We start from the raw sequence: 45,002 nt of genomic DNA, 5'->3' as shown, positions 1-45,002 counted from the left end.
TCAATGTACACGACCATCGAGTGGAACTCAATGGTACATGACCATTGAGCGAAGCTCAATGATACACGACCATTGAGTGGAACTCAATAGCATATGACCATTGAGCGAAGCTCAATGGTACATGACCATTGAGCAAAGCTCAATGATACACGACAATTGAGTGGGACTCAATTGTACATGACCATCGAGGTATCCTCAATGGTACACGACCATCGAGTGGAACTCGATAGTACATGACCATTGAGCGAAGCTCAATGGTATGGAGAAGATCAGTTTATGGAAGAAGCAAGTGTTGCGAGAGTGGCAGAGCTGGTCCTTAATACGATCAACCGGGACTTTCCGCAGTTTTTCGGGTCTGACCCCAAAAGCCAAATGGAGGGATTGCCGAGTGCCGGACAGGAGACAGGCCAGACCGGTTTTTTGATTCCGGTAGGCGTTTCTGCCCGCCATGTGCATCTGACACAGGAGGATGTAGAGACCCTCTTCGGCCCCGGCTATCAGCTCACTAAAAAGAAGGAACTCATGGGCGGGCAGTTCGCCTCCAACGAGACGGTGACCATTGTCGGACTCAAGCTCAGGGCCATTGAAAATGTCCGGATCTTAGGACCGGTTCGGCGGAAGTCTCAGGTGGAGATTTCGGCGACAGACGCGATCCGCCTTGGGGTCAAGGCGCCTCTTCGGGAGTCAGGAGATATCGCGGGCAGCGCTCCGATTGCCCTGGTTGGACCGGCGGGGGCTCTCTTTCTCAAAGAGGGCTGCATCGTGGCGGCCAGACATATTCACATGTCCCCGGCGGACGCCAGAAGTGCCGGCGTGAAGGACGGAGATTATGTACGCGTCCGGGCGGATAATGAGAGAGGAACCATTTTTGACCATGTCAAGGTCAGGGTGGATGATTCCTTTACCCTGGAGATGCATATTGATACGGATGAGGCCAACGGCGCCGGACTGCGCCAGGGAGACTGTGTCCGCATGCTGAAAGGGGGAGGACAATGATTGTTGGGAAAGTAGTCGGGAGCGTTATCTCCACGCGAAAGAGCAGTAAGCTGGTGGGGAATAAGTTCATGATTATCGAAGCCTGCGCGGATATGCAGAAAGAGTCCTGCCGGCTGGTGGCCATTGACCCCATCGGAGCAGGGATTGGAGAGTATGTCCTGGTGGCGACGGGAAGCGCTGCCAGGATTGGAAGCGGTATGGATTTAGCCCCAATTGATGCGGCGATTGTCGGAATTATTGATGACCCATCCGAATTATGATAAGGGAGAGCGCCGAGAGCGGTGAGAGAGCATGGATTGTAAGACACTGAGAGACAAATTACAGCAGGCCGGCATTGCAGGGGCCGGCGGGGCCGGTTTTCCGACTTACGCCAAGCTGGACGAGCGGGCGGATACCATCCTGCTCAACTGTGCGGAATGCGAACCGTTGCTCTCCTTACATCGGCAGCTGCTGGCACTTCACACAGAGGAAATTCTGTCCGCCTTCGAACAGGTGGCCTGCACCGTCGGGGCAGAGAGGGCCATTGTCTGCGTTAAGAAGGAGTATAGGGCCGCGATCCAGGCGGTTGAGCATGGCTTGGAATCAGGACTTTATCCCCATGTCAGCCTCCATCTGCTTCAGGGGGTCTATCCCATGGGAGATGAGGTGGTCTTGGTCTATGAGGCGACCGGGCGGGTGATCCGTCCCGGCGGACTGCCCATAGAAGAGGGGGTCATCGTCTTCAATGTAGAGACCATGTACAATGTCAGTCGGGCCCTGACCCAGGAGGCTCCGGTGACCAAAAAGCTGGTCACGATGATCGGGGAGCTCAAAGAACCGAAGACCCTTTTCCTTCCCCTTGGCACTTCGCTCGAGGAGGCGATTGCCCTGGCAGGCGGTCCTTTGATTCAGGACTACGCCATACTTGTGGGCGGCCCCATGATGGGCAGAGAGGGAAGGAAAACAGATCCTGTCACCCGGACGACCAACGCGGTTTTGGTCCTGCCATCAGATCACGGGCTGATTCAGCGGATGCGGGCCAAAATCAGCGTTGACCTCCAGCGGGCGGCTTCCATCTGCTGCCAGTGTCGCGCCTGTACCGACCTGTGTCCGAGAAATGCCCTGGGACATCCGATTGAACCCCACAAGTTTATGCGCAGCGCGGCCAACCGGGATTTCAGTGACCCGCAGGTTTTTTTAGACACATTTTTCTGTTCCTCCTGCGGGACCTGTGAGTTATACGCGTGTCCGCAGAGCCTTTCGCCGCGCACCCTGATTACCGCGTACAAGAACGGGCTGAGGAAGGCGGGCGTCAAGGCGCCGGCGGATCCACAGTTTGCCCCGGTCAGTCAGGCGAGAGAATACCGAAAGGTTCCGGAGGCCAGACTAAAGGCCAGACTGGGGCTGAGCACCTATGACAGGCCGGCCCCTCTTTGCCCGGAGTCCTGTCAGCCGAAGAAGGTCAGGGTCTTTTTGAGCCAGCACATCGGAGCGCCTGCGCTCGCTGCCGTCGAAGAGGGGGCGCTGGTAAAGGAAGGTCAGACGATCGGCCGGGCGGCAGGGGGGCTTTCCCTTCCCGTCCACGCGTCCATTGGGGGGAGAGTTTCTCATATTACGGAGAAATGGATTGAAATCACAGCAGACTGATAAACAGAAGTGGCCGCGAAGACCATATTTGTTTGAATGTGAACGCGGTTATAAATCGAAGAGGATATTCGGGAGACAGATACTATGTCCAGGGCAATTGGGTTAGTGGAATTTAAGACGACGCCGAGTGGCATCCGGGCGGCCGACATCATGGTTAAGACAGCGAAGGTAGACCTCCTGGAAGCGCAGACGGTCTGTCCGGGCAAGTATATCGCCTTGATCGCCGGGGATTTGAGCGCGGTTGACGCCGCTGTTAAAGCTGCCATCGCCTCGTCAAGCGAGCACTACATTGACAGCTTTGTCTTAGGCAATCCTCACGAGAGTATTTTTCCTGCCCTCTACGGGACTTCTACAGTTGAGAATGTCCGGGCCCTCGGCATTTTGGAGACCTATGATGTCGCCTCCATTATTGTGGCTGCCGATCTGGCGGCCAAGACGGCGATTGTGGACCTGGTTGAGGTCCGCATTGCCAAGGGCATGTGCGGGAAGTCCTTTTTTGTCCTGACAGGAGAGATCGCGGCTGTCGAGGCCGCCGTGGCCAGAGCCAAAGAGGAGGTGGCCGAGTCAGGCATGTTCCTGGATTCCACAGTGATTGCAAATCCGGACCGGCAGATCTGTGACTCAATCCTCTGAGCAAATCACAATCATGAAGGAGTAAATCCATGCTTGCAATGGAGAGAAGAAATCTCATCCTGGAAAAACTGCAGGAGGAGAAGAAAGTTGTGGTGAATGCCCTTGCCAGGCAGTTTGACGTCTCTGAGGAGACCATCCGGCGCGATCTGGACAAGCTGGAACAGGATGGGGTCTGTACCAAGAGCTACGGAGGGGCGGTTTTCAATGAAAACACAACCATTGATATGCCCTTCAATGTCCGCACGAAAAATCACGTCCAGGGGAAACAGAAAATTGCAGCCCTGGTGGCGGGGATGATTGAGGAGGGAGACCACATCATTCTAGATGCCAGTTCCACCGCGGTTTTCATTGCCAAGGAGATCAAGGAGAAGGAACATCTGACCGTGATCACCAACTCCATTGAGATCATGATCGAGCTGTCGAATGTCTCGGGATGGGATGTCATCTCATCCGGCGGCAGATTAAAGCCGGGCGACCTGGCCCTGATCGGCCCAAGGGCTCTTGGCGGCCTGTCCGCGTTTAATGTGGAGAAAGCCTTCTTCTCCTGCAAGGGAGTTGACGCAGAGCGGGGGCTGACAGACAGTGATGACCAGCTGACACAGACCAAGCAGGTGCTGATGAAGTCGGCACAGAAGAAGGTCGTGACAGTGGATTCCTCGAAGTTTGAGCGGGTGGCCTTCGCTAAGATTTGTGACATCAGAGATGTCGATGTGATCGTGACAGATCAGAAACCATCAGAATCCTGGCTCTCTTTTTTGAAGAGAAATCATGTGGAGTGTCTCTATCCGCAGGAAAAGTAGCTCAGGAAAAGCAGCGATAGAAAAGCGACGATAGAGAAATACTGAAAGAGAAATACTGAAAGAGAAGTACTGAAAGAGAAGTACTGAAAGAGAAGTACTGAAAGAGAAGTACTGGTAGAAAGTACTGATAGAGAAGGGTGGTTTCATCACAGAGGAGAAAGGAGGCACAGATGGCAAAGACGAAGGAAAACAAGGAGATAGACAGCCTGACTGCAAAGACAGCGGAGAAACTTTTGCAGGGGACAGGAGCTGAAAAGAAAGAGACGAAGAGAGAAGCTTCCAAAGCGGAAGCTGTGAAGAAAAAGGCGGTTTCGGAGAAAAAGGAAGCCGCGAAGAAAAAGATGGAATCAGAGTCAAAAGCGGTCGCAAAGAAAAAGACGGTCTCAGAGACAAAAGTGACAGCGAAAAAAAAGACGGCGCCAAAGACAAAAGCATCCGCGAAGAAAAAGGAAGCTCCAAGGAAAAAAGAGAATTCAAAGAGAAAGGAAGCTTCCGGGACTCCTGTCAAAAGCGGGGTAATTGTCGGGGGAACAAAGGTGGAATCTCATCTGATCTGCCAGATTCCGACCTATCTCCTATGACTGCTCCTGAGGCTTTTGCGGGAAATTAGGATCATTTCAGACAAAAAAACGAAAAATTATTTTAAAAAGCACTTGAATCAAAGAGGGAATAAGGTATAATCATCATATGAGCGAAACGCTTCGCGATAAAGGACGAAACGTTTTATGCTGTTCGTATCATTCGCTTTTCGATGGGGGTATCGAAGAGGAGGGGAAATGACAAACAGATACTATTTGGCAGTCGACATCGGCGCTTCGAGCGGTCGGCATATTCTCTTCTCCAAGGAGAATGGGAGGATCCGGATGTCCGAGATCTACCGTTTTGAGAACGGGATGAAGAAAAAGGACGGACACCGGATCTGGGATGTCGAGCACTTGTCGAGGGAAATCGTCGCCGGCATGAAGAAGGCGGGAGAGATGGGCAAGATTCCCGTCTCTGTCGCGGTCGATACCTGGGGGGTTGATTACGTCCTTTTAGATGAGGACGACCATATTCTGGGAGATGTCTACGGTTACAGGGATAAGAGAACCGAGGGGATGGACACTCTTTTGAGCGAGAAGATTGACAGCCGGGAGCTCTACGAGATTACGGGAATTCAGGAGCAGTCTTACAACACGATCTACCAGCTTCTGGCGGATCAGGTCATGCGTCTGGACCTCTTAGAGAGGGCGCGAACATTTCTGAGCATGCCGGACTATTTCGGATTCTATTTGACCGGCAGGAAAGCCAATGAATATACAGAGTGCACAACAAGCGGACTGGTCGACGCCGAGAGCGGGAACTGGAACCGGGAACTGATCCGCAGGCTGGGATTGCCTCAGGAGATCTTTCTGGATCTTCTGCCCGCGGGATCTGTCCTGGGACAGCTCCGGCCGGAGATCGCCGCGGAAGTCGGATATGACTGCTCATTTATCGCCTGCGCCTCACACGATACGGCGTCTGCCGTGATGTCCATGCCCGATCCGAGCGGCAAGGGACTCTATATCAGCAGCGGGACCTGGTCCCTCATGGGAGTGGAGAGCGAGAAGGCGGTGACAGACGAAGAAGCCCACGCCGGCGGTTTCACCAATGAGGGCGGCTACGGCGGCAAGATTACTTTACTCAAGAATATTATGGGACTCTGGATGATCCAGTCTCTGCGTCATGAGCTTGACGACAGATATTCTTTTGCGGAGCTTGCAAAGCTGGGCCAGGAGGAGAGCGATTTCCCTGCCCTGGTCGATGTCAATGACAATCGTTTTCTGGCCCCTGACTCCATGATCGGCGCGATTCAGGATGCCTGCCGCCAGAAGGGGATGCCGGTGCCGGAGAGTCCGGGACAGCTGTCCGCTGTGATCTGCCGGTCCCTGGCCAGATGCTATGCAGATACGGCTAAGAAGCTGATGGACCTGACCGGCCAGAAGTTTGACAGTATCAACATTCTCGGGGGCGGAGGACAGAATACCTTCCTGAACCGTCTGACGGTGGAGGAATCCGGTCTGGCTGTCAACGCGGGGCCCTCCGAGGCCACTTCCGTTGGCAACGCCATCGCTCAGATGATCTGCGCCGGGGAATTCGAGGATCTGGCTCAGGCCAGGGCCTGTGTGAGAGAATCCTTTGCGGTTGAGACATTTTCCTGAGAGAAAATGCAGCAGAGCAGTTGGTTACAGATTTTAAATTTTAATATCAGAGAGGAGAAGGAGGAAGAAATGGCGGATCAGAGAAAGCTCGTTGGGGGACATCCGGTAATTGGAATCAGGCCGGTAATCGATGGCCGAAAGGGACCCCTTGATGTCAGAGGAGCTCTGGAAGAACAGACCATGTCCATGGCAAAGAGAGCTAAGAAGCTCTTTGAGGATAAGCTCTTCTACGCGGACGGAAGCAAGGTTAAGGTTGTGATTTCGGATTGTACCATCGGCCGCGTGAGAGAGAGCGCTCTCTGTGCGGAGCAGTTTAAGAGAGAAGGGGTGGATATCACCTTGACCGTGACACCCTGCTGGTGCTATGGGTCTGAGACCATGGATATGGATCCCAACACCATCAAGGGTGTCTGGGGACTGAACGCGACGGAGCGCCCGGGGGCTGTCTATCTGGCCTCTGTTCTCGCGACACACGCGCAGAAGGGCCTTCCCGCTTTTGGCATCTATGGCAGAGATGTGCAGGACGCGGATGACGAGAACATCCCCGTGGATGTAGAGGAAATGCTTCTTCGCTTCGGCAGGGCTTCTATTGCGGCGGCTTCCTTAAGAGGCCTGTCCTATCTGCAGATCGGATCCGTCACGATGGGAATCGGCGGCTCCATTATGGATCAGGACTTCCTGGAGAGCTATCTTGGCATGCGGGTCGAGTCGGTCGATGAGGTCGAGGTTCTTCGCCGGATGGACGAGGGAATCTATGATCACGAGGAGTTCGAGCGCGCCCTGGCATGGACGAAGGCCAACTGCAAGGAAGGCTTTGACAAAAACCCGGATTGGATTCAAAAGGATCGCAAGACCAAGGACGAGCAGTGGGAATTCACGGTCAAGATGTATCTGATTATCAAGGACCTGATGCGGGGCAACGAGAAGCTGGCAGACAAGTTCCCGGAGGAGGCTCTGGGGCACAACGCGATCTGCGGCGGCTTCCAGGGACAGAGACAGTGGACCGACCACTGGCCTAACTGCGACTATCCTGAGGCCTTCCTGTCCACATCTTTCGATTATGACGGCAAGAGAGAGCCCTATATCTTAGCGACCGAGAACGATATCTTAAACGGACTGTGCATGCTCTTTGAGAAGCAGCTGACCGGACGCTCAGCCATGTTCTCCGATGTCAGAACCTATTGGAGCGGCGACGCTGTCAAGAGAGTGACCGGTTACGAGATTGAGGGACACGCCAGGGAGGCCGACGGCTTCCTGCACCTGATCAATTCCGGCGCCTCCGCCCTGGATTTCTCCGGCGTATGTACCGGAGCGGACGGCAAGCCCGAGATCAAGAAGTGGTGGGAGATTACGGAGGAGGATCAGAAGAAGATCCTTGAGGCGACTACCTGGAATCCCGCGGACAACGGTTATTTCAGAGGCGGCGGCTATTCATCCCGTTTCTTAACCGCCACAGAAATGCCTGTCACCATGCTTCGTCTGAATCTGGTCAAGGGACTTGGCCCCTTCCTGCAGATTGCAGAGGGCTGGACCGTAGCCCTTCCTGATCAGGTCAATGAAATCCTCTGGAAGAGGACAGATTACACCTGGCCCTGCACCTGGTTCGCACCCCGTGTTGATCACGTTCCCGGCTCTGCCTTCTGCACTGCCTATGATGTGATGAAGAACTGGGGAGCCAATCACGGTTCAACGGTATATGGCCACGTGGGCGCGGATCTGATCACCATGGCATCCATTCTTCGTATTCCGGTTGCCATGCACAACATTCCCTCCGAGAAGATCTATCGCCCCGCGGTCTGGAATGCGTTCGGCACCGAGGACAAGGAGGGGGCTGACTTCAGAGCCTGCAACGCCTTCGGACCTCTCTATAAGAAGTACAGATAAGGGGGAGATATGCTGAAAGGAATTCCAAAGATTCTGTCTCCGGAACTCTTAAAAACCCTCTGCGAGATGGGACACAGCGATGTGCTGGTCATTGGGGACGGGAATTATCCCATTCCCAGTGTAAAGGGAGAGAATACAGTTGTGATCCGGATGGACGGACACGGCGTCAGCGAGGTTTTAGACGCGATACTGGAGGTCTTCCCCTTAGATCCCTATGTGGAACATCCAGTCAATCTCATGGAGCTTATGCCCCAGGATCAGGGGAAGATCAAGACTCCCATCTGGGAGGAATACAAAGAGATTGTCGCCAGACACGACGAGCGGGGGGCGGATGCCATCGGGCAGATCGAGCGCTTTGCCTTCTATGAGGAGACGAAGAAACGCGCCTATTGCCTGATCGCGACGAGTGAGTCCGCTGTTTACGCCAACGTCATGTTGCAGAAGGGAATCGTTTGATTCGGGAGTATGGGAGGTATTTGTTTTGGAAAAAATTAAGGGGAATCCGGTTGTCAGAAAAATCGGATTAAACAGGATCATTCTTCTCGGCGTTCTGGTGCTGATGTTTCTCGCCTGCTGCCTTGGAATCGACGGATTTGCCGCAGCGGGGAAGGAACACCTTCTGAACACCCTGAACTATGTGTATTTTCTGGGTTTTCTCTCTCTGGGAGTTACCTTTGTCATCGCGACGGGCGGCATTGATTTCTCGATCGGACCGGTCATGTTCTGCTGCGCGCTGGTAGCCGGCTATTGCCTGAATTCCTACGGATTTCCGCTGGTGATCTGTATTGTTTTGGCAGTCATCATCGGGCTGATCTTCGGGGCCTTTAACGGTTGGCTGGTGGCTTACCAGTCGGTGCCCGCTTTTATCGTATCCATGGCGTCTATGAATATCGCCAAGGGAATTGCCGCTGTCTTCACCAAGACCCAGTCGCAGAGCTGGCCACTGTCCACAGATCCGGTCAACGGCTGGTTTAGAAACCTGATTTCCTATAAGGGTTTTCCGGTCGGTCTGGTTGTCTTTTTACTGGTGGCAGCGCTCTGCAGCTGCATTCTCTATAACACCAAGGCGGGCAGATATATTCTCTGCCTGGGGAGCAACCGCGAGGCGGTGCGCCTGTCCGGCGTTGACATCAAGCGCTGGGAGATGCTTGCCTATGTCATCTGCGGATTGCTGGTAGGTCTTGCTTCCGTCTACTTCGTCGCCTGCTATACAACAGTACAGCCCGGCTATGGAGACCAGTACAACAACGAAGCCATTGCCGGCTGCGTCATGGGAGGAACTTCCATGGTCGGCGGTCTGGCGTCCATTCTTGGAACTGTGATCGGTGTCTCTATTATCTCCATGCTTCAGGAGGGCCTCCTGGCACTGGGCCTGGGCAAGGATATTCAGTTGATTATCACCGGTATCATCGTTATCGTTGCGGTCTACATTGATGTTACGGCCAGACGCAAGAAGAATTGACTGGGGGGAATATGGGAGAAGTAATTCTGACAATGAAGGGAATCGACAAGAGCTTTCCCGGCGTTCACTGCCTGGATCATGTCGATTTCGAAGTAAAACGCGGTGAAGTTCACGCCCTGATGGGGGAGAACGGAGCCGGCAAGTCCACCCTGATGAAGGTCTTGACGGGAATCTACAAGATGGATTCCGGCAGCATTACCTACGAGGGAAAAGAGGTAGAATTCCGCAGTACCCGCGAGGCACAGGAAGCAGGAGTCATCATCGTCCACCAGGAGCTCAACATGGTGGGGGATCTGACCGTCGCTCAGAATATCTTCATCGGCAGAGAGCCCAGGAAGGGAATAAGGATTGACGATAAGAAGATGATCGAGGACGCGGCAAAGATCTTTGAGAGGATGCACATTGACATTGATCCGAAAGCCAAGATGAGCACCCTGACGGTCGGCAAACAGCAGATGTGTGAGATCGCCAAGGCCATTTCGCACGACGCAAAGCTGATCATCTTCGATGAGCCCTCCGCCGCTCTGACCGAGAAGGAAATCGAGGATCTCTTCACCATTATCCGGGACCTGCGGGAACAGGATTTGGGAATCGTCTATATTTCCCACCGCATGGACGAGATCAAGGTGATCACCGACCGTGTTTCCGTCATGCGAGACGGCAAATATATCGGGACTTTGATCACCAAGGATTCCAGCAAGGAAGACATCATCAATATGATGGTAGGCCGCGTCATCTATGAGGAGCCCAAGACCAAGAGCGCTGTTGCGGCGGATGCCCCGGTCGTTCTCAAGGTCGAGGGACTCAACGCCGGCAAGATGGTACAGGACGTCAGCTTTGAGCTTAAGAAGGGAGAGATCCTCGGATTCTCAGGCCTGATGGGAGCCGGAAGAACGGAGACGGCAAGAGCCATCTTCGGAGCGGATCCCAAGACCAGCGGCAAGATCTCTATCGCGGACGAGTCCGGCCAGCTGAAAGAGGTGACCATTCATTCTCCGCAGGATGCGGTTAAGGCCGGTATCGGCTACCTGTCCGAGGACAGAAAGCGCTATGGAGTTGTGACCCAGAAGACGGTTGCCGAGAATACGACACTGGCCTGTCTGGACAAATACGTCGATCATTTCTTTATCAATAAGAGCAAGGAAATCAAGGACACGAACGCCTTCATCGAGAAGCTGGCCACCAAGACGCCGAGCCCCAATCAGCTTGTCGTCAACCTGTCCGGAGGAAATCAGCAGAAGGTAGTTATTCAGAAATGGCTGGACAGGGACAGTGAGATCCTGATTTTTGACGAGCCGACCAGAGGAATTGATGTCGGAGCCAAGAACGAGATCTACAAGCTGATGACCCTTTTGGCCGAGTCCGGAAAATCGATCATCATGATCTCCTCCGAGATGACAGAGATTCTTCGTATGAGTGACAGGGTCATTGTCATGTGCGAGGGCAAGGTCACCGGTCAGGTAATGATTGAGGACGCAACGCAGGAGAAGATCATGAATCTTGCGACCAGAGATATCGATTGAGGGGGGCAGCATGAAAGAATTACAGAAGAAGAAACTCTTAAGCGATCAGAGATTTGTGGCATTCCTTGTCGCTATGGCTCTGGTAGTGATCTACATGATCTTCAGCCCCGGATTCCGCCACTACTCCTCTTTTGTGAGTATGATGGATTTCTCCTACTACGATATCCTGATGGCCATCGGCGTCACCTTTCCTCTGATTACAGCGGGCGTTGACCTCTCCATCGGAACGGGTATGGTCTGCTACGCTCTGGTGGCAGGAACTCTGATTCGAAACTATGATCTTCCGGTTGGAATCGCCATGCTGATCTGTATCGTCATGGGTGTTCTGATGGGCCTGATCAACGGAATCTTGGTTGGCGTTATGAACCTGGCGCCCTTTATCGCGACCCTGTCGACCTGCATGATCACCAGAGGAATCGGATCCATGTGCAAGGCGACTCCCTGGCCGACGGTAACGCAGCCGGGCGGCTGGTTTCACTCCATCTTCAAGCTGACCTTCGGAAGCGGCAGAAGCGCTCTGCGCCTTCCCATCGGCCTTGTCATTATGATCGCCCTGGTCATCCTGATGGAGTTCATCTTAAACCACACCAGGATGGGACGTTATACCATCGCCATCGGATCTAATAAGGAGGCGACGGCCCTGTCCGGCGTCAACGTCAGATTCTATCATGTGATGTCCTATGTCATCTGCGGTCTCTTCACAGGTCTTGCCGCGATCGCCTATGCGGCGGTAACACCGACCGTACAGCCGGGGACAGGAGCCGGACTGGAGATGGATGCCATCGGCGGCGTCTTCGTCGGCGGCGTCTGCGCAACCGGCGGCTATGGATCCATTATTGGTACCTTCATCGGTGTTATGGTCATTATGCTTCTGAAGACAGGACTTCCCTATGTCGGACTTCAGTCCAACTGGCAGCAGATCATCACGGGAGCAGTTCTGATTGTGGCTGTCCTCATTGACATCAAGAGAAATAAAGGGAAAAAGGACGAGTAAATTCAGGTTACGCGCTTGGGATCGGATGAACCCGGTCCCGGGCAAATAATATTCATTCTTTCAAAATACAAAGGAGGGTTAAAAGAATGAAAAAGAAACTAGTTGCAACAATATTAGCGATGGCACTCTGCGTGACTTCTCTCTACGGCTGCGGTTCGGGAGGTAAGAAGGAGGAGAGCAAGGGTTCGGATAAGAAGACGGAATCCTCAGCCAACAATAACGCGGGAGGAAGCAATGATCTTCCGGAGCAGTTCAAGGGCCTTAAGGCAGACAAGGCTTACAGCTTCCCCATGCTGGTAAAGTCTTTCCAGTCTACTTACTGGGGCGCTGCTCAGAAGGGAATGCAGAAGGCCGCCAAGGAGCTCGGCGTTGAGGTTAAGCCTCAGGGACCGAACACCGAGTCAGACATCGCCGATCAGATCAACATGCTTGAGTCAGCCATTGCGGCTAAACCGGCAGGAATCGGAATCGCAGCCTGCGACTCCAGCTCTGTACTGGATTCCTTTAAGAAGGCAGCTGAGGCCAAGATTCCTCTGGTCTGCTTTGACACAGGGGTTGCTGATGCACCCAAGGGATCTGTTGCCTGCACGATCGCAACGGATAACAGACAGGCCGGATCCGTTGCCGCAGACCATATGTATGAGGTGCTGAAGGATAAGATCAAAAAGGCTGACAAGCCTGTCCGCATCGGTGAGATCAACCAGGATGCCACCGCTGCCAATATCGAGGAGCGCGGCCTTGGTTTCGTTGACCGCATGATTGAGCTGATCCACAAGGACGGCAAGACCGTATCCGTTACCGGTAACGAGTTCTATGTAAACCATGCCAAGGGCGCAGACAAGGGCGATACCAATGTGGTTATTGAAGTTCGCGTTCCCGCGCAGACCACTGTTGAGCTCTGCTCCAACGAGGCTCAGGCTATCCTCTCCAAGAAGGATACCATCGGTGTCTTCGGCTCCAACCAGGTTTCCGCAGAGGGACTTCTGGCAGCCAATACCAACCTGAATGTACTGGGTTCCAACGCTGACAAGGGTGATGTCATCGGTATCGGCTTCGACGCCGGCTCTACCATCAAGGCAGCAGTCAAGGACGGCGTTATGCTCGGCGCAGTTACCCAGTCTCCTCTGATGATGGGTTATTATGCCGTATATGCTCTGACCGCAGCTGCGAATGGCAAGACCGATCTCAAGGATGTCGCAACGGCAGGTTACTGGTATGATTCCAGCAACATGACTGATGAGAGCATCGCTCCCAACCTTTACGACTGATGTTTTCATCTGTTACCATGATAGCGGGAGACTCCTCGGAGTCTCCTGCTCTGATATAGGCGTCAGAAGATGGCGCTTATATCAGAGCAGAAGCAGGAAGCACCCGTATCAATGTGAGGGGAAAGAGCTATGAATTACGAATATCCGCAGGTCTTTGACAGCTATTATCAGGAGACTGACCCGGATCAAAGAGAGAAGATATTCTCTGGGCTAAAGGAGCAGACAGACCGGGAAGAGACATTTGCCAGGGCCGCGAGAGAACTGTTTGACAGAAGACATACGGATCCTAAGAGGAAGGGACAGAGGGTAGATACCTTCCTCTGGAATATGATCAACCTTGTGATTGTGGCCAAGAGCGCCCGCGTTTTCGCCCGACGGAGCCGCAGGGAGACCCTGGAGGCACTGGCCTCTATGGAGGGTCAGACAAGAGAAACCTATGGGGAAGAGGGGACGGCTGCTCTCTACTGGGAGTATCGAAATGCGGCCAGACGCTACTTCGCGACAACGGCCAGTAAAGGATACGGCAGAAAGGTTTTTGGCATTATCGCGGCCAATGAGGAAGACCGCAAGAAACGCAGCTGCGCGGATGCCTATGAGATGTCGATCGGACTGGCGCGGCGGCTGGCTTTGGATGAAGAGATGGCCCTGTTTTCTGACGCGGTGAGAGATGAGTATTCCTGCTATGACGCGGCAGCTGCTGAGCGCCTTGAGGACTACGCCGCTTCGCGAAAGGACAAGGATCTCAAGCGAAAGAGTTGAGAGACAATGTCTTAGGATTGTCAGAATTAGTCGAAAAGCCGACCCGGGGGGCCTGTGTTAGAATGAGCGCATTCTCATTTCAGCAGTAGAAAGTGATTGACTTATGTCAGCGACCATTAAGGATATCCGAAAGAAAACAGGTCTTTCTTTGGCTACGATTTCCAAATATCTCAACGGGGGCAATGTCCTCCCCGAGAATCGGGAGAAAATCGGCGGAGCCATCAAGGAACTTCACTATCATGTCAATGACATGGCCAGGAGCCTTGTCACATCGCAAACCCGGTCAGTCGGTATGGTTGTCCCCAGTATGGTCAGCCCCTTCCATGGAAGCCTGATCCGCTATATCGAATCTGAGCTCAAGCAGGCTGGCTACTCTCTGATGGTCTGTGACTCGATGGATGACGCAGAGCAGGAGAGGGACAATATTGAGTTTTTGAGCCGCAAAAATGTCGACGGGCTGGTACTGATCCCCACAGGCAGAAAAATTCAGGATATTCTTGATCTGGTTCCCGGAAGGGTTCCGATTATCACACTGGACGTCAAGTGGTCGGGTATATCCGGCGTCACGATTGACAATGTCAGAGCCGGTTATGAGGCGACTTCTTATCTGACGGAGCGGGGTCATCGCAGAATCGGAATTATCTATATTGGAAAACAGTGCACGGGCAGGCAGCGCCTGAAGGGATACTGCAAGGCCCTTGCAAAGAGAGGAATTCAAAGGGAAGAAGTCCTGGAAATGGCAACGGATGGAACAGTAGACGGGGCCTATGAGGCCATGAACCAGCTTCTGTCCCTTGACCGCCGGCCGACAGCGGTCTTCACCTGCAATCACGACATGAATATCGGCGCGGTCATGGCAATGAATGACGCCGGATTCCGCTATCCGACCGACCTCTCGATCATTGGATTTGACGATTTGCTTATTCCCAGCATTCTCAACCCCCGTCTGACGGTTCTGGAACAGCCCATGGAGGAGATGGGCAATGCCGCGGCAAGAATCATTTTGGAGCATATGCGGCACACAGATCCCGCGGACCGAAAGGCAGAACAGCATGTATACCGGGCAATTCTGCACGAGGGGAAGTCTGTGGAGAGGATCGATCCAGAAGAGGCAGAGAAAAACTCCTGACGCAGAGGAAAACTCTTGCAGAAGGGGGTCGATCCTGAGGAAGCCCGGGAAAGCCCTGTCAAAGAGATCAGCCCTGAAAGGGCATGGTAAAACTTCCATAGAAGGAAGTGAGTTCGTCCCCGTCTCTTAAGTGAGAGGTATCACCGGCCACCTGGCAGCGGAAGAGCGCCTGTCCGGGGATACGTTCCTCGGAGGAGAAGATGGTCACGGAGGAGGTGGGGAGGAAGAAGCCCTGCTGCATAACGGCGGGCGTGGTATTGATCAGGTGTGAGATCAGGATACTGGCGATGCCCAGATGACAGAAGAAGACAAGAATCGGTTCCTCCACACCCCTTGCTTCCATGGCAGCCTCCTGCTTTTCAATGCGGGATACCGTATGGGCATCGGACTTGATGTTTAAGTCCGTGGGTAGGGCATTCCCCCGGGTGCGGTAGTGAAGGCCGTCCCTATGGTAACCCCACTGGGCTAACACCTGGTCGAAACGACCGCAGACCCATTCATACTCCTGCTGGATGTATGTCTTCCTGGGATCGCGCTTGAAGTACTGCCCGTAAATCGTTCTGACCTCCGGGGTCAGTTCCGCCTCGACTCCGTCCAAGGTAGAGGCATGAACGCTGAAGCTGCGGTAGATCGATGAGGAGAACCAGGCTTTGGGGTCATAGAGCTCCGGATGCTCACTCAGGTAATAGGGAGGATAATCCCAGGGAACTCTGGCATTCATGGGATGCATATCGGAGTTGATGGGAATGGAAAATTCTCTGAGCCAGGGATAGACAAGACAGACCTTGGGGTCGGGATCTTTGATGACGTCGGCCGCGGGTGTGGGGTAGTGGCATTCCAGGCGGATGCCGTCTGCTTTTAAGGTTGGAAGCGCCGTATCCTGGGCTCTTCCAAGGGGAGAGACATAGGCCTGGGTGATCTGCCAGTCTCTGGCCCGCTCAGCCAGCAGGGCGGCCTCCCGCTTGCCCTTATCTGTCAGGGTGTCCGTGTCATAGAAGGGTTCTGCATGGCGGACAAATATAATTTTCATGTTCGCTCCTTTTTGATGTATTCTCATCCCCATATCTGTGAAAAGGAAAGACGCATCCGCTTTTGGAAATAAGCATCATCTTTTTAAGCTCCCCGATGTCTTGCGGAAAAGATGCATCCGCCTTTGGAAATGAGGCTTGACAGGGATTTGTTCTGCGCTGACAGCATCTTACTCGAATTATATATCAGATACAACTCTTATTTGAATGAAGGCAAACCGGGTTTCATCATTGTTTTATTCCTTTCTCTTTGCATGTCCGGGACTGATAAATATGATAAAATGCTCTTTGAGTTTATCAGGCATGCCGGATAGGAGGATCCCTATGGGACTGAACTATGTTGCGGTCACTTATGACGCAGGGAAGCCGATTCCCCGTTTTGAGAAGGCGTCCTACTTCAATATCTACTATGTGAAGGCGGGCAAGTACTCACACGGTCAGATGCTCTCAACACTTGATATCCCCGCGGACCAGCTGGTGGATCAGCTGACTGCCATGCGGATCAAGCGGGTGATTGCCAGGGACTTCGCGCCCAAATCTATGGCGCTTTTGCGGAAAGCGGGAATCGAATTCTACGGATTCAGCGGGGGGACAGACGCAGCCATCGCCGCCTATACCAGGGGAGAGCTTTCGCCCCTTTAGGAGCGGCGCAGGATATTTCTGAACAGAGCGAGCAGTAAAAGGCAGAGAAGAAAAGGAGTCGTATGAATAAGAAAATACCAGTAACCATTTTTCTGGTGATCCTTGTGGTGCTCATTGTAGCGAGCTTTATGCATCCGGTGGATATGACAGCGCTGGAGGGCTATGTCAGCCCTGTATATGCCAGTCCCCTGGCCCTGCTGCCGCCTGTGATCGCCATTGCCCTGGCTTTGATCACCAAGGAGGTCTACTCTTCTCTGATGCTGGGGATTTTCACAGGCGCCCTCCTCTACGCCAACTTCAATATGGAACTTATGCTCAACACCCTCTTCTTCAATGAGAAGGGAGGAATGATCAGTAAGCTGTCTGACACGGGAAACATGGGAATCCTGGTTTTTCTGGTGATGCTGGGATCTCTGGTGGCGATGATGAACCGTGCCGGCGGATCTGCCGCCTTCGGCAAATGGGCCGCCGGCCGTATTAAGACCCGGGTTGGTGCCCAGCTGGCCACTACGGCATTGGGTGTTCTGATCTTTGTCGATGATTACTTCAACTGCTTGACTGTCGGTTCTGTGATGCGGCCCGTCACGGATTCCCATAGGGTTTCAAGAGCCAAGCTGGCTTACCTGATTGACGCCACGGCGGCGCCAATCTGCATCATCGCCCCTATTTCTTCCTGGGCGGCGGCCGTGACATCTTCTGTGCCGGACGGCAGCGGAATTAACGGATTTGTGACCTTTCTCAACACGATTCCCTTCAATTTTTATGCTCTCCTAACCATCATTACCATGCTCTATCTGTCTATTCGCCGCGTCGATTTTGGCCCTATGCGGGAGCATGAAATGAATGCGCTTTTGCATGGAGACCTCTATACGACACCGGAGCGGGACTACAAAGATGACAATGGGAATTTTGTCAGCCCCAGAGGACGGGTGATTGACCTGGTTCTTCCGGTTGTCGTTTTGATTGCGACCTGTATCGTGGGGATGATTTACACTGGCGGCTTCTTTTCAGGTGTCAACTTTATAGATGCTTTTGCCAATGCGTCCGCTTCCAGGGGCCTTGTCATGGGAGGCTTCGCTGCCCTGGCCTTTACCTTCTTTTTCTATATGTATCGGGATGTTATCAGCTTTACTGAATTTATGAATTGCTTTGTCGAGGGATTCAAGGCAATGATCTCCCCTATCCTGATTCTGACCTTCGCCTGGACTCTGTCCGGCATGACCAATCTCTTGGGGGCTGACCAGTTCGTATCTACCATGGTGGCCGGAAATGCGGCGGCCCTGCAGTCTCTGCTTCCGGCGGTTATTTTCCTGGTGGCCGCGGCTTTAGCCTTCGCGACCGGGACCTCCTGGGGGACCTTCTCTATTCTGATTCCGATTGTGGTCGGCGTTTTCCCAAGCGGCCAGATGATGGTGATATCCATTGCATCCTGTCTGGCGGGCGCGGTTGCCGGTGATCACTGTTCTCCCATTTCCGATACGACGATTATGTCCTCTGCCGGAGCCCAGTGCCACCATGTCAATCATGTCTCTACCCAGCTGCCCTATGCCATTACGGTAGCGGCAGTATCCTTTGTCTCCTATGTGATCAGCGGTTTTGTGAAGAATGTCTTTCTCTGTCTTCCCATTGCGGTGATCCTCATGCTGATTACCCTGCGGGTCATTGAGCAGATCACGGGGGTCGAGCCCATTGAGCATACGGCAGGGAAAGCAAAAAGAGAGAAGGTTTAAAAAGGACCAGGATACAGGGGATGTGTGTTTTGCGAGCATGCTATTGTTATCCTTGTCAAGGAGGCTTGATTCCATGTAAAAGATCCTGCGTGAAGAATCATCTGATCTATTGCATGGAAGCAGACTGCTTCCGGCAGGCCGGATTCGGCTGACTATGACGGATTATACTTAGTTATAATGGAAGTTACTTAGTTACGATAGATTTACTTGCTAAGGAGGAATTTTCTTATGTTGCCAGAACAATCAATTGAATTTCGCTATGACACCCAGCTTCTCTTAGATGGTTATGATGAAGATCTGGATGCGGATGATGTGAGAGATTATATCGCGGACCACTTTACGGGGGATGAGCTTCTCTGTGTGGGCGGTGACGGTGACCCGGTCAAGCTGCACTTTCACACCAATGAACCCTGGAAGGTACTGGAGTACTGCAGAAGTCAGGGAGAGATCTATGATATCGTTGTAGAGGATATGGATCGGCAGACCAGAGGACTGCAGGGATAATGATTCCGCTGCATCAATGGATCGGAAGAGGGGGAATTTCCGCCGGATGATCGAGGGGATGCTGTTTCTGATTTGTCAGTGTTTCGATATAATGGTAACAACTTACACAGGAAGCATTCACAAACATGAAAAAGGAGAAGTGAAAAAATGGGTGTATTTGATTTTGTCAAGAAAATGGCAACCGGAGCCTCTGATGAGGACAATCGGAAAAACAAGGCGAGAATGCGGGAAATCTTCAATTCTCTTGTCCCGAACGGAGACGACTACAAGTTAATCTACTGCCATATGGAAGACTATCACAATGCCGTTGTTGTGGAGGTCAATGTGCACAGCAATTATATTGTCGGATATAAGCCGGGAGAAGTAGTGGTAATTGCAGTGGAAGCGGATTTGACGAAATATGAACAGCCGGAGTTTTTCAACAGAGAGAACGGATCTAAGACAGAGGCCTCATGGACAGGCTATTGTGTCGTGAAAAACAGCCAGGCCTCCTATCAGTTTGTACCCGTAACCTATGAGCCGGGTATTAATCGCGGGGCAAAGTACTCTGTCGCCGTGACCCAGTCCTCAGAGGAAGTATCCGCTTTCCGTAAATTCTTTAAGGCAGGTCTCTAAAATACATATTCTGTTTTAATTTCAGAAGGAATTGGAATCCGATCCAAGACCCCAGATAAGAGGGTGATAGGACAGAACCTGCTATATGGCGGCAATGCTCTTATCTGTGGGCACAATATTTCATATCTCAGATAACGAAAGCGGCTCTGGCGAGTGTATGTAGCACCGTCGGCAGACCGCTTTTATTTATCTCTCGATCAAAAACCCTCTATTCTCGATCGAATCCCCTTCAGCCCTCTGTTTTTCGGAAGAAAAAAATTTCTTCAAAGCCTTTCCAAACAAAAGCGTAATCCCAGTGCGGATACGCAAGAATGCGGAATCCAGAAAAATGAGTCTTGACTCTATTGAAATAGTGTACTAATATACTAGTAAACTAGAAAGGAGGAACGATGCAGTTTGATTCTTCGATTCCGATCTATCTGCAAGTGTCTGAGGCTATCAAACAGGACATTGTAGCGGGGCGGAGGCTTCCAGGAGACAAGCTTCCCTCTGGTCGGGAGCTGGCTCTGCTCTACCAAATCAATCCCAATACCGCAGCCAGAGTCTATCAGGTTCTGGAGAGTGAAGGTGTCTGTATCAGCAGGCGGGGCCTTGGAACATTTGTCAGAGAAGACGGGGACTTAGCCGAGCGGATTCGCAGGGAGATGGCAGAGGAGAACATAGACCGTTTTGTCAGCAGCATGCGGGAGATGGGATTTGGTAAGGAAGAGATTCTGGCGATGGTTAAGGAGGCATTATGATTCTTAAGACGCAAAATATCAGCAAGAAGTTCGGAGGAAAGCAGGCGCTTTGCGATGTGAGCTTCGATCTGGAACAGGGACAGGTCTATGCTCTTCTTGGAGAGAACGGAAGCGGCAAGACCACATGGATGAAGATTGTCGCAGGGCTGACCAAGCCGAGCGGAGGAGAGATTTTCTTTGAGGATGGCCCGATCAACTGGATGAGCAGGAGTAAGATCGCCTACATGTCCACAGAGCCCTATTTTTACAGCTGGATGACTGCGGAGGATGTGGGAAATTATTATCAGGACTTCTTTGATGATTTTCGGATGGATCGCTACCTGCAATTGCTTGGGAAAATGGAGCTGGAACATACGACAAAGGTGAGGGCGCTGTCCTCTGGGATGATGGCAAAACTTAAGATTGCGGTTACCATGTCCAGGGAGGCCAGACTCTATCTGCTTGACGAGCCCTTGAATGGGATTGATCTGATTGCAAGGGATAAGATAATGGGAATCATCTTAGAGTCGGTTTCGCCGGATGTCACCCTGGTATTGTCCAGCCACCTGGTAGAGGAAATGGAGGCAGTGGTCAGCAAGGCCATCTTCATTCAGAACGGGCATCTGCTGGAACTGGCTGATGTAGAGGATCTGAGAAGCAGGAAGGGAATATCTCTGGCAGATTACTACCGCAGGCTGATGGCATAGGAGGATAGAATGAGTAAGTTATTGAAATATGAATTGCGTAAGACCTCTTTTGTGAAAGTTTTCTTTCTGCTTTTTACCGGCCTCTTTGAGATCATCTATCTGCTGTCACTGATCGATAATTTTCGATCGGAACCCCTGTTTTTGACTGCCGGGGTGGGCTTGTCTATGACCGCGATTTTTGCCTGCCTGATCTGCGGGCTCAGGAGCATAGATCTCTTGTACAGGGAATTAAATTCTAAGCAGAGCTATATGCTCTTCATGACTCCTCGCAGCAGTTATCAGATTCTGGGGGCCAAGGTTCTGGAGAATGGACTGTCTCTCTTGATGGTTTGGGCTTTTTATATGGTTTTGGGAGCTCTGGATCTCTTCCTCGCCCTGGTTAGAAAAGGCGTGCGCTTTGATATAGAAACTATGATGCAGTTTCGATTCGGTTTTGCCGATGTCACAATGATGGCAAAAATGATGACCATCTACCTGATCGCCTGGTTCTCTGTCATTACTGCCGCTTATCTGGCGATTATTGTGCAGGCCACCCTTTTGAACGGGCGCAAGGGGTCCATGCTTATCAGCCTTCTGATTTTCATGGGAATTCTGAGCCTCTTTATCGGAATTAGCAATTGCCTGATCAGGCAACTGGCGCCGAGTGGTCTTTTTGGCCTCTTTCAGGCAGTCTACAGTCTGATCTGCGCCGTCTTATTCTATCTGGCGGGCAGTTATCTGATGGAGAAGAAGCTGAGCGTATAAACAATGGAATATACGCCTTACGAATATTCCATTGTCATGAACAAATGAAAAAGAAGGACTTCCGATCCCGCAATTAGGAGATCGGAGGTCCTTCTTTTCACATCGTTGCGTCTGGCTTAATCAGAGATGCGGTGAGAGAGGTCTTTGATCAGCTGGTCGATCAATAAGACAACCGCAATGCCCAGAACTGTGGCCAGAAGCCGGTGTTCTTCCGGCACCAGGCCAAGGGCAAAGGCGGCGAAGAGGACGACCGACAAGAAGAGAAAGGAGATGATCTGGTAATGATTTTTCAGATATGTCATGGGAAGCTCCTTTCCGGTCCGCGCCCGATCACAGTCTAGCTGATAAAACGAAGTGAAGGGGCAAGGGACGCGACAAAGTCCATATCGGATTCTTTGACCGAGATCTTATAGAGGATCTTATCAGGAAGGTTGCGCATGATGAATGAGGTCCTGGAGCCAAAGAAGCTCTTGTGGCTGACGGCGGAACAGTCCTCATATTTACAGCGGTAGGGAATTCCGTGTTCCGTGAGCGCATCCTCCATTCGGCTGAATTCCTGATAGTTGTATGTTGTGAATACTTCCCTCCAGAGATCCATTGTCTTTCGTCCCCCTTTTTGAAATATCGCAGGAAATGTTTTGATGCTCCTTTCAACCTGTAAATCTATATTAATCAATAGCACTTTTTTTGGGAGATGTGCAGTCTTTAAATTTTGTACAATTCTTCATATAATAGAATAGATAGGACAAAAATCCCGGGTCAGCTTGAAAGGTCTGCAGAAGAGACAATTCGGCTGGTTCGGGATTTTGTAGAGAAAATCAATGATTCGATCAGTCCTCATCCACTTCTGGGGCAGGAGGCTGATAGGGATCGACATCAAGAATACCGGGCATCTGATCCGGATATTTATTGACCTGCCCGTTGAGCCAGCGGGTCAGCTCTTCCATGCCTTCCTCAGAGAAATCCGCCCGGTGATGGGTCATCCCGGAGGGGTCGGTCTGAGGATAGGCATAGGGACCGAGCCAGCTGCAGGCATCCAGGAGCTTGCAGCCATTCTCATTGACCATGGCAATCCGGTAGCACATGCTGCCGCAGCTGCCGGTGAAGGCAGAGCTCTCATAGAAACTCAGATCGAGAAGTTCCCTGCGATGTATCATATGTTCTCCTTATTGTTCTCACAATTGTTTTCACATGCCTAGATGGAAATACCGGCGAACTGGGCCTGGTAGAGCCTGGTATAAAAGCCATTGGCGGCAATCAGGTCCTCATGTCTTCCCTGCTCGACAATGTGGCCGTCCTTCATTACCAGGATCAGATCGGCATTGCGGACGGTGGATAAGCGGTGGGCCACAATGAAAGAGGTTCGACCGGCCATGAGCTGGTCGAAAGCGGCCTGGATCAGGATCTCTGTGCGGGTGTCGATGGAAGAGGTCGCCTCATCTAAGATCAGCATGGGGGGCATGCAGAGCATGACCCGGCTGATGCAGAGCAGCTGTCTCTGCCCCTGGCTCAGATCATCTTCGTGGACGATGGTATCCAGCTTTCGGGGGAGACGTCGGATGAAGTCCCAGGAATGGGCCTTTTTACAGGCGGCAATGATCTCTTCGTCGCTGGCATCGGCCTTCCCAAGGGCAATATTGTCACGGAGACTGGCGTTTCTCAACCAGGATTCCTGCAGGACCATGCCGTAGGACCTGCGCAGGGAGTGACGGCTGACGGACCGGATGTCTTTGCCATCCATCATGATGGAGCCGGAGTTGACGTCATAGAAGCGCATGAGCAGGTTGATCAGGGTGGTTTTGCCGCAGCCGGTGGGGCCGACGATGGCGATGGTCTGTCCCGGGCTGACATGCAGGTCAAAATCTTCAATCAGGGGTCTGTCGGGCGAATAAGAGAAGTTCACATGCTCTATGTCCACGCGCCCGGTTGCAGGAGGCAGTTCTTCTCTGACGTCCTCCGATTCCGGCTCGGCCTCAATCAGATAGAAGACGCGGGCGGCGCAGGCCATGGCATTCTGCAGCTCCGTGTAGACCATGGAGAGGTCATTAAAGGGCTTGGTGTACTGGTTGGTGTAAGTCAGAAGGATGGTCAGCCCGCCGACCGTCAGCCCTCCCTGCAGGATGGTAAAGGCTCCCACGAGGGCGACAAGGGCATAGTTGATGGCATTGACAGCCCTTGTGCCGGGATTGGCCAAGGAGGAGTAGAAGATCGCTCTGACCGTCGACTGCTGCAAGTCGCGGTTGATGGCATCAAAGCGCCTGGAGGCCCGACTCTGGTAGGCGAAGGCCGATACCAGCTTTTCCCCGCCGATCATCTCTCCCACAAGGGCCGTCTGCTGTCCCCGCACCCTGGTCATCTCGTTGAACATGGCATAGGTATGGGTGGAAATAAAGCGGGCCAGGAAGAAGGAGAGAGGGGTTAAAAAAAGGACCATCAGGGAAATGACCCGGCTCCTGGAGAACATAAAGGCGATGGTGATGACGATCATGATCAGGCCGGAGAAGAATTGGGTAAAGCCCAGGATCAGTCCGTCTGAGATCTGGTCGACGTCCGCGATGACCCGCTGGACCAAGTCGCCCTCGGAGTTGGCGTCTAAAAAGGAGAGAGGAAGTCTCTGAATCTTGCGGATGGCGCGGCTGCGGATCTCCTGAACTGTCCGATAAGCAAGCCGGTTGTTGATGATGTTCATCAACCAGGTGGCGGCGGCGGCAATCGCGGTCAAAAGGAGGATTCGCCCCATAAAGGCGGCGACCATGGCAAAATCCACCCGGTTTTTAGCCGCGATATAATCGATGGCGTCGCCGAAGAGCATGGGAATATAGAGCTGAAGGATGACGCTGACTGCCGCGAAGAATACGCTCGCGGCAAGGAGCCGCCTTTGGTGGCCGATGACCCGCATGACCTTGCCGAAGCTGGCTGTAAAGGAGACGCTTTGATCGCTCTTATTTGTCTTCATCCGAGGCCTCCTTTCCTTGAGTAGAAGTGATGGAAGCTGTCTCATCGGAGGGCGGGCGGTTCGGTTTTTCCTCCGGGAACTGAGAGTAGTAGATTTCCTGATAGATCTGATTTTTTGCCAGGAGTTCTTCATGATTTCCGCTGCCGACCAGCCTGCCGTCGTCTAAGAGCAGGATCCTGTCCGCGCTGCGAATGGAGGAGGCCCGCTGGGAGACGATGAAAATGGTCAGACTGCCGGCCATTTTTCGGATCGCCTGTCGCAGGGCTGCGTCAGTGGCGAAATCCAGGGCGGAGGCGGAGTCATCCATGATGAGAAGCTCCGGCTTTTTAACCAGGGCTCTGGCGATGGTCAGACGCTGCTTCTGGCCGCCGGAGAGGTTGCGGCCGCCCTGTTCAATGAGAGCATCCAGGCCGCCCTCCTTGCCCTTTACTACTTCCGTGGCCTGGGCGGCGGCGATGGCCTCCCAGAGTTCCTCGTCTGTGGCGTCAGCCTGGCTCCAGAGGAGATTGTCACGGATGCTTCCCTCGAAGAGAAGAGCTTTCTGGGGGACGACGCCGATTTTGGCGATCAGGTCTCCCTTTGGGTAATCCCTGACATCTCTGCCCAAGACATCCACCCGACCCCTGGTCGCGTCATAGAAGCGGGGGATCAGGTTGACCAGGGAGGACTTACCGCTGCCGGTTGACCCGATGATGCCGATGGTCTGTCCGCGCCTGACGGAGAAGGAAATATCCTCGAGCGCAGTCTCGTCACTGCCGGCGTAGGTCAGGCTGACGTCCGTAAAGCGAACAGCGTCCGCGCCGGATCCATCCGGGACTGCAGAGGGTCTGTCCGCGGGGCCGGATGCGTCGGGATTACCAGACGTCATGTCTGTGGAAGCGGACGCACTGTTGTCCTGGGCTGCGGCGGCAATCGCCGGGGGATATGTCATGGAGGATTGGATATCGAAGACATCTGCAATCCGATCCGCGCAGGCTAAGGACTTGTTGATGGAGACAAGCAGAGAAGCGAACTTGATCAGCTCAATGATGATGGCAGCCATATAGTTGTAGAGGGCGACTACCTGTCCCTGTTCCATGCTCCCGGCATTGACGCGAACGGCGCCCAGCTGGATGAGGAGGATGATGGAGATGTTGACGATCAGGAAGCTGGCGGGGTTCATGAGGGCAGACAGACGGCCTACGAACTCGTTGGTCCTGGTCAGATAGGCATTTCTCTCATCGAATTCCTGAATCTCGGCCTCTTCCTTGCAGAAAGCGCGGATGACCCGGACACCGGACAGGTTTTCGCGGGTGATGCCGAGCAGCCGGTCCAGAGCTCTTTGCGATTTGCGAAAGAGGGGAATCGAGACCAGCATGATGGCGAAGACTACAGCGAAGAGAACAAGAGTCGCCACAAGGAAGATCAAAGCGGACTTGGCGTCGATGGTGAAAGCCATGAGGATGGATCCAAGGACGATGAGGGGACTTCGCAGCAAGAGGCGAAGGGCCATATTGATACCGGCCTGGACCTGGTTGGCGTCAGAGGTCATCCGTGTGATGAGGGTATCCGTGCCCAGGGTATCCAGTTCTGTGTAGGAGAGGGACTGGATGTGATCGAAGAGCTCCTGGCGCATCTCTGTGGTAAAGCCCACACTGGACTTGGCGGCGAACCACTGGGCCACGAAGGCGAAGAGCATGCCGGCCACAGCTAAGACGATCAGAAAGATAAAAGAGCGGATGATCAGGAGCCTGTTGGAGGCGGCAATTCCCTGGTCAATGATACGGGCGACCACCAGGGGAACCAGGAGATTCATAAGGGCCTCAAATAACTTGAAGAGGGGGGCGAGCAGGGTCTCTTTTTTATAGTGGCGGAAGAACCGCAGAAGTCTTGACATAACAATTCCTTCATAAATAAATACCGATCTTCGTCATTTTAGCACAGGTAAAAGGGAATGGAGAGAGGGAGGACTGATGTTAACCCGAAGAAAGGGGGAGAGCAGAAATATTTTAAAAATAGGGGAAATGTTGTGCTGACAACTTGCAGCATACCTATATGGGGTATATATTAATGATACCCGAGAGGGGTATCATGACAGGAGAGATATAAGAGAGATATGCGGCAGAGGATCTTATGGGATTAAAGGAAACAGGAGCGACTATTATGAAAGGAAAGAGACTTGCAGAGGAAAGACAGCCTGATTGCTGCCGCACCAAGGAGCGGGATCCGGAAGAGGACAGAGACCTGATCTGCCGCCTGAACCGGATTGAGGGACAGATCAGAGGGCTTAAGCGCATGGTCGAGGAGAAGGCCTATTGTCCCGATATTCTGACCCAGGCCCAGGCGGCCTCCAGCGCGCTGAATGCCTTTCAGCGGGTCCTTCTGGAGAACCATCTCAAGACCTGTGTTGTGGATGATATCAAGGCAGACAAGGAAGGGACCGTGGAGGATTTGACGAATCTTCTACGGAGACTGATGCGCTAGGGCAGACATGTCGGGCTGATACGCCGGACGGGATGGTTTTCAGAGCTGTGTCAGCGTAAAAGCCCTGTCCCGCGACAGTATTCTGCAGAGAGGAGCGAAGCATGAGTAAGGGAAAATACGCGGTTACAGGCATGTCCTGCGCCGCCTGTCAGGCCCGCGTCGAGAAGGCGGTGAATCAGCTGGACCATGTCGACCACGCGGTCGTCAATCTCCTGACCAATTCCATGACGGTCGAGGGAGAGGCCTCTGAGGCGGAAATAGTCGCAGCTGTTGAGAGAGCGGGTTATGGGGCCAGGCGGCTGAGCGGAGGAGATACCGGCGCAGGTTTGGCCGGGGCAGCAGCGGATCAGAAGGGCCGGACGGCTTTGGAAAGCGCCATGAGTCAGGAGGAGGCTCTCCTTAAGGACCTTGAGACCCCCAGGATGATCCGCCGCCTGGTCAGCTCCGTCGGCTTCCTCTTAGTCCTCATGTACTTTTCCATGGGGCACATGATGTTCGGCTGGCCCCTTCCCCCCTTTTTCGTCGGCAACCATGTGGCCATGGCTCTGGTGCAGATGCTTCTGGCCATCTGCGTCATGATCATCAACCGCAAATTCTTTGTCAACGGGTTTCGGGCTGTTCTGCACGGGGGCAGTAATATGGATACTCTGGTGGCCATGGGATCCGCGGCTTCGTTCGGCTGGTCCCTCTTCGCCACCTTTATGATGACGGACGCTGTCGTGAAAAATGACAGCGCCGCCGTCATGTACTGGATGGACAATCTCTACTTCGAGGGCGCGGCTATGATCCTGGCCCTGATTACGGTCGGGAAGACGCTGGAGTCCTATTCCAAGGGGCGGACCACCGATGCGCTCAAGAGCCTGATGAAGCTGGCCCCCAAGGAGGCCACTGTTGTCAGAACCGACGCAAACGGCAGAGAAAAAGAGGCTCTTGTCCCTGTCGAACAGGTGGCTGTCGGCGATATTTTCCTTGTTCGCCCGGGAGAAAATGTCCCTGTGGACGGTCTCGTTCTCGAGGGGATCTCTGCTGTGGATGAGTCCGCTCTGACCGGGGAGTCCATCCCTGTGGACAAAAATGCCGGAGACAGCATCTCTGCGGCCACCATCAACAAGTCCGGCTTCCTCAGGGCGAAGGCCACCCGCGTGGGCGCCGATACCAGCCTGAGTCAGATCATCCAGATGGTCTCCGACGCCTCCGCCTCCAAGGCCCCGATCGCCAAGATCGCGGACAGGGTCTCAGGCGTCTTCGTCCCCCTTGTTATCGCCATCGCCCTGGTCACCTTGATCGTATGGCTTTTGGTCGGCGCCGATCTGGGATACGCCCTTTCCAGAGCGATCGCGGTGCTCGTTATTTCCTGCCCCTGCGCCCTGGGTCTGGCAACTCCCGTCGCTATCATGGTCGGCAACGGCAAGGGAGCCAGGTCGGGCATCCTCTTTAAGAACGCGACATCCTTAGAGGAGGCCGGAAGAACTCAGATCGTGGCATTGGATAAGACCGGGACCATCACCCAGGGCAGCCCCCAGGTGACGGATCTGATCCCCGCGGAGGGGGCCGGTGAGGAAGAACTTCTGACAGCTGCCCTCTCCCTGGAGGCCAAGTCGGAACATCCCCTGGCCAAGGCTGTCGTCGACTACGGCAACAAGCGACATCTGACAGCGCAGGCGGCGGAGGATTTTGAGATTTTACCAGGAAATGGCCTGTCTGCCAGGATCGCCGGGGAACCTGTCTCTGGCGGATCCATCAGCTATATGTCCGGTCAGACAGAGATCAGCGACAGAATTTACGCGGAGGCCGACGCCCTGGCATCCATGGGAAAAACCCCGCTGGCATTTGCCAAAAAGGGAAAACTTCTGGGCCTGATCGGCGTGGCGGATGTGATTAAGGAGGAATCTCCGGAGGCAATCACCCAGCTCAAGCGGATGGGAATCCGCGTCGTCATGCTGACCGGGGACAACGCGAAAACGGCGGCGGCCATTGCCGGGCAGGCGGGCCTGGATGACGTCGTGGCAGGCGTTTTGCCCGAGGGCAAGGAGCAGGCCATCCGGTCTCTGCAGACTTTGGGAAAGGTGGCCATGGTCGGCGACGGGATCAACGACGCGCCCGCCTTAACCAAGGCCGACTCCGGCATTGCCATCGGTGCCGGTACGGACGTGGCTATCGACGCGGCCGACCTGGTTTTGATGAACTCCAGGCTGACTGATGTGCCTGCGGCTATTCGCCTGTCCAGAGCGACTCTTCGCAACATTCATGAGAACCTCTTCTGGGCTTTCTTCTACAATGTAATCGGGATCCCCCTGGCGGCGGGCTGCTATGTGGCGGCCTTCGGACTGACCTTAAATCCCATGTTCGGCGCGGCCGCCATGGCTTTTTCCAGTGTCTTCGTCGTGGGAAACGCCCTTCGCCTCAATCTCTTTCAGGTTTATAATACGAAGGGAGACAGAGCCGGCAGGCACGAGGTCAGCCGTCAGGCCCTGCACGGGGTGATTGCGGATATGCTGACGCCTGCGGGACAGAAGAAGACGAAGGAGCAGGCAAAGAAAATTGCCGGAGGTCAGAACGCAGGTGTGCAGGTGGAGAAATCTGCCGAGGATCAGAAGACAGATGCTTCGGCGGGAAGAGAAGAGAGCCGGGCAGCAGGCGCTGCCGAAAGAAAGGAAGATATGATGAAGCAGACAGTAAGAATCAAGGGAATGATGTGTGAGCACTGCGAGGCCACAGTCAAGAAGGCCCTGGAGGCCCTTGACGGTGTTGAGAGCGCCGAGGTCAGCCACGAGGCGGGGACGGCAATTCTGGAGGAGTCCAAGCCGGTTGACGAGGCGGCCATCAAGGCGGCCATCGAGGACAGGGACTACGAGTTCGTGTCACTGGAAGGATAAAGGCATTTTTCGGGGGCGGTTTCAGGTGAAAAGCAGGCCGGAGTTTCGCGAAAGGAGAAGGCTATGAAGATCCTTGTATATGGGGTTGGCGTGATCGGATCATTTCTGATCCACTCGCTTAAAAAAAGCGGGAATGATATCACGCTTGTTGCGCGCGACGAAAAAAAGGAGATTCTGGATCAGAATGGTCTGATCATTCATCACGTTTTCCAGAAGAAGACCAGCACAGACCATTTGAAGACAGTTACAAGCGCGCCGAAAGATCATTTTGACCTGGTTATTTCTGCGATGCAGGGGCAGCAGCAGATCGCCCTGCTTCCCACACTTGCGGGAGTCGATGCAGAGCTCTTTGTCCTGGTCGGCAACAATCTGAAAGCAGAAGAGACAAAGGAGCTCTTTTATGAGCTGCGGAGGGAATGTTTTCCGGGGACGGACTCGAAGGGAGTATCTCTTCTCTTTGCCTTTCAGGGGACGGCCGGCGTCTGGGAGGACGGACAGGTGGAGTGTGTTCACCTGGGCCATGGATCCATGTCGGTCGGCGGACTTCACCGCAAGCCAGACAGGCGTGAAAAGAAGCTTCTGACAAGAGCCTTCTCGGGCAGCGGATATCAGCTTCGCTGGGTCGACGACATGCAGGGCTGGCTCTGGTGTCATGCCGCATTTGTGCTTCCGATCGTGTATGCCAGCTATGCCTGCGGCTGTGACCTTAGAAAAGCGGACAAGGCGCTCAGCGACCGGATGATGGCGGCAATCATCGAAGCCTATCAGCTTCTTGATTTTGCCGGCGTAAAGATCAGGCCAGTGGGAGATCGAAAACTGCTTTTCAGCAAGTCGTATGCGGCAGTAATCAAGGCCGCACTGCGGCTTGTCGCGAAAACAAAGCTGGGAGACCTTCTGGCGACGGATCATTGCGCCAATGCTGTGGCGGAGATGGAATGGCTGGATCAGGAGTTTGAGGCATTTCGCTCCGAAAACCCATCCTTTCGAATGCCCGCGTGGGAGGCGCTTCGCATGAATATGCCCTCCTGGGAAGAAGTTCATCAGACCTATGATAAGGAAGGTGCTGATAAGGAAGGTGCGGCAAATCCCGGAATGGCTCCCGGCAGGGCGGACTACAGGAACTGGGTGCCCAGGGGCCTGATTTACGGATGTGCTGCCGGAACAGGGGCTCTCGGCGCGGTAACCTGCGGTCTCTTAAAAGCGGGGGAAAAGGCCAAATGTCCGGTCTTAAAAGCGGCGGCAGCCCTTACCGGAGCGGGCACAGCGGTACTTGGAGGCATGACGATCTGGTGCATCGCGGCGTACAGGCAGTTTTCCTACAGAGGCAAAAGAAAGCTCTCGAAAGATATCGTGGAAGGGATCGCGACATATGTCACCCTTCCCGAGGGCGGCGTCGGCCTGGATGTCGGCTGTGGCAGCGGCGCGCTGACAATTGCCTGCGCAAAGAAAAATCCGCAGGGGAAGATGATGGGCCTGGATCGATGGGGCAAAGAGTACGCTTCCTTCAGCAAGGCGCTCTGTGAACGCAATGCGAGGGCAGAAGGGGCGAAGAACGTCTCATTTACCCAGGGAGACGCGCTGAAGCTGGATTTCGAGGGCGAGACCTTTGACGCCGTCACCAGCAACTATGTGTACCACAATATACCGAGCAAAGATCGTCAGTCCATTCTCATGGAAACGCTGCGCGTACTGAAAAAGGGCGGAAGCTTTGCGATTCACGATATTTTCACCAAGGCGAGATATGGAGACATGCAGTCCTTTGTCCGGAGACTAAGAGACATGGGCTATGAAACAGTTGAACTCATCCCCACGGCAAAGGGAATGTTTATGGAGAAATCGGAATCCGTCTGGATGGGTCTCTCCGGATCGGCGCTTCTTGTCGGGAGGAAATAATCGAAGGACAGGGATGCGGAGTAAGCGAAATTATGGCCTGTACCAGATCTTCGAAAAGTATAATGCATTAGAACGATGAAAGCGGGGCTGATGGTGAAAAGGATAAAAAGCTTGCTGGCATCAATTTTGATTATGTTGACGAATTTCTTTTTCGGGTATAAATCCTGGTGGGTTTCAATGGCATTCTTATTCATATTGAATCGACCGAAGGGATATGGATATAGCGTTCCAGAAGATGAACATCCTGTAAATGTGGCCATAGGAATTATTTTGCTCCTGATATATTTCGGGGGATTGATTGGATTAGATATTTTTTACAACAAGAAATTTGTGAAACATATTATTTCACGGAAAGGCTTCATTGTGTTGCTTGTAATAGGTTTCGCCGCAGGCGCTTTCTTGCTTGAGTCGCTTTATCCGGGTGCTATTTTGAATATTAGAGATTTTCAATAGTGTGTCTGTAGCTGGAGTGGCAGAAATACGTTGTCATTGGTCCCTTTTAATTATTCTGTGTGGAGATAAGTGTATGAAGTTAGCAATTTTATTTGCAGATGGCTGTGAAGAAATCGAGGGCTTGACCGTAGTCGATCTGGCCCGCAGGGCCGGCATTGAGATCGACGGCATTTCCATCAAAGAGGAGACCGAAATCAGGGGCTCCCATGGGATTATCTTTCAGGCGGACACCTGCATGAGCCGGGCTGCCTGGGAAGACTACGATGGGATCATCCTGCCCGGAGGTCTGCCCGGCACAACCAATCTGGGAGCAGACGGGCGGGTGATCAAGCTGGTGCGGGACTTCGCCTCGGCGGGCAAGCTGGTCGCGGCCATCTGCGCCGCCCCTTCCGTCCTGGCCAAGGCTGGGATTCTGTCCGGCAAAAAGGCGACCTCCAACCCCGGCTTCGCGGACAAGATGGGCGACTGCGACTATTTGACCGACAAGGTGGTGCGTGACGGAAACATCATCACCAGCCGGGCCATGGGAACCGCCTTTGCCTTTGGACTGGCCATTGTGGCCTATGTCAGGGGAGAAGAGGCCGCCCGCGGGCTGGGAGAGGATGTTCTCTACAAGTAAACATCCTCTCCTCTTTCTGTCGTCAAATTTCCTGCTATTTAACTGGGAATATTCCGCCTTTACAAGGGAATATCCCGTATATTGCAGTGGATTCGCCCTTTTTAACATAATAACAGTCTTATATGAGATCAAAGGGCTTGATTTCTCTTTGACATCTTTAATTCTATACTGAGATTTGTAGGTTACAAAAACACATGATATTAATGAATTAATTTGAGCTAAAGACACAAAAGTCAGTCTGCTTTGTTAAGGAAATGTAAAAAATATGTGTTATAATCTCGCTAGAAGTTGCGGGTGTTATGCAATCATATGTTTTACGGATCTGCAGTCATGAGGATAGATCTCAGACAAAACCGATCTATGGTTTGCGGTGTGTGTTCTGGCACTCACGGTTCTTATGTGATTTATTGGCAAGAGTTTATTCCGTTAATTTGTCAGGGAAAATTCAAAAGAAATTTTTTTGACGATAGATAACTGACAATTTTCGGGGGGGGGGATTAATAAAAGATAATTTACGAGATTACGAGAATAAGCCTGATAAATTAACCGCTTTTACCAGTTGAGTGAGGAATATTTTGTCGGGCAAAAGAGAGGAGAATGAATAGGGATGATTAAAAGATTTTTGAGCTTCTTTCTTGCTTTTTTGATGACAGTTTTTTTGTTATATCCGGGCAAGACGGCCTTTGCGGAGACAGGTTCACAAGTCGATGCAAAACTGACAAATGTGAGTATACAGGACAGCGACGGCAACCCCGTAACAGAGGTACCGGTCGATCAGATTCTGAAATTAGTTATGGACTGGCATGTTGACCAGATTGTTCATGACGGGGATTATTTTGATATCGATATCCCCAAAGAATTGGACATGACAACGTCCGCTACGAATCCTTTGACCTTTGATCTTACGGATCAGAACGGAACGAAGGTTGCAACGGCTGAGGTTATCAGCAGGCCAACGGCTACTGCGACGACAGGCGGCGGGAAAATCCGCGTTAAATTTAACCACAATGCCGAGGGACTGCATAATATTACCGGGCAGATGTATGTCTATATGATCTTGAATAAGAAAGGGGTTACGATCAATAAGGTAAACCCCATTGAAATGAAAGTGAACGGCAGAACCGATTTGACACCCCCGCCGACGAAAATCGGTGTCAAGCCGGGAGCCAATACCTCCGATCAGGTGTTCGGTAAATTTGCCAAGGCTTCCGATGCCAGTCATCCCGGGGTGGCCGGCTGGGCTCTGCGAATCAATCAGGCCAAGAAGGATTTAAAGCATGTCGTGATCAGAGATTCCATCACGTCAGGGAACGGTCATTACCTGGATCCCCTGCCGAACGGTGCGAATGAGCAGTTCAAGCTCATGAAGTGTGAGTATGACGCGAGCGGAAATCCAACCAGCTGGGATGGAGAGATCGTAGACCTGACCGGAAAGGTAAAATTCAATGCTGATAAGACTTCATTTGAAATTGATCTGGGAGATATCGGAACGCAGTCTTATTTTCTTTCCTATAAGACAACGGTAGATTACGGAGACCCGGTTCAGACAAATCAGGCCAATATGACGGCGGACACCATTACGCCCGTAGATCAGAAGAGTACCTGGAAAAAGAGATCCGGCGGCGGAAGTATGGCCGGTGACCTCGCCAAGAAGTTGAAACTTCGCAAGGTTGATGCGGAAGATAACACGAAGGCCCTTGCCAATGCCGAATTTGAAGTGACCAAGCCCGATGGAAGTAAGTTCACTTTGACGACAGGGGCAGATGGTACGGTCACTTCCGGCCTTTTGATACCGGGTAAGTATAAAGTCCGGGAGACGAAAGCCCCGCAGGGCTATTTACTGGATTCTAGCGAATATACCGTTGATATAGCGAGCGACGTAGGAACGATCCTGACAGTAAAAGATAAATTAAACGCAACGTCAGTGAAGGTGACCAAGCAGTGGGTCGGAACGCCCGCGGCCAGCGTGGAGATCAAGCTCTTTGCCGACGGCCAGGACGCGAACAAGTCACTGACTTTGAATGCGGCGGGCAACTGGGAGGGCAAGTTCGAGAACCTGCCCAAGTACAAGGCGGATGGAAGCGAAATCGTCTATACGGTCCGGGAGACGCCGGTCGCCGGATACACGACGACAATCGAGGGCGATACGGAGCATGGGTATGTTGTCACAAATAAGGCGAATGTAACGAAGAAGGACAAACCCAAGAAGCCCGGATCAACACCTAAGGCGCCAAAGACAGGTGATCTTGGCAACGAGGATTGGTACATGTTCACGGCTTTTGCCTCTTTACAGGCACTGATTGTGCTTGCTCTGTTAAAGAGAAGAAAGACAAATGAGAAGTGACTTCCATTTTGATCTGATTGCTAAGTTGATGAACAGAGCGGGTTCCTGCGGGAATCCGCTCTGTTTCGATACAGAGGCGGGCGCAAGATAGAGATCTTACAGCTTGGATTGAACGCAGGCTGACTTTGAAGTAGAATAACTGACAGGAATGTGTCGAAGATGGGGGCGGGACCGGACGAGTCTCTCCCCCTTCTTTATCAGACGCAAGAGGCCCCGGACAGGGACACAGCACCAAAGGAGGTAGCCATGCGACATCTGATGAGCCCCATGGATCTGTCAGTAGAGGAGATCAATCGGCTGATGGATCTGGCGGCGGACATGAAGGCGGATCCAGACCGATACGCCCACAGCCTGGAGGGGAAAATCCTGGCGACCTGCTTCTATGAGCCGTCCACCAGAACCCGTCTCTCCTTTGAATCGGCCATGCTGCACCTGGGGGGCAAGACCCTGGGCTTCGCTTCCGCCAACTCCTCCTCCGCGGCTAAGGGAGAGTCCGTAGCCGATACCATCCGGGTCATCTCTTCCTTCGCGGATATCTGCGCCATGCGCCATCCCAAGGAGGGAGCTCCCCTGGTGGCCAGTCTCCACTCAGAGATTCCGGTGATCAATGCCGGTGACGGGGGACATCAGCACCCCACCCAGACTTTGACAGATCTCTTTACCATCCATACGCTCAGGGGCAGTATTGATCATCTGACCATCGGTCTCTGCGGTGATCTTAAGTTTGGCCGCACGGTCCACTCTCTGATCACGGCCATGTCCCGCTACGAGGGCATTTCCTTTGTGCTTATCTCACCTCCGGAGCTGCGCGTGCCCGGTTACATCCGGGAGGATGTCCTGGAGGCCAATCACATTCCCTATCGGGAGGTGGTCAGCCTGGATGAGCTCATGCCGGAACTGGATATTCTCTACATGACCAGGGTGCAGAAGGAGCGCTTCTTCAATGAGGAGGACTACCTGCGCATGAAGGACTTCTACATCCTGACCCCGGAGAAGATGAAAAGGGCAAGAAAGGATATGTTCGTTCTTCATCCCCTGCCCCGTGTCAACGAGATCTCCGTTGAGGTGGATCAGGATCCGAGAGCTGCCTACTTCCGCCAGGTCGAGTGCGGACGCTATATTCGCCAGGCACTGATTCTCTCTCTGCTGGGGAAGTCCGATGTCCTTGGACAGACAGAGCGCCTGGGAAAGTCAGACGTCCTCGGAGAGATGGAGCCGGTCACTTCTGATTCGGCCGGCAGCACTGCCGCGGACAGGCCTTTCGAGGGCCAGCCGGGCCGGGGATGTGCCGGGGAGACTTGCCCGGGATCTGAGCGAGCCGATGACACAAGGAGCGAAAAGGAGGCGGTCAATGCTTAACATCAGTGGAATTCAGGAGGGCTTTGTCTTAGACCACATCAAGGCCGGTATGAGCATGCGCATCTATAACGACCTGGGACTTGCGGACAGGGACTGCACCGTAGCCATGATCATGAATGCCAGATCCAATAAGATGGGCCGCAAGGATATGCTCAAGGTGGAGTGCCCCATCGACGCCATTGATCTGGACGTCCTGGGCTTCATCGACCACAACATCACGGTCAATGTCATCAAAGACAATCAGATCTGCGAGAAGCGAAAGCTGCGTCTGCCGAAGCGGATTAAGAATGTCATTCGCTGCAAGAATCCCCGCTGCATCTCCTCCATTGAGCAGGAATTGGATCAGATCTTTCTGTTGACGGATGAGGAGAATGAGGTCTACCGCTGCAAGTACTGTGAGGAGCAGTACAAGCGGGGCGATCACAAGAGATAAGTTCGGAAATTGTTCAGGATGCGACAGTGAGGCATATGTGATGCGGCGGTGAGGCATATGTTCCGCAGGGATTCGATTGTCCTGAGTCGGGACAATTGGAATTGGGCAAATCCCTTTCACATGCAAGAGGTCTTCTATGGCAAAGTATGCGGATGTCATCATCGACATCTCCAGGGGACAACTGGATAAGAGCTTTCAGTACCGGATCCCCGCGGAGCTGGAGGATCGCATTCGCATCGGGAGCCGGGTGAGGGTCTCCTTCGGTTCCGACCGGCGCAAGATCAGGGGCTATGTCATCGGTATCTCCGAAAAAGCGAAGCTGGAGGAAGCTAAGATTCGCCCCATTGAGGGGACAGTGAGGGATGCAATCGACATCGAGTCCCAGCTGATCTCCCTTGCGGTCTGGATGAAGGACCACTATGGATCCACCTTAAACCAGGCCTTGAAGACGGTCCTGCCCATCAAGGTCAAGGCGGCCGCCAGAGAGAAGAAGAACCTGCGACTGCTTCTTCCCCCGGAAGAGGCCAGAGGTGAGCTTGCCTGTATGCGGGCGAGAAAGCGGCACTCAGTGGCAAAGGAGCGGCTTCTTGAGGCTCTGATTCAGGATCAGAGCCTGCCCTGGGAGCTGGTCACAGGGGAGTTGAATATCCCGTCCGCCAGCATCCGCGACTTAGAGAAGAGGGGATGGCTTGCGGTCGAGTCCTTCCGCAGTATGCGAAATCCCCTCGCGGCCCTGCAAAAGAGTGAGAAGAGAATTTGGCTTAATGAGCAGCAGGAGCAGGCCTTTCAGGCTTTTGCCGCTGACTGGGACCTGGGCAGGCGGGGGACCTATCTGCTCTATGGCGTCACGGGGAGCGGCAAGACCCAGGTCTACATGGAGATGATCGCCAAGGTTCTCTCCCAGGGGAAAGAGGCGATCGTTTTGATCCCGGAGATCTCCCTGACCTATCAGACGGTCATGCGCTTCTACTCCCGCTTTGGAGACCAGGTTTCCATCCTGAATTCCCGCATGTCGGCGGGCGAGCGGTCTGATCAGTTTGAACGGGCCAAGGAGGAAAAGGTCCGGATCATGGTCGGTCCCCGATCGGCCCTCTTTACCCCTTTTCCCAATCTGGGGCTGATTGTCATTGACGAGGAGCACGAGAATTCTTATAAGTCGGAGACAGTACCCAAGTATCACGCCAGAGAGACAGCCGTAGAAAGGGCCCGTCTGTCTTCTGCCTCTGTGGTCCTGGGTTCTGCAACCCCTTCCCTGGAGGCATTTTCCAGGGCCAAGAGAGGAGAGTACAGTCTCCTGTCCCTGCCCTCCCGCGTCGAGAACAGGGCCCTGCCTGACTGTCAGGTTGTGGACTTAAGAGAGGAATTAAGGGAGGGGAACCGGTCTGTGATCAGCCGTCGTCTGGGACAGCTGATCGAGGACCGGCTTAAAAAGAAGGAACAGATCATGCTCTTTATCAACCGCAGGGGGATGGCCGGCTTCGTTTCTTGTCGCTCCTGCGGCTCTGTGATAAAATGTCCCCACTGTGAGGTCGCCCTGACACTCCATAAGAACGGGCGTATGAGCTGTCACTACTGCGGCTACTCCATGCCGGCTCCCAGGACCTGCCCCAGATGCGGGTCCAGATTCATTGGCGGGATGCGGGCCGGAACAGAGAAGTTTGAGGAGGTCATCCGGCGGATCTTCCCCGGGGCAAGAGTTCTTCGCATGGATGCGGACACCACCAGGTCTAAGGGGGGATATCAGAGAATTCTTGGGGCCTTCGCCAATCAGGAGGCCGATATTCTGATCGGGACTCAGATGATAGTCAAGGGGCACGACTTTCCCAATGTCACCTTAGTCGCTGCTCTGGCGGCGGACCTGTCCTTGAATTCCAGCGACTTCCGCGGGGCGGAGCGGACTTTTCAGCTCCTTTGCCAGGCTGCCGGGAGAGCCGGACGGGGGGACAGGCCCGGGAAGATGGTCATTCAGACCTACCAGCCCGGGCATTTTGCGATCGTGGATGCCGCAAGGCAGGATTACGAGAGCTTCTATGATCAGGAAATGGCATATCGGTCGCTGATGTCTTATCCCCCTGCCGCCCATATGCTGGTCATTCAGATCATGTCGGATTCAGAGCAGGCGGCGGAATCGGCGGCGGCTCTTTTTGCGGAGCTTCTTCGCAGGGCCCGACCCGGGGGCAGGATTGACGGTCCGGTCAAGGCAAGGATTGCAAAGCTTGCGGACGTCTACAGGCAGGCTATTTATATCCGCGATGAGGACTATGACCTGCTGATCGAGGACAAGAACCGGATTGAGGATCGCCTCCTGGCTGATAGATCCCTGCGGGCAGTCAATGTCTGGTTCGACTTTGACCCTATGAATGCCTTTTGATGACAGGCAATGATACGTAATGATAAGAGATATGAAATTGGAGAAGGGATTCTCCATTCAAAAGAGATAATCCGGGAGAGAAAAGTATGGCTATTCGAGAAATTCGCATAGACGGAGACCCTATATTAAAGAAGGTCTGCAGGCCTGTCAGCAAACTGTCTGACCGGCAGCAGGAGCTGATCGACGACATGCTGGAGACCATGTATGAGGCCAATGGCGTGGGGCTGGCCGCGCCCCAGGTGGGCGTGCTGCGCCGCATCGTCGTCATCGATGTGGGCGAGGGCCCTCTGGTGATGGTTAATCCCGAGATTACAGAGAAGGACGGAGAGCAGACCGGTGAGGAGGGCTGTCTGTCTGTTCCCGGCAAGGCCGCGATCGTCACCCGCCCGGAGCACGTGATCGCGCGGGCGCTCGATCGGAATATGAAGGAATTCTCTGTCGAGGGAACCGGCCTTTTAGCCAGAGCCATCTGCCATGAGCTGGATCATTTGGACGGGCACATGTACACGGAGATCGCCGAGAGCCCTCTGATGGATGTGAAATACGACGAGGAAGAGGAGATCGAATGAAGATCATCTTTATGGGAACACCGGATTTCGCGGTAGAGATTCTGGATGCACTGCTTGAGGCCGGACATGAGATCTCTCTGGTCGTGACCCAGCCGGATAAGCCCAGGGGGAGGAAGAAGCTCCTGACTCCGCCGGAGGTCAAGCAATACGCGACAGAGCATGGGATTGAAGTCTTTCAGCCTGCAAAAATCCGCCAGGCGGAGGCCGTCGCAAAGCTGGCGCAATATCCCGCGGATGTCGCGGTTGTGGCTGCCTTTGGTCAGATCCTTCCCGAGGAGATACTCAAGATGCCACGTCTGGGCTGCGTCAATGTTCACGCGTCCCTGCTTCCCAGGTATCGGGGTGCGGCGCCCATCCAGTGGGCCGTCTTAAACGGGGACGCGACGAGCGGAGTGACCACAATGCAGATGGGGGTTGGGCTGGATGATGGAGATATTTTAGAGCAGGAGGAAATTCCTCTGGATCCCCATGAGACGGGTGCCTCTCTCTTTGCCCGCCTGGCCGCGGTCAGCCGGGGATTGATTGTCAGGACTCTGGAGGATCTGGACGCGGGGAGGATTCAAGCCAGGCCTCAGAATCCCGGTCTGGTCAGCCATGTCGGCATGATCCGAAAGGACATGGGCCGACTGGACTTCTCCCGCCCCGCCGATGAGCTGGAGCGCATGATCCGGGGGCTAAACTCCTGGCCTTCAGCTTTTACCTCCTATCAGGGAGAAACCCTTAAGATCTGGAGAGCCGGAGTCCTGGAGGACGAGTGCCCATCGGCGGAGGATCCGCGTGACGAAGAGGACAGGAGGGGGCCGGACGCCGCGCGTGTGCCGCAGGCGATCAGTACCATCGGGTCTTCGGCCGTCTGCCCCGGGAAAATTTTTGCCCTGACGGATGATGCGATTTATGTCAAGTGCGGCAGGGGGCTCCTGCGGATTGAAGAGCTTCAGAAGGCCGGCAAAAAGATGATGCCTGCGGCTGATTTTCTCCGCGGACACAGGATGGAAGTCGGCCAGAGCCTGGGACAGTGAGAGAGAGCATTTCCGATTATGAATGAGAGAGAGATTGTACTTCAGATACTGTCTGCGGTCTTAGAGGAGGGAGCCTACTCCCACCTCCTGCTGCAGGCAGTTCTTGATAAATACGCCTATTTGGATAAGCGGCAGAGGGCCTTCATCAGCCGTCTTACCGTGGGGGTTATTGAGCGCAAAATCAGTCTGGATTATATTTTGAACCACTATTCCAGGACGCCGGTGAAAAAGATGAAGCCCATGATCCGCAACAGCCTGCGCATGGGCCTCTATCAGATTCTCTATATGGACGCAGTGCCTGATTCCGCGGCCTGTAATGAGTCGGTCAAACTGATTGCCAGGCGCTATCGGCCTCTCAGGGGATTTGTCAATGGTCTTTTGCGCAATATCGCCAGACATCGGCAGGAGGCCCTGTCTCTTCTGAAAGACGCGTCGCCCGGCGTCCGCTATTCCATGCCCGACTGGCTGGTGAAAGAGTGGAGTAAGCGATTCGGCCGGGAGGGATGCGAGAGCATATGCAAGAGCTTCCTTGCGCCCAGGAAAACCTGTATTCGAGTCAACCTGGCCCGGATCTCCGTTGAAGACCTGATTGAGAAGCTCGAGGGGGAAGGAGTGTCTGTGCTCCGGTCCGAAGACCTTGACTATGCCCTCTATATCAGCGGCTATGACTCCATAAAGAAATTGCCTTCTTATCGGGAGGGCCTCTTCTATGTGCAGGATATCTCATCTATGCTGGTAGCGGAGCGGGCGCCTGTTCGGGGGGGAAGCAGGGTTTTAGATGTCTGCGCCGCTCCGGGCGGCAAGAGTCTGCATATAGCCGAAAAGCTGGCCTGTATGGATCGGTCTGAGGGAAGAATTCTGGCGCGGGACCTGACGGAAGACAAGGTGGCGAGGATTCGCGAGAACATTGCCCGCTCTCAGATGGACAATATTTCCGCCCAGGTCTTTGACGCGAGAGTGGATGACGCAGCCAGTCACGAGGCCTATGACATCGTGCTGGCCGACCTGCCATGCTCCGGTCTGGGCGTCATCGGCAGAAAGCCGGAGATCCGCTATCGTCTGCAGCCAAAGGATCTGAGCGCTCTGGCCGGTCTGCAGACGCAGATCCTCTCTGTGGTCAAAAATTATGTGAAGGTGCAGGGAAGCCTGGTCTACTCCACCTGCACCATATCCGGGCAGGAGAATGAAGGGAATACAGAGCGTTTTTTGGCGGAGAATCCAGACTTTCATCTGATCTCTCAGGAGCAGATCCTGCCGGACGCTTCGGGCAGGGACGGTTTTTTCATTTCCGTTTTCAGCCGCGGCTGACCTGCCGGCAGATTTGTGACAGGCGTCCTGCCCGGAGCAATCATTTGCCAGCTGGTTTAGGACAGGCGCTTTGCCCGGAGCAATCATCTGCCAGCTGGTTTAGGACAGGCGTCCTGTCCGGAGCAATCATCTTCCGGCAGGTTCGCGACAGGCACCCTGTTTGGGACAATATCCCTCAGACAATTAGAATATGAGGGGAGAACCGGGCGAATCCGAGACATGCAGGGAAGAGCGTATCGGGTCAACGAGGGTCAGAAAAAATAAAGGCGAATCCACGACAGGCAGGAAAGAGAGTAGGGCAATGCCAAGGATTGATATCAAGTCCATGAATTTGGAGGAATTAACCGCATATGTCGAGGCGATGGGGGAGAAAAAATTCCGGGCAAGGCAGCTCTACGAATGGATTCACAGAAGACAGGCGGCAGACTGGGATGAGATGAGCAACCTCTCCAGGGATCTTCGGGGGCGCCTGATGAGAGAGACTGATTTGACTGTTCTGCAAGAGGCGGACTGTCAGATTTCCAGGCTCGACGGAACCCGCAAGTACCTCTTTGCCCTGTCTGACGGCAATATGGTCGAGAGTGTTCTGATGCCCTATCATCACGGCAACTCCGTGTGCATTTCCTCACAGGTGGGATGCAGGATGGGCTGCAGATTCTGTGCCTCCACCATTGACGGCTGGCTCAGGAATCTGACTCCCGCGGAAATGCTGGATCAGATCTACCGGATTCAGCGGGACAGCAAAGAGAGGGTTTCCAATCTGGTGCTCATGGGAACCGGGGAGCCGCTGGATAACTTTGACAATGTCGTCAAGCTCATTGGGCTGGTTTCAGACGAAAATGGTCTGAATATCAGCCAGAGAAATATCACGGTCTCTACCTGTGGGATTGTTCCCCGGATCAGGGAGCTGGCAGATCTGAACCTGTCGATTACGCTTGCTATTTCCCTGCACGCCTCCTCGCAGGAGACCAGAAGAAAGCTCATGCCCATTGCTGAGCGCTACGATCTAAAAGAGATCCTGGACGCCTGCCGCTATTACTTCAGCAGGACGGGACGGCGCCTGACCTTCGAGTACGCTCTGGTGGCCGGAGTCAATGATTCCAGGGAGGACGCGGCCCGTCTGGCCGGACTTCTGGGAGATCTCAACTGCCATGTCAACCTGATCCCGGTCAATCCGATCAAGGAGCGCAATTTCCATCAATCTGACAGAAGGGCTCTTCTGGCCTTTCGGACACAGCTTGAAAAATATGGCGTAAATGTTACTATTAGGAGAGAAATGGGAAGGGATATTGATGGCGCCTGTGGCCAGCTTCGTCGCCGCAAAATGCACGAAGGCGACCAGTCGCCCAATATCCGTTTTTTCTCATGACAGTGGACAATCGAATATCCCTGGGCGCTCATTTGAAAGTTTGCGCAATGAAATCTGCTCAGGGTATATGTTCGATTGTTTGATGATTATGGCAGGAGATCTTTGCAGAATGAGGCTCCTGTCTGATGACGCAGTAAGGATGCGATATGTTATTTGCTTCAAAAACCGACGTCGGTCAGGTCAGAAGTAGCAACCAGGACTATGTCTTCGCGGCTTCGGAATCGATCGGCCCCCTGTCCAATCTCTTTGTGATTGCGGATGGAATGGGAGGACACAAGGCTGGGGAATACGCCTCTTCCAAGGCAGTCCAGCACGCGGTCAGTACCATAGAGACATCCGCGCTCAAAGAGCCGGTCGCCGTCTTAGACCAGGCGATCAGCAGCGCCAACAGCGTCATCTATGAGATGGCTGCTTCTGACGACAGCAAGCGGGGAATGGGAACTACCTTCGTGGCAGCCACCATTTGCGGGCAGCATCTCTATGTGGCGAATGTGGGGGATTCCCGCCTCTATCTGGTCGACCACAGTGGCCTGTGCCAGGTGACCCGCGATCACTCCCTGGTGGAGGAGATGCGGCGCAGTGGCGAGATGACAAGGGATGAGGCCATGCACAATCCCAACAAGAACATTATTACCAGGGCTGTCGGAGTGGAAGCCGAGGTTCATCCCGATTATTTTGACCTTTTTTTACAGCCCCGGGAGCAGATACTCATGTGTACCGATGGACTGACCAATATGGTGCCTGACGAGGAAATCCTTCGAATTATGAATACGGAGCCCGAACCTGAGATGAGGGCGGAGCGCCTGCTTGAGTTGGCGAATTTCAATGGGGGGAAGGACAATATCTCTGTGATTGTCATCGATCCCCTGGTTGATGCGGAGAGGATGTAGTCTATGTTAGAGAATGGAACATTTCTTGCGAATCGGTATGAGATCACAGCCAACATTGGGACAGGGGGCATGTCGGATGTCTACAGGGCCAAGGATCATCTTCTCGGCAGAGATGTCGGAGTCAAGGTCTTAAAGGA

The 45,002-nt window shown here is 53.5% G+C and carries 42 protein-coding genes and 1 pseudogene (1 of these 43 running past the window's edge); 37 read left to right on the top strand and 6 right to left on the bottom strand.

Annotation, left to right across the window (positions count from 1 at the left end; translation table 11 throughout):
• Window positions 1-372 precede the first annotated feature (372 nt).
• From HMPREF1508_RS08715 to HMPREF1508_RS08645, 15 genes are all read left to right on the top strand, one after another.
• Window positions 373-996, top strand: coding sequence for a phosphate propanoyltransferase (locus tag HMPREF1508_RS08715; protein ID WP_044961248.1), 624 nt, complete (start codon window positions 373-375; stop codon window positions 994-996).
• Window positions 993-1,256, top strand: a complete 264-nt coding sequence (locus HMPREF1508_RS08710; protein WP_006905674.1) for a EutN/CcmL family microcompartment protein — start codon at window positions 993-995, stop codon at window positions 1,254-1,256. The genes HMPREF1508_RS08715 and HMPREF1508_RS08710 overlap by 4 nt, the downstream gene beginning before the upstream one ends.
• Before the next feature lie 31 nt (window positions 1,257-1,287).
• Complete coding sequence (locus HMPREF1508_RS08705) at window positions 1,288-2,622, top strand: 4Fe-4S dicluster domain-containing protein (RefSeq protein ID WP_044961195.1); 1,335 nt, start codon at window positions 1,288-1,290, stop codon at window positions 2,620-2,622.
• A gap of 84 nt (window positions 2,623-2,706) precedes the next feature.
• Window positions 2,707-3,255, top strand: coding sequence for a BMC domain-containing protein (locus HMPREF1508_RS08700; RefSeq protein ID WP_006905672.1), 549 nt, complete (start codon window positions 2,707-2,709; stop codon window positions 3,253-3,255).
• A 29-nt stretch (window positions 3,256-3,284) separates the two neighbouring features.
• Complete coding sequence (locus HMPREF1508_RS08695; protein ID WP_006905671.1) at window positions 3,285-4,055, top strand: DeoR/GlpR family DNA-binding transcription regulator; 771 nt, start codon at window positions 3,285-3,287, stop codon at window positions 4,053-4,055.
• A gap of 170 nt (window positions 4,056-4,225) precedes the next feature.
• Entirely contained in the window at window positions 4,226-4,636 is a 411-nt protein-coding gene (locus tag HMPREF1508_RS08690) for a hypothetical protein (protein ID WP_049906952.1), read from the top strand.
• Between the two features lie 195 nt (window positions 4,637-4,831).
• The gene (locus HMPREF1508_RS08685; RefSeq protein ID WP_044961193.1) at window positions 4,832-6,235 is read left to right on the top strand and encodes a rhamnulokinase; all 1,404 of its coding nucleotides are present in this window, start codon (window positions 4,832-4,834) and stop codon (window positions 6,233-6,235) included.
• Between the two features lie 69 nt (window positions 6,236-6,304).
• Window positions 6,305-8,119, top strand: coding sequence for an L-fucose isomerase (locus tag HMPREF1508_RS08680; protein WP_044961246.1), 1,815 nt, complete (start codon window positions 6,305-6,307; stop codon window positions 8,117-8,119).
• Window positions 8,120-8,128: 9 nt separating this feature from the next.
• Window positions 8,129-8,575: an RbsD/FucU family protein gene (locus HMPREF1508_RS08675; RefSeq protein WP_044961191.1), complete on the top strand. Its 447-nt coding sequence runs from the start codon at window positions 8,129-8,131 to the stop codon at window positions 8,573-8,575.
• Between the two features lie 25 nt (window positions 8,576-8,600).
• Window positions 8,601-9,581, top strand: a complete 981-nt coding sequence (locus HMPREF1508_RS08670) for an ABC transporter permease (RefSeq protein WP_006905666.1) — start codon at window positions 8,601-8,603, stop codon at window positions 9,579-9,581.
• Between the two features lie 11 nt (window positions 9,582-9,592).
• On the top strand, window positions 9,593-11,104 hold the full coding sequence (locus HMPREF1508_RS08665) for a sugar ABC transporter ATP-binding protein (RefSeq protein WP_044961190.1): 1,512 nt from the start codon (window positions 9,593-9,595) through the stop codon (window positions 11,102-11,104).
• A 10-nt stretch (window positions 11,105-11,114) separates the two neighbouring features.
• Window positions 11,115-12,098 carry an ABC transporter permease gene (locus HMPREF1508_RS08660; protein ID WP_044961188.1) on the top strand — a complete coding sequence of 328 codons (984 nt, stop codon included), beginning with the start codon at window positions 11,115-11,117 and terminating at the stop codon, window positions 12,096-12,098.
• A gap of 86 nt (window positions 12,099-12,184) precedes the next feature.
• Window positions 12,185-13,366, top strand: coding sequence for a substrate-binding domain-containing protein (locus HMPREF1508_RS08655; RefSeq protein WP_044961186.1), 1,182 nt, complete (start codon window positions 12,185-12,187; stop codon window positions 13,364-13,366).
• Between the two features lie 129 nt (window positions 13,367-13,495).
• Window positions 13,496-14,125, top strand: coding sequence for a DUF6553 family protein (locus tag HMPREF1508_RS08650; RefSeq protein ID WP_044961184.1), 630 nt, complete (start codon window positions 13,496-13,498; stop codon window positions 14,123-14,125).
• 103 nt (window positions 14,126-14,228) lie between these two features.
• Entirely contained in the window at window positions 14,229-15,254 is a 1,026-nt protein-coding gene (locus tag HMPREF1508_RS08645) for a LacI family DNA-binding transcriptional regulator (protein ID WP_044961182.1), read from the top strand.
• A 67-nt stretch (window positions 15,255-15,321) separates the two neighbouring features.
• On the opposite strand, the gene HMPREF1508_RS08640 is transcribed toward HMPREF1508_RS08645, so the two are convergent.
• Window positions 15,322-16,284: a histidine phosphatase family protein gene (locus HMPREF1508_RS08640; protein ID WP_044961181.1), complete on the bottom strand. Its 963-nt coding sequence runs from the start codon at window positions 16,282-16,284 to the stop codon at window positions 15,322-15,324.
• 322 nt (window positions 16,285-16,606) lie between these two features.
• On the opposite strand from HMPREF1508_RS08640, the gene HMPREF1508_RS08630 reads away from it, so the two are divergent.
• The 7 genes from HMPREF1508_RS08630 (at window position 16,607) to HMPREF1508_RS08600 (ending at window position 21,943) form a co-directional block, all read left to right on the top strand.
• The gene (locus HMPREF1508_RS08630; protein ID WP_044961179.1) at window positions 16,607-16,924 is read left to right on the top strand and encodes a NifB/NifX family molybdenum-iron cluster-binding protein; all 318 of its coding nucleotides are present in this window, start codon (window positions 16,607-16,609) and stop codon (window positions 16,922-16,924) included.
• 62 nt (window positions 16,925-16,986) lie between these two features.
• Entirely contained in the window at window positions 16,987-18,654 is a 1,668-nt protein-coding gene (locus HMPREF1508_RS08625) for a Na+/H+ antiporter NhaC family protein (RefSeq protein WP_044961178.1), read from the top strand.
• 228 nt (window positions 18,655-18,882) lie between these two features.
• Window positions 18,883-19,158, top strand: a complete 276-nt coding sequence (locus HMPREF1508_RS08620; RefSeq protein WP_006905656.1) for a hypothetical protein — start codon at window positions 18,883-18,885, stop codon at window positions 19,156-19,158.
• A gap of 147 nt (window positions 19,159-19,305) precedes the next feature.
• Entirely contained in the window at window positions 19,306-19,773 is a 468-nt protein-coding gene (locus HMPREF1508_RS08615) for a hypothetical protein (RefSeq protein WP_044961176.1), read from the top strand.
• Window positions 19,774-20,162: 389 nt separating this feature from the next.
• Window positions 20,163-20,513 carry a GntR family transcriptional regulator gene (locus tag HMPREF1508_RS08610; RefSeq protein WP_044961175.1) on the top strand — a complete coding sequence of 117 codons (351 nt, stop codon included), beginning with the start codon at window positions 20,163-20,165 and terminating at the stop codon, window positions 20,511-20,513.
• Window positions 20,510-21,199 carry an ABC transporter ATP-binding protein gene (locus HMPREF1508_RS08605; protein ID WP_044961174.1) on the top strand — a complete coding sequence of 230 codons (690 nt, stop codon included), beginning with the start codon at window positions 20,510-20,512 and terminating at the stop codon, window positions 21,197-21,199. The genes HMPREF1508_RS08610 and HMPREF1508_RS08605 overlap by 4 nt, the downstream gene beginning before the upstream one ends.
• A 9-nt stretch (window positions 21,200-21,208) precedes the next feature.
• Window positions 21,209-21,943 carry a hypothetical protein gene (locus HMPREF1508_RS08600; RefSeq protein ID WP_044961173.1) on the top strand — a complete coding sequence of 245 codons (735 nt, stop codon included), beginning with the start codon at window positions 21,209-21,211 and terminating at the stop codon, window positions 21,941-21,943.
• 116 nt (window positions 21,944-22,059) lie between these two features.
• Here the strand turns inward: HMPREF1508_RS08600 and HMPREF1508_RS08595 are convergent, their stop codons facing one another.
• The 5 genes from HMPREF1508_RS08595 to HMPREF1508_RS08575 all read right to left on the bottom strand — a co-directional run bounded on the left by HMPREF1508_RS08595 (window position 22,060) and on the right by HMPREF1508_RS08575 (window position 26,775).
• Window positions 22,060-22,245, bottom strand: coding sequence for a hypothetical protein (locus tag HMPREF1508_RS08595; RefSeq protein WP_044961171.1), 186 nt, complete (start codon window positions 22,243-22,245; stop codon window positions 22,060-22,062).
• Window positions 22,246-22,280: 35 nt separating this feature from the next.
• The gene (locus tag HMPREF1508_RS08590; RefSeq protein ID WP_044961169.1) at window positions 22,281-22,541 is read right to left on the bottom strand and encodes a hypothetical protein; all 261 of its coding nucleotides are present in this window, start codon (window positions 22,539-22,541) and stop codon (window positions 22,281-22,283) included.
• Window positions 22,542-22,773: 232 nt separating this feature from the next.
• On the bottom strand, window positions 22,774-23,100 hold the full coding sequence (locus HMPREF1508_RS08585) for a hypothetical protein (RefSeq protein ID WP_044961167.1): 327 nt from the start codon (window positions 23,098-23,100) through the stop codon (window positions 22,774-22,776).
• A gap of 38 nt (window positions 23,101-23,138) precedes the next feature.
• Window positions 23,139-24,899 carry an ABC transporter ATP-binding protein gene (locus HMPREF1508_RS08580; RefSeq protein ID WP_044961164.1) on the bottom strand — a complete coding sequence of 587 codons (1,761 nt, stop codon included), beginning with the start codon at window positions 24,897-24,899 and terminating at the stop codon, window positions 23,139-23,141.
• The gene (locus tag HMPREF1508_RS08575) at window positions 24,886-26,775 is read right to left on the bottom strand and encodes an ABC transporter ATP-binding protein (protein WP_044961163.1); all 1,890 of its coding nucleotides are present in this window, start codon (window positions 26,773-26,775) and stop codon (window positions 24,886-24,888) included. The genes HMPREF1508_RS08580 and HMPREF1508_RS08575 overlap by 14 nt, the downstream gene beginning before the upstream one ends.
• A 266-nt stretch (window positions 26,776-27,041) precedes the next feature.
• Between HMPREF1508_RS08575 and HMPREF1508_RS08570 the strand changes: the two genes are divergently transcribed.
• The 15 genes and pseudogenes from HMPREF1508_RS08570 to pknB form a co-directional block, all read left to right on the top strand.
• Window positions 27,042-27,362: a metal-sensing transcriptional repressor gene (locus HMPREF1508_RS08570; protein ID WP_044961245.1), complete on the top strand. Its 321-nt coding sequence runs from the start codon at window positions 27,042-27,044 to the stop codon at window positions 27,360-27,362.
• A 101-nt stretch (window positions 27,363-27,463) separates the two neighbouring features.
• Window positions 27,464-30,238, top strand: coding sequence for a heavy metal translocating P-type ATPase (locus tag HMPREF1508_RS08565; protein WP_044961161.1), 2,775 nt, complete (start codon window positions 27,464-27,466; stop codon window positions 30,236-30,238).
• 63 nt (window positions 30,239-30,301) lie between these two features.
• Window positions 30,302-32,131 carry a methyltransferase domain-containing protein gene (locus HMPREF1508_RS10760; protein WP_084640323.1) on the top strand — a complete coding sequence of 610 codons (1,830 nt, stop codon included), beginning with the start codon at window positions 30,302-30,304 and terminating at the stop codon, window positions 32,129-32,131.
• A 75-nt stretch (window positions 32,132-32,206) separates the two neighbouring features.
• Entirely contained in the window at window positions 32,207-32,584 is a 378-nt protein-coding gene (locus HMPREF1508_RS08555) for a hypothetical protein (RefSeq protein ID WP_006905639.1), read from the top strand.
• A gap of 73 nt (window positions 32,585-32,657) precedes the next feature.
• Complete coding sequence (locus tag HMPREF1508_RS08550; protein ID WP_044961159.1) at window positions 32,658-33,203, top strand: DJ-1 family glyoxalase III; 546 nt, start codon at window positions 32,658-32,660, stop codon at window positions 33,201-33,203.
• 607 nt (window positions 33,204-33,810) lie between these two features.
• Window positions 33,811-35,547 (top strand): Ig-like domain-containing protein, encoded by a 1,737-nt coding sequence (locus HMPREF1508_RS08545; protein WP_044961158.1) that lies wholly within the window; start codon window positions 33,811-33,813, stop codon window positions 35,545-35,547.
• 246 nt (window positions 35,548-35,793) lie between these two features.
• Window positions 35,794-36,696: pseudogene (pyrB, locus tag HMPREF1508_RS08540) on the top strand (aspartate carbamoyltransferase); the annotation flags it as partial.
• A 202-nt stretch (window positions 36,697-36,898) separates the two neighbouring features.
• The gene (locus HMPREF1508_RS08535; protein WP_006905633.1) at window positions 36,899-37,339 is read left to right on the top strand and encodes an aspartate carbamoyltransferase regulatory subunit; all 441 of its coding nucleotides are present in this window, start codon (window positions 36,899-36,901) and stop codon (window positions 37,337-37,339) included.
• 136 nt (window positions 37,340-37,475) lie between these two features.
• On the top strand, window positions 37,476-39,710 hold the full coding sequence (priA, locus tag HMPREF1508_RS08530; RefSeq protein WP_044961156.1) for a replication restart helicase PriA: 2,235 nt from the start codon (window positions 37,476-37,478) through the stop codon (window positions 39,708-39,710).
• A gap of 86 nt (window positions 39,711-39,796) precedes the next feature.
• A complete protein-coding gene (gene def, locus HMPREF1508_RS08525) occupies window positions 39,797-40,279 on the top strand; it encodes a peptide deformylase (RefSeq protein ID WP_044961155.1) in 483 nt (160 codons plus the stop codon).
• A complete protein-coding gene (gene fmt / locus HMPREF1508_RS08520; protein ID WP_044961153.1) occupies window positions 40,276-41,298 on the top strand; it encodes a methionyl-tRNA formyltransferase in 1,023 nt (340 codons plus the stop codon). The genes def and fmt overlap by 4 nt, the downstream gene beginning before the upstream one ends.
• Before the next feature lie 18 nt (window positions 41,299-41,316).
• Window positions 41,317-42,606 (top strand): 16S rRNA (cytosine(967)-C(5))-methyltransferase RsmB, encoded by a 1,290-nt coding sequence (gene rsmB / locus HMPREF1508_RS08515; protein ID WP_044961151.1) that lies wholly within the window; start codon window positions 41,317-41,319, stop codon window positions 42,604-42,606.
• A 301-nt stretch (window positions 42,607-42,907) separates the two neighbouring features.
• Window positions 42,908-43,975, top strand: a complete 1,068-nt coding sequence (rlmN, locus tag HMPREF1508_RS08510) for a 23S rRNA (adenine(2503)-C(2))-methyltransferase RlmN (RefSeq protein ID WP_044961149.1) — start codon at window positions 42,908-42,910, stop codon at window positions 43,973-43,975.
• A 146-nt stretch (window positions 43,976-44,121) separates the two neighbouring features.
• Window positions 44,122-44,865, top strand: a complete 744-nt coding sequence (locus HMPREF1508_RS08505) for a Stp1/IreP family PP2C-type Ser/Thr phosphatase (protein WP_006905626.1) — start codon at window positions 44,122-44,124, stop codon at window positions 44,863-44,865.
• A gap of 3 nt (window positions 44,866-44,868) precedes the next feature.
• A protein-coding gene (gene pknB / locus HMPREF1508_RS08500; RefSeq protein ID WP_006905625.1) for a Stk1 family PASTA domain-containing Ser/Thr kinase crosses the window boundary here: on the top strand, window positions 44,869-45,002 show its start. Its footprint extends 1,852 nt past the window's final position; 134 of the gene's 1,986 nt are visible here — the first part of the coding sequence; the start codon lies at window positions 44,869-44,871; its stop codon lies beyond the right edge, outside the window.

Origin of the sequence: Shuttleworthella sp. MSX8B (assembly GCF_000524295.1) — a bacterium.
GTDB lineage: Bacteria > Bacillota > Clostridia > Lachnospirales > Lachnospiraceae > Shuttleworthia > Shuttleworthia satelles.
This window is presented reverse-complemented; position numbering and strand designations above follow the sequence as displayed.

Coding starts and splice junctions, on each gene's coding strand:
- HMPREF1508_RS08575 (WP_044961163.1), bottom strand. CDS start 26,775: ATGTCAAGACTTCTGCGGTTCTTCCGCCACTATAAAAAAGAGACCCTG.
- HMPREF1508_RS08665 (WP_044961190.1), top strand. CDS start 9,593: ATGGGAGAAGTAATTCTGACAATGAAGGGAATCGACAAGAGCTTTCCC.
- HMPREF1508_RS08680 (WP_044961246.1), top strand. CDS start 6,305: ATGGCGGATCAGAGAAAGCTCGTTGGGGGACATCCGGTAATTGGAATC.
- HMPREF1508_RS08625 (WP_044961178.1), top strand. CDS start 16,987: ATGAATAAGAAAATACCAGTAACCATTTTTCTGGTGATCCTTGTGGTG.
- HMPREF1508_RS08565 (WP_044961161.1), top strand. CDS start 27,464: ATGAGTAAGGGAAAATACGCGGTTACAGGCATGTCCTGCGCCGCCTGT.
- HMPREF1508_RS08705 (WP_044961195.1), top strand. CDS start 1,288: ATGGATTGTAAGACACTGAGAGACAAATTACAGCAGGCCGGCATTGCA.
- HMPREF1508_RS08545 (WP_044961158.1), top strand. CDS start 33,811: ATGATTAAAAGATTTTTGAGCTTCTTTCTTGCTTTTTTGATGACAGTT.
- HMPREF1508_RS08615 (WP_044961176.1), top strand. CDS start 19,306: ATGGGTGTATTTGATTTTGTCAAGAAAATGGCAACCGGAGCCTCTGAT.
- HMPREF1508_RS08600 (WP_044961173.1), top strand. CDS start 21,209: ATGAGTAAGTTATTGAAATATGAATTGCGTAAGACCTCTTTTGTGAAA.
- HMPREF1508_RS08695 (WP_006905671.1), top strand. CDS start 3,285: ATGCTTGCAATGGAGAGAAGAAATCTCATCCTGGAAAAACTGCAGGAG.
- HMPREF1508_RS08585 (WP_044961167.1), bottom strand. CDS start 23,100: ATGATACATCGCAGGGAACTTCTCGATCTGAGTTTCTATGAGAGCTCT.
- HMPREF1508_RS08645 (WP_044961182.1), top strand. CDS start 14,229: ATGTCAGCGACCATTAAGGATATCCGAAAGAAAACAGGTCTTTCTTTG.
- def (WP_044961155.1), top strand. CDS start 39,797: ATGGCTATTCGAGAAATTCGCATAGACGGAGACCCTATATTAAAGAAG.
- HMPREF1508_RS08620 (WP_006905656.1), top strand. CDS start 18,883: ATGTTGCCAGAACAATCAATTGAATTTCGCTATGACACCCAGCTTCTC.
- HMPREF1508_RS08650 (WP_044961184.1), top strand. CDS start 13,496: ATGAATTACGAATATCCGCAGGTCTTTGACAGCTATTATCAGGAGACT.
- HMPREF1508_RS08660 (WP_044961188.1), top strand. CDS start 11,115: ATGAAAGAATTACAGAAGAAGAAACTCTTAAGCGATCAGAGATTTGTG.
- HMPREF1508_RS08535 (WP_006905633.1), top strand. CDS start 36,899: ATGCTTAACATCAGTGGAATTCAGGAGGGCTTTGTCTTAGACCACATC.
- priA (WP_044961156.1), top strand. CDS start 37,476: ATGGCAAAGTATGCGGATGTCATCATCGACATCTCCAGGGGACAACTG.
- HMPREF1508_RS08505 (WP_006905626.1), top strand. CDS start 44,122: ATGTTATTTGCTTCAAAAACCGACGTCGGTCAGGTCAGAAGTAGCAAC.
- HMPREF1508_RS08715 (WP_044961248.1), top strand. CDS start 373: ATGGAGGGATTGCCGAGTGCCGGACAGGAGACAGGCCAGACCGGTTTT.
- HMPREF1508_RS08595 (WP_044961171.1), bottom strand. CDS start 22,245: ATGACATATCTGAAAAATCATTACCAGATCATCTCCTTTCTCTTCTTG.
- HMPREF1508_RS08610 (WP_044961175.1), top strand. CDS start 20,163: ATGCAGTTTGATTCTTCGATTCCGATCTATCTGCAAGTGTCTGAGGCT.
- HMPREF1508_RS08590 (WP_044961169.1), bottom strand. CDS start 22,541: ATGGATCTCTGGAGGGAAGTATTCACAACATACAACTATCAGGAATTC.
- HMPREF1508_RS08630 (WP_044961179.1), top strand. CDS start 16,607: ATGGGACTGAACTATGTTGCGGTCACTTATGACGCAGGGAAGCCGATT.
- HMPREF1508_RS08605 (WP_044961174.1), top strand. CDS start 20,510: ATGATTCTTAAGACGCAAAATATCAGCAAGAAGTTCGGAGGAAAGCAG.
- HMPREF1508_RS08555 (WP_006905639.1), top strand. CDS start 32,207: ATGAAAGCGGGGCTGATGGTGAAAAGGATAAAAAGCTTGCTGGCATCA.
- HMPREF1508_RS08700 (WP_006905672.1), top strand. CDS start 2,707: ATGTCCAGGGCAATTGGGTTAGTGGAATTTAAGACGACGCCGAGTGGC.
- HMPREF1508_RS08570 (WP_044961245.1), top strand. CDS start 27,042: ATGAAAGGAAAGAGACTTGCAGAGGAAAGACAGCCTGATTGCTGCCGC.
- HMPREF1508_RS10760 (WP_084640323.1), top strand. CDS start 30,302: ATGAAGATCCTTGTATATGGGGTTGGCGTGATCGGATCATTTCTGATC.
- fmt (WP_044961153.1), top strand. CDS start 40,276: ATGAAGATCATCTTTATGGGAACACCGGATTTCGCGGTAGAGATTCTG.
- rlmN (WP_044961149.1), top strand. CDS start 42,908: ATGCCAAGGATTGATATCAAGTCCATGAATTTGGAGGAATTAACCGCA.
- HMPREF1508_RS08690 (WP_049906952.1), top strand. CDS start 4,226: ATGGCAAAGACGAAGGAAAACAAGGAGATAGACAGCCTGACTGCAAAG.
- rsmB (WP_044961151.1), top strand. CDS start 41,317: ATGAATGAGAGAGAGATTGTACTTCAGATACTGTCTGCGGTCTTAGAG.
- HMPREF1508_RS08550 (WP_044961159.1), top strand. CDS start 32,658: ATGAAGTTAGCAATTTTATTTGCAGATGGCTGTGAAGAAATCGAGGGC.
- HMPREF1508_RS08640 (WP_044961181.1), bottom strand. CDS start 16,284: ATGAAAATTATATTTGTCCGCCATGCAGAACCCTTCTATGACACGGAC.
- HMPREF1508_RS08675 (WP_044961191.1), top strand. CDS start 8,129: ATGCTGAAAGGAATTCCAAAGATTCTGTCTCCGGAACTCTTAAAAACC.
- HMPREF1508_RS08580 (WP_044961164.1), bottom strand. CDS start 24,899: ATGAAGACAAATAAGAGCGATCAAAGCGTCTCCTTTACAGCCAGCTTC.
- HMPREF1508_RS08685 (WP_044961193.1), top strand. CDS start 4,832: ATGACAAACAGATACTATTTGGCAGTCGACATCGGCGCTTCGAGCGGT.
- HMPREF1508_RS08655 (WP_044961186.1), top strand. CDS start 12,185: ATGAAAAAGAAACTAGTTGCAACAATATTAGCGATGGCACTCTGCGTG.
- HMPREF1508_RS08710 (WP_006905674.1), top strand. CDS start 993: ATGATTGTTGGGAAAGTAGTCGGGAGCGTTATCTCCACGCGAAAGAGC.